53 protein-coding genes, 1 tRNA gene, 2 rRNA genes and 1 riboswitch (2 of these 57 running past the window's edge) are annotated in these 57,671 nt (G+C 46.0%); of the genes, 11 read left to right on the top strand and 45 right to left on the bottom strand.

Annotation, left to right across the window (positions count from 1 at the left end; translation table 11 throughout):
* Both Q7A_RS15070 and rrf read left to right on the top strand, forming a co-directional pair.
* Window positions 1-3,240: ribosomal RNA gene (locus Q7A_RS15070) — 23S ribosomal RNA — on the top strand; it begins 7 nt to the left of the window's first position.
* Between the two features lie 88 nt (window positions 3,241-3,328).
* Window positions 3,329-3,443: ribosomal RNA gene (rrf, locus tag Q7A_RS15065) — 5S ribosomal RNA — on the top strand.
* 282 nt (window positions 3,444-3,725) lie between these two features.
* Here rrf and Q7A_RS15060 read toward each other — a convergent pair.
* The 28 genes from Q7A_RS15060 to Q7A_RS14925 all read right to left on the bottom strand — a co-directional run bounded on the left by Q7A_RS15060 (window position 3,726) and on the right by Q7A_RS14925 (window position 29,248).
* Window positions 3,726-4,277, bottom strand: a complete 552-nt coding sequence (locus Q7A_RS15060; protein WP_048480993.1) for a GGDEF domain-containing protein — start codon at window positions 4,275-4,277, stop codon at window positions 3,726-3,728.
* Window positions 4,265-5,188, bottom strand: a complete 924-nt coding sequence (locus tag Q7A_RS15055; RefSeq protein ID WP_014707698.1) for a PAS domain S-box protein — start codon at window positions 5,186-5,188, stop codon at window positions 4,265-4,267. The genes Q7A_RS15060 and Q7A_RS15055 overlap by 13 nt, the downstream gene beginning before the upstream one ends.
* A gap of 64 nt (window positions 5,189-5,252) precedes the next feature.
* Window positions 5,253-6,209: a cysteine synthase A gene (gene cysK / locus Q7A_RS15050; protein ID WP_014707697.1), complete on the bottom strand. Its 957-nt coding sequence runs from the start codon at window positions 6,207-6,209 to the stop codon at window positions 5,253-5,255.
* 139 nt (window positions 6,210-6,348) lie between these two features.
* Complete coding sequence (locus tag Q7A_RS15045) at window positions 6,349-6,813, bottom strand: CBS domain-containing protein (RefSeq protein ID WP_014707696.1); 465 nt, start codon at window positions 6,811-6,813, stop codon at window positions 6,349-6,351.
* A 20-nt stretch (window positions 6,814-6,833) separates the two neighbouring features.
* On the bottom strand, window positions 6,834-7,037 hold the full coding sequence (nqrM, locus tag Q7A_RS15040) for a (Na+)-NQR maturation NqrM (RefSeq protein ID WP_014707695.1): 204 nt from the start codon (window positions 7,035-7,037) through the stop codon (window positions 6,834-6,836).
* A 1-nt stretch (window position 7,038) separates the two neighbouring features.
* Complete coding sequence (gene nqrF, locus Q7A_RS15035) at window positions 7,039-8,256, bottom strand: NADH:ubiquinone reductase (Na(+)-transporting) subunit F (protein WP_014707694.1); 1,218 nt, start codon at window positions 8,254-8,256, stop codon at window positions 7,039-7,041.
* The gene (nqrE, locus tag Q7A_RS15030; RefSeq protein ID WP_014707693.1) at window positions 8,256-8,864 is read right to left on the bottom strand and encodes an NADH:ubiquinone reductase (Na(+)-transporting) subunit E; all 609 of its coding nucleotides are present in this window, start codon (window positions 8,862-8,864) and stop codon (window positions 8,256-8,258) included. The genes nqrF and nqrE overlap by 1 nt, the downstream gene beginning before the upstream one ends.
* The gene (locus Q7A_RS15025) at window positions 8,865-9,527 is read right to left on the bottom strand and encodes an NADH:ubiquinone reductase (Na(+)-transporting) subunit D (RefSeq protein WP_014707692.1); all 663 of its coding nucleotides are present in this window, start codon (window positions 9,525-9,527) and stop codon (window positions 8,865-8,867) included.
* On the bottom strand, window positions 9,527-10,354 hold the full coding sequence (locus tag Q7A_RS15020; protein ID WP_014707691.1) for a Na(+)-translocating NADH-quinone reductase subunit C: 828 nt from the start codon (window positions 10,352-10,354) through the stop codon (window positions 9,527-9,529). Before Q7A_RS15020 ends, Q7A_RS15025 begins: the two co-directional genes overlap by 1 nt.
* A gap of 2 nt (window positions 10,355-10,356) precedes the next feature.
* Complete coding sequence (locus Q7A_RS15015) at window positions 10,357-11,565, bottom strand: NADH:ubiquinone reductase (Na(+)-transporting) subunit B (RefSeq protein ID WP_014707690.1); 1,209 nt, start codon at window positions 11,563-11,565, stop codon at window positions 10,357-10,359.
* Between the two features lie 2 nt (window positions 11,566-11,567).
* Window positions 11,568-12,917, bottom strand: coding sequence for a Na(+)-translocating NADH-quinone reductase subunit A (locus Q7A_RS15010; RefSeq protein ID WP_014707689.1), 1,350 nt, complete (start codon window positions 12,915-12,917; stop codon window positions 11,568-11,570).
* Between the two features lie 118 nt (window positions 12,918-13,035).
* Window positions 13,036-14,193: an MFS transporter gene (locus tag Q7A_RS15005; RefSeq protein WP_014707688.1), complete on the bottom strand. Its 1,158-nt coding sequence runs from the start codon at window positions 14,191-14,193 to the stop codon at window positions 13,036-13,038.
* Between the two features lie 11 nt (window positions 14,194-14,204).
* On the bottom strand, window positions 14,205-15,302 hold the full coding sequence (aroC, locus tag Q7A_RS15000; protein ID WP_014707687.1) for a chorismate synthase: 1,098 nt from the start codon (window positions 15,300-15,302) through the stop codon (window positions 14,205-14,207).
* A gap of 15 nt (window positions 15,303-15,317) precedes the next feature.
* Window positions 15,318-16,676, bottom strand: a complete 1,359-nt coding sequence (gene mgtE / locus Q7A_RS14995; protein ID WP_014707686.1) for a magnesium transporter — start codon at window positions 16,674-16,676, stop codon at window positions 15,318-15,320.
* Between the two features lie 100 nt (window positions 16,677-16,776).
* Window positions 16,777-17,661, bottom strand: a complete 885-nt coding sequence (locus Q7A_RS14990; RefSeq protein ID WP_014706222.1) for an IS982 family transposase — start codon at window positions 17,659-17,661, stop codon at window positions 16,777-16,779.
* A 138-nt stretch (window positions 17,662-17,799) separates the two neighbouring features.
* Entirely contained in the window at window positions 17,800-19,551 is a 1,752-nt protein-coding gene (gene ptsP / locus Q7A_RS14985) for a phosphoenolpyruvate--protein phosphotransferase (protein ID WP_014707685.1), read from the bottom strand.
* Window positions 19,548-19,820 (bottom strand): HPr family phosphocarrier protein, encoded by a 273-nt coding sequence (locus Q7A_RS14980; RefSeq protein WP_014707684.1) that lies wholly within the window; start codon window positions 19,818-19,820, stop codon window positions 19,548-19,550. The genes ptsP and Q7A_RS14980 overlap by 4 nt, the downstream gene beginning before the upstream one ends.
* Window positions 19,817-20,221 (bottom strand): PTS sugar transporter subunit IIA, encoded by a 405-nt coding sequence (locus Q7A_RS14975; RefSeq protein ID WP_041354634.1) that lies wholly within the window; start codon window positions 20,219-20,221, stop codon window positions 19,817-19,819. Before Q7A_RS14975 ends, Q7A_RS14980 begins: the two co-directional genes overlap by 4 nt.
* 112 nt (window positions 20,222-20,333) lie before the next feature.
* Window positions 20,334-20,846: an HPr kinase/phosphorylase gene (locus tag Q7A_RS14970; RefSeq protein ID WP_014707682.1), complete on the bottom strand. Its 513-nt coding sequence runs from the start codon at window positions 20,844-20,846 to the stop codon at window positions 20,334-20,336.
* A 6-nt stretch (window positions 20,847-20,852) separates the two neighbouring features.
* Window positions 20,853-21,314, bottom strand: coding sequence for a PTS sugar transporter subunit IIA (locus Q7A_RS14965; protein ID WP_014707681.1), 462 nt, complete (start codon window positions 21,312-21,314; stop codon window positions 20,853-20,855).
* A 15-nt stretch (window positions 21,315-21,329) separates the two neighbouring features.
* The gene (gene hpf, locus Q7A_RS14960; RefSeq protein WP_014707680.1) at window positions 21,330-21,656 is read right to left on the bottom strand and encodes a ribosome hibernation-promoting factor, HPF/YfiA family; all 327 of its coding nucleotides are present in this window, start codon (window positions 21,654-21,656) and stop codon (window positions 21,330-21,332) included.
* Between the two features lie 35 nt (window positions 21,657-21,691).
* Window positions 21,692-23,146 (bottom strand): RNA polymerase factor sigma-54, encoded by a 1,455-nt coding sequence (locus Q7A_RS14955; RefSeq protein WP_041354633.1) that lies wholly within the window; start codon window positions 23,144-23,146, stop codon window positions 21,692-21,694.
* Window positions 23,147-23,232: 86 nt separating this feature from the next.
* Window positions 23,233-24,222: an ABC transporter ATP-binding protein gene (locus Q7A_RS14950; protein WP_014707678.1), complete on the bottom strand. Its 990-nt coding sequence runs from the start codon at window positions 24,220-24,222 to the stop codon at window positions 23,233-23,235.
* Window positions 24,219-24,926 carry an ABC transporter permease gene (locus tag Q7A_RS14945; protein ID WP_014707677.1) on the bottom strand — a complete coding sequence of 236 codons (708 nt, stop codon included), beginning with the start codon at window positions 24,924-24,926 and terminating at the stop codon, window positions 24,219-24,221. The genes Q7A_RS14950 and Q7A_RS14945 overlap by 4 nt, the downstream gene beginning before the upstream one ends.
* A gap of 4 nt (window positions 24,927-24,930) precedes the next feature.
* Window positions 24,931-25,782 carry a methylenetetrahydrofolate reductase [NAD(P)H] gene (metF, locus tag Q7A_RS14940; RefSeq protein ID WP_014707676.1) on the bottom strand — a complete coding sequence of 284 codons (852 nt, stop codon included), beginning with the start codon at window positions 25,780-25,782 and terminating at the stop codon, window positions 24,931-24,933.
* Between the two features lie 58 nt (window positions 25,783-25,840).
* Entirely contained in the window at window positions 25,841-27,151 is a 1,311-nt protein-coding gene (ahcY, locus tag Q7A_RS14935; RefSeq protein ID WP_014707675.1) for an adenosylhomocysteinase, read from the bottom strand.
* 14 nt (window positions 27,152-27,165) lie between these two features.
* Entirely contained in the window at window positions 27,166-28,329 is a 1,164-nt protein-coding gene (metK, locus tag Q7A_RS14930) for a methionine adenosyltransferase (RefSeq protein WP_014707674.1), read from the bottom strand.
* Between the two features lie 91 nt (window positions 28,330-28,420).
* Window positions 28,421-28,497, bottom strand: a riboswitch (S-adenosyl-L-homocysteine riboswitch).
* 52 nt (window positions 28,498-28,549) lie between these two features.
* Entirely contained in the window at window positions 28,550-29,248 is a 699-nt protein-coding gene (locus Q7A_RS14925; protein WP_041354629.1) for a M48 family metallopeptidase, read from the bottom strand.
* A 77-nt stretch (window positions 29,249-29,325) separates the two neighbouring features.
* Between Q7A_RS14925 and dusA the strand changes: the two genes are divergently transcribed.
* Window positions 29,326-30,309 (top strand): tRNA dihydrouridine(20/20a) synthase DusA, encoded by a 984-nt coding sequence (gene dusA, locus Q7A_RS14920; protein ID WP_014707672.1) that lies wholly within the window; start codon window positions 29,326-29,328, stop codon window positions 30,307-30,309.
* Window positions 30,310-30,622: 313 nt separating this feature from the next.
* Here the strand turns inward: dusA and Q7A_RS14915 are convergent, their stop codons facing one another.
* Both Q7A_RS14915 and Q7A_RS14910 read right to left on the bottom strand, forming a co-directional pair.
* Entirely contained in the window at window positions 30,623-31,402 is a 780-nt protein-coding gene (locus Q7A_RS14915; RefSeq protein WP_014707671.1) for an ABC transporter permease, read from the bottom strand.
* Window positions 31,399-32,322, bottom strand: a complete 924-nt coding sequence (locus tag Q7A_RS14910) for an ABC transporter ATP-binding protein (protein WP_014707670.1) — start codon at window positions 32,320-32,322, stop codon at window positions 31,399-31,401. The genes Q7A_RS14915 and Q7A_RS14910 overlap by 4 nt, the downstream gene beginning before the upstream one ends.
* A 48-nt stretch (window positions 32,323-32,370) precedes the next feature.
* On the opposite strand from Q7A_RS14910, the gene mutH reads away from it, so the two are divergent.
* Together mutH and Q7A_RS14900 are read left to right on the top strand one after the other, a co-directional pair.
* Window positions 32,371-33,063 (top strand): DNA mismatch repair endonuclease MutH, encoded by a 693-nt coding sequence (gene mutH, locus Q7A_RS14905; protein ID WP_014707669.1) that lies wholly within the window; start codon window positions 32,371-32,373, stop codon window positions 33,061-33,063.
* A 46-nt stretch (window positions 33,064-33,109) separates the two neighbouring features.
* The gene (locus Q7A_RS14900) at window positions 33,110-34,429 is read left to right on the top strand and encodes a GGDEF domain-containing response regulator (RefSeq protein WP_014707668.1); all 1,320 of its coding nucleotides are present in this window, start codon (window positions 33,110-33,112) and stop codon (window positions 34,427-34,429) included.
* Here the strand turns inward: Q7A_RS14900 and prmB are convergent.
* The 7 genes from prmB to hxlA (Q7A_RS14865) form a co-directional block, all read right to left on the bottom strand.
* Window positions 34,387-35,349, bottom strand: a complete 963-nt coding sequence (gene prmB / locus Q7A_RS14895; protein ID WP_014707667.1) for a 50S ribosomal protein L3 N(5)-glutamine methyltransferase — start codon at window positions 35,347-35,349, stop codon at window positions 34,387-34,389. The genes Q7A_RS14900 and prmB overlap by 43 nt on opposite strands.
* Window positions 35,349-36,752, bottom strand: a complete 1,404-nt coding sequence (leuC, locus tag Q7A_RS14890; RefSeq protein WP_014707666.1) for a 3-isopropylmalate dehydratase large subunit — start codon at window positions 36,750-36,752, stop codon at window positions 35,349-35,351. Before leuC ends, prmB begins: the two co-directional genes overlap by 1 nt.
* Before the next feature lie 126 nt (window positions 36,753-36,878).
* A complete protein-coding gene (hxlB, locus tag Q7A_RS14885; protein ID WP_014707665.1) occupies window positions 36,879-37,418 on the bottom strand; it encodes a 6-phospho-3-hexuloisomerase in 540 nt (179 codons plus the stop codon).
* Between the two features lie 11 nt (window positions 37,419-37,429).
* Window positions 37,430-38,065 carry a 3-hexulose-6-phosphate synthase gene (gene hxlA, locus Q7A_RS14880; protein ID WP_014707664.1) on the bottom strand — a complete coding sequence of 212 codons (636 nt, stop codon included), beginning with the start codon at window positions 38,063-38,065 and terminating at the stop codon, window positions 37,430-37,432.
* A 158-nt stretch (window positions 38,066-38,223) separates the two neighbouring features.
* Entirely contained in the window at window positions 38,224-39,207 is a 984-nt protein-coding gene (locus tag Q7A_RS14875) for a transaldolase (protein ID WP_014707663.1), read from the bottom strand.
* Window positions 39,208-39,350: 143 nt separating this feature from the next.
* The gene (locus Q7A_RS14870; protein WP_014707662.1) at window positions 39,351-39,665 is read right to left on the bottom strand and encodes a hypothetical protein; all 315 of its coding nucleotides are present in this window, start codon (window positions 39,663-39,665) and stop codon (window positions 39,351-39,353) included.
* A gap of 276 nt (window positions 39,666-39,941) precedes the next feature.
* Window positions 39,942-40,583 carry a 3-hexulose-6-phosphate synthase gene (hxlA, locus tag Q7A_RS14865; RefSeq protein ID WP_014707661.1) on the bottom strand — a complete coding sequence of 214 codons (642 nt, stop codon included), beginning with the start codon at window positions 40,581-40,583 and terminating at the stop codon, window positions 39,942-39,944.
* A gap of 205 nt (window positions 40,584-40,788) precedes the next feature.
* On the opposite strand from hxlA (Q7A_RS14865), the gene Q7A_RS14860 reads away from it, so the two are divergent.
* The 3 genes from Q7A_RS14860 (at window position 40,789) to Q7A_RS14850 (ending at window position 43,080) form a co-directional block, all read left to right on the top strand.
* On the top strand, window positions 40,789-41,622 hold the full coding sequence (locus tag Q7A_RS14860; protein ID WP_014707660.1) for an HAD-IIA family hydrolase: 834 nt from the start codon (window positions 40,789-40,791) through the stop codon (window positions 41,620-41,622).
* 18 nt (window positions 41,623-41,640) lie between these two features.
* The gene (dhaK, locus tag Q7A_RS14855) at window positions 41,641-42,630 is read left to right on the top strand and encodes a dihydroxyacetone kinase subunit DhaK (RefSeq protein WP_014707659.1); all 990 of its coding nucleotides are present in this window, start codon (window positions 41,641-41,643) and stop codon (window positions 42,628-42,630) included.
* A gap of 78 nt (window positions 42,631-42,708) precedes the next feature.
* Window positions 42,709-43,080 carry a GxxExxY protein gene (locus tag Q7A_RS14850; RefSeq protein WP_014707658.1) on the top strand — a complete coding sequence of 124 codons (372 nt, stop codon included), beginning with the start codon at window positions 42,709-42,711 and terminating at the stop codon, window positions 43,078-43,080.
* 52 nt (window positions 43,081-43,132) lie between these two features.
* On the opposite strand, the gene dhaL is transcribed toward Q7A_RS14850, so the two are convergent.
* The 3 genes from dhaL to Q7A_RS14835 all read right to left on the bottom strand — a co-directional run bounded on the left by dhaL (window position 43,133) and on the right by Q7A_RS14835 (window position 46,028).
* Window positions 43,133-43,768 (bottom strand): dihydroxyacetone kinase subunit DhaL, encoded by a 636-nt coding sequence (dhaL, locus tag Q7A_RS14845; RefSeq protein ID WP_014707657.1) that lies wholly within the window; start codon window positions 43,766-43,768, stop codon window positions 43,133-43,135.
* Window positions 43,769-43,950: 182 nt separating this feature from the next.
* Window positions 43,951-45,147 (bottom strand): porin, encoded by a 1,197-nt coding sequence (locus tag Q7A_RS14840; protein WP_014707656.1) that lies wholly within the window; start codon window positions 45,145-45,147, stop codon window positions 43,951-43,953.
* An 805-nt stretch (window positions 45,148-45,952) separates the two neighbouring features.
* A tRNA-Phe gene (locus Q7A_RS14835) sits at window positions 45,953-46,028 on the bottom strand.
* A 71-nt stretch (window positions 46,029-46,099) separates the two neighbouring features.
* Between Q7A_RS14835 and Q7A_RS14830 the strand changes: the two genes are divergently transcribed.
* Both Q7A_RS14830 and Q7A_RS14825 read left to right on the top strand, forming a co-directional pair.
* Window positions 46,100-47,236 (top strand): efflux RND transporter periplasmic adaptor subunit, encoded by a 1,137-nt coding sequence (locus Q7A_RS14830; protein ID WP_014707653.1) that lies wholly within the window; start codon window positions 46,100-46,102, stop codon window positions 47,234-47,236.
* A 45-nt stretch (window positions 47,237-47,281) separates the two neighbouring features.
* Window positions 47,282-50,404: an efflux RND transporter permease subunit gene (locus Q7A_RS14825; RefSeq protein WP_014707652.1), complete on the top strand. Its 3,123-nt coding sequence runs from the start codon at window positions 47,282-47,284 to the stop codon at window positions 50,402-50,404.
* A gap of 39 nt (window positions 50,405-50,443) precedes the next feature.
* Here the strand turns inward: Q7A_RS14825 and Q7A_RS14820 are convergent, their stop codons facing one another.
* The 5 genes from Q7A_RS14820 to Q7A_RS14800 form a co-directional block, all read right to left on the bottom strand.
* Window positions 50,444-51,559 (bottom strand): hypothetical protein, encoded by a 1,116-nt coding sequence (locus Q7A_RS14820; RefSeq protein ID WP_014707651.1) that lies wholly within the window; start codon window positions 51,557-51,559, stop codon window positions 50,444-50,446.
* A gap of 27 nt (window positions 51,560-51,586) precedes the next feature.
* Window positions 51,587-53,263 carry a DNA mismatch repair endonuclease MutL gene (gene mutL, locus Q7A_RS14815; protein ID WP_014707650.1) on the bottom strand — a complete coding sequence of 559 codons (1,677 nt, stop codon included), beginning with the start codon at window positions 53,261-53,263 and terminating at the stop codon, window positions 51,587-51,589.
* A gap of 47 nt (window positions 53,264-53,310) precedes the next feature.
* Window positions 53,311-54,696 carry an N-acetylmuramoyl-L-alanine amidase gene (locus Q7A_RS14810; protein ID WP_014707649.1) on the bottom strand — a complete coding sequence of 462 codons (1,386 nt, stop codon included), beginning with the start codon at window positions 54,694-54,696 and terminating at the stop codon, window positions 53,311-53,313.
* 100 nt (window positions 54,697-54,796) lie between these two features.
* Window positions 54,797-55,249, bottom strand: coding sequence for a tRNA (adenosine(37)-N6)-threonylcarbamoyltransferase complex ATPase subunit type 1 TsaE (gene tsaE / locus Q7A_RS14805; RefSeq protein ID WP_014707648.1), 453 nt, complete (start codon window positions 55,247-55,249; stop codon window positions 54,797-54,799).
* Window positions 55,249-56,739, bottom strand: a complete 1,491-nt coding sequence (locus tag Q7A_RS14800) for a bifunctional ADP-dependent NAD(P)H-hydrate dehydratase/NAD(P)H-hydrate epimerase (RefSeq protein WP_014707647.1) — start codon at window positions 56,737-56,739, stop codon at window positions 55,249-55,251. Before Q7A_RS14800 ends, tsaE begins: the two co-directional genes overlap by 1 nt.
* 46 nt (window positions 56,740-56,785) lie before the next feature.
* Between Q7A_RS14800 and queG the strand changes: the two genes are divergently transcribed.
* Window positions 56,786-57,671, top strand: the 5' portion of a protein-coding gene (gene queG, locus Q7A_RS14795; RefSeq protein WP_014707646.1) for a tRNA epoxyqueuosine(34) reductase QueG. 188 nt of this gene lie beyond the right edge of the window; only the first 886 of its 1,074 coding nucleotides appear in the window; its start codon is at window positions 56,786-56,788; the stop codon falls past the right edge of the window.

The following is a 57,671-nucleotide window of genomic DNA, read 5'->3' as shown; positions in this document are numbered from 1 at the left end:
TGAATAAGCGCACATGGTGGATGCCTTGGCGATAAGAGGCGATGAAGGACGTAGTAATCTGCGAAAAGCGTAGGGGAGCTGATAAACGAGCTTTGAGCCTGCGATCTCCGAATGGGGCAACCCACATACCCTTGGGTATGTATCATTAAGTGAATACATAGCTTAATGAAGCGAACCCGGCGAACTGAAACATCTAAGTAGCCGGAGGAAAAGAAATCAACCGAGATTTCCCTAGTAGCGGCGAGCGAACGGGAAACAGCCTGCAAGTAATATTTAACGTTTTAGTGGAACGAGCTGGAAAGCTTGGCGATACAGGGTGATAGCCCCGTACACGAAAAGGCGTTAAAGGTACTAAGCTTGCGACAAGTAGGGCGGGGCACGAGAAACCTTGTCTGAACATGGGGGGACCATCCTCCAAGGCTAAATACTCCTTATCGACCGATAGTGAACTAGTACCGTGAGGGAAAGGCGAAAAGAACCCCGTTTAGGGGAGTGAAATAGAACCTGAAACCGTGTGCGTACAAGCAGTAGGAGCCCCATCACTAAGCTGCTTTAGTGGTGGGAAACGAAAATACCTTTGATTTTGAGGTGGCGAGCGAGAGCGAGCCCAACCCCAAAACAAGCAGTCAATTTACGTTAGAGAGTAAAGAGGCGGTTTTGAGGTGGCGAGCGAGAGCGAGCCCAACCCCAAAACAAGCAGTCAATTTACGTTAGAGAGTAAAGAGGCGGTTTTGAGGTGGCGAGCGAGAGCGAGCCCAACTCCAAAACAAACAGAGGTAGCTTAGTGATGGGGTGACTGCGTACCTTTTGTATAATGGGTCAGCGACTTAATTTATGTAGCGAGCTTAACCGAATAGGGGAGGCGAAGGGAAACCGAGTCTTAATAGGGCGACTAGTTGCATGGATTAGACCCGAAACCTGGCGATCTATCCATGGTCAGGCTGAAGGTTGGGTAACACTAACTGGAGGGCCGAACCCACGTATGTTGAAAAATGCGGGGATGAACTGTGGATCGGAGTGAAAGGCTAATCAAGCCAGGAGATAGCTGGTTCTCCTCGAAAGCTATTTAGGTAGCGCCTCATGACTCACTCTTGGGGGTAGAGCACTGTTTGGGCTAGGGGGTCATCCCGACTTACCAACCCCATGCAAACTCCGAATACCGAGAAGTGCAATCATGGGAGACACACGGCGGGTGATAACGTCCATCGTGGAAAGGGAAACAACCCAGACCATCAGCTAAGGTCCCAAAATTATGGCTCAGTGGAAAACGAGGTGGGAAGGCACAGACAGCTAGGAGGTTGGCTTAGAAGCAGCCACCCTTTAAAGAAAGCGTAATAGCTCACTAGTCGAGTCGGCCTGCGCGGAAGATGTACCGGGGCTTAAGCCATATACCGAAGCTATGGATGCCGTGCATCTTTAAACTGATTTACGCTTGTCGCTGAAAGCGACCAAGCCCTCCCGAACGTTAAGTTGGTAGGGGTGGAGAAAGCGCTAAAACGAGTTGGTTTAAAGATGCACGGCATGGTAGAGGAGCGTTGTGTAAGTCTGTGAAGGTGAGTTGAGAAGCTTGCTGGAGATATCACAAGTGCGAATGCTGACATGAGTAACGATAAAGGGGGTGAGAGGCCCCCTCGCCGAAAATCCAAGGTTTCCTGCTCAACGCTAATCGGAGCAGGGTGAGTCGGTCCCTAAGGCGAGGCAGAAATGCGTAGTCGATGGAAAACAGGTTAATATTCCTGTACCGGTTGTTACTGCGATGGGATGACGGAGAAGGTTAGGTTAGCCAACTGTTGGATATGTTGGTTTAAGTGTGTAGGCGTGTGCTATAGGAAAATCCGTAGCGCTAAGCTGAGGCATGATGACGAGTCTCAATGGAGACGAAGTAACTGATACCAGGCTTCCAGGAAAAGTCTCTAAGCTTCAGGTAACAAACGACCGTACCCCAAACCGACACAGGTGGATGGGATGAGAATTCTAAGGCGCTTGAGAGAACTCGGGTGAAGGAACTAGGCAAAATAGCACCGTAACTTCGGGAGAAGGTGTGCCCTTGTTAGGTGAAGCGACTTGCTCGTGGAGCTGAAGAGGGTTGCAGTGAACTGGTGGCTGCGACTGTTTATTAAAAACACAGCACTCTGCAAACACGAAAGTGGACGTATAGGGTGTGACGCCTGCCCGGTGCCGGAAGGTTAATTGATGGGGTTATTCTTCGGAAGAAGCTCTTGATCGAAGCCCCGGTAAACGGCGGCCGTAACTATAACGGTCCTAAGGTAGCGAAATTCCTTGTCGGGTAAGTTCCGACCTGCACGAATGGCGTAACGATGGCCACACTGTCTCCACCCGAGACTCAGTGAAATTGAAATTGCGGTTAAGATGCCGTATACCCGCGGCTAGACGGAAAGACCCCGTGAACCTTTACTACAGCTTTGCACTGAACTTTGAACCTACTTGTGTAGGATAGCTGGGAGGCATCGAAGCGTGAACGCCAGTTTGCGTGGAGCCAACCTTGAAATACCAGCCTGGTATGTTTGGAGTTCTAACCTCGTTCCCTTATCGGGAATAGGGACAGTGTATGGTGGGTAGTTTGACTGGGGCGGTCTCCTCCCAAAGAGTAACGGAGGAGCACGAAGGTACACTAAGTATGGTCGGACATCATACGGTTAGTGCAATGGCAAAAGTGTGCTTGACTGCGAGACAGACACGTCGAGCAGGTACGAAAGTAGGTCATAGTGATCCGGTGGTTCTGAATGGAAGGGCCATCGCTCAACGGATAAAAGGTACTCCGGGGATAACAGGCTGATACCGCCCAAGAGTTCACATCGACGGCGGTGTTTGGCACCTCGATGTCGGCTCATCACATCCTGGGGCTGTAGCCGGTCCCAAGGGTATGGCTGTTCGCCATTTAAAGTGGTACGCGAGCTGGGTTTAGAACGTCGTGAGACAGTTCGGTCCCTATCTGCCGTGGGCGTTGGAAATTTGAGAGGAGCTGCTCCTAGTACGAGAGGACCGGAGTGGACGTACCCCTGGTGTTCGGGTTGTCATGCCAATGGCATTGCCCGGTAGCTATGTACGGACGGGATAACCGCTGAAAGCATCTAAGCGGGAAGCCCCCCTCAAGATTAGATTTCCCTGGACTTTAAGTCCCTGAAGGGCCGTAGAAGACCACTACGTTGATAGGTTGGGTGTGGAAGTGCAGTAATGTATGAAGCTAACCAATACTAATTGCCCGTGAGGCTTGACCATATAACCCCAAGTAAGTTGGGTGCGCATATAAGTGACAAACCCTTTACTTCCCGAATTAGCTTACCCGAAAAGTAAGCAGCCAGTTATGCCTGGCGGCCATAGCGAGTTGGCACCACCTGTACCCATCCCGAACACAGAAGTGAAACAGCTCAGCGCCGATGATAGTGTGGGAGTTCCCATGTGAAAGTAGGTCACTGCCAGGCTTTAATATAAAAAAATACCCGGTCCTCATAGAGGCCCGGGTATTTTTTTATATTGAAGGTTGGCTTTTATCCTGCCTGAGCATGTGAACACCCCATGTGACATTATCGCCGGGAGCGATAATGGACGCCGGTAGGCGCCCGAAGGGTGAAGTGCATGGATGTACTTCATCAAAGTAGGTCAACGATAACCGCTTATGCGCTCTAGGCACACAACAACTCCCTGTAAATAAATGTCGGGCTTTTACATATTGAACGAAGTGTTCATGTCAGCAAACTACTTGGTTAAATACCAACAAACTCTGTAGAAGAAACCACAACCTGATCCCGTCCATTATTTTTTGCTTCATAAAGAGCGATATCTGCCGCTTTTATCATGTCAGCCTTTTCGATAAGCGTGTTATGTAGATAAGCCACGCCAAAAGATGCTGTGATCGGTGGCAGCGGTTTATTTTGATATAACAGTTCCAATGAGCTGATTTCCTGGCATAGCATCTCAGCGCGTTTAATCAGATTTTCCCTGTCGATATCCGGCATAATAATAATGAATTCTTCGCCGCCATACCGACAAATAACATCACTACTGCGAAAATGAGTTTTGAGGAGATTGGCATATTCAACAAGTACAAGATCGCCAGCATCATGGCCGTAATCATCATTAAACTTCTTGAAATGATCAATATCAGACATAATCAGACCAAGTCCATGCTGAGCTCTTGCACATCTATGAATCTCACGTTCAAGGCTTTCTTCCATAAAACGTCGGTTGAAAAGGAAGGTCAATGGATCGCGGACCGATTGGGATTGCAGAGCTTCCTTAAGTTTTAAACTGACCAATGATAAGGAAGATTATCAGCAGTAATTTTTACTAGGCGTTTTCTGGATTCAACATAGTAGGTTTTTTCTTCTCCGACTTTATGCTTTGCAGTATTAAATTCGATGTGTAGCATGCCCAACATTTCGCCTTGAGCAATAATTGGTTCACAGATATAGGTGCTGATACCATCGCCGACATGTTTACATCGGAGACGGCCATCGTTATCCAGTGTTGTATGTTCTTTACCTTGGCGAAGCGACCAGCAGTCATCTGGCGCAATAACAGGGGCACTTTTAATATCATCTATTATTCCCCAAGTTGTCATTGATTCTACCAGAGTTTTCTTATCATTAAATAAATACAGTGCGCCAGTACAATCTGGGAAAATCTGCTCTGCGTAATAAGAAACAATAGGGTAAGTTTCATCAACTGAACGACAGACCTGAAGGTAGGAATTAAGTTGATTTATCAGATTCATCTCATAGTTATATTGCGTTAACTCCTGATGAGATTTTTTAAGTTCATCTTCCGATAATTTTTGTTCGGTAATATCTGTAGATGAACCAACAAAGCCAGCAAAACGGCCATGTCCATCAATATAGGGTTCACCATGATCGATAAAATGTCTGTATTCACCATCACGCCGACGTAAGCGGTATTCCATGGTGAAGGGTTTGTAGGTCTCGAAAGCATCTTTAAACACTGTAAGACAATAGTCACGGTCATCGGGGTGCAGAGCATTGAACCATGCCTTTCCACCAAGTCTTTCTACCTTTTCCCTGCCGATAAAATTTTTATATTGGTTATTGGTAAAAATTATATTGCCATGAATATCGGTAAGCCAGAGTGTGACCGGAGCATCTTCCGCCAATGTTTGGAAATTAATCTCTTCCAAAGTTATAGCGGGTTTTTGCAGATTTACTTCACTCATACTTGAATTCACCTCCATTGTGAGCAGTTTCCTTGTGTCATAAATCAGCTATTAAAGAAATTAATTAGCTTAAACTTGCCAACCAATCATCATCAGATCCTTCGTTCATGCCTTCGAATAAATAGGTTGATAAATAACGCTCACCAGTATCAGGCAACATTGCCAGAATAACGGATCCATCCGTTGCATTATCCGCGATTTTCATTGCTGCTGCGACAGTGCCACCACAAGATAACCCACAAAAGATACCTTCTTCACTGGCTAAGCGTAATGCCCAGTTTTTGGATTCTTCATCTGTAACCGGGCACAACTCGTCATACACACCACGATTTAATACGTCCGGAATAAAGTCCGGTGTCCAGCCCTGAATCTTATGCGGTTTCCAGTCATCTCCAGCCAGCATGGAGGCCGCCGCAGGCTCTGCTACAACAATTTTAGTATCGGGTCTGGCAAGTTTGATCATTTCTCCAGCACCAGTTAAAGTGCCACCCGTCCCCCAACCCGAAACCCAATAGTCAAGTTCCTTCCCAGCAAAGTCACATAGGATTTCTGGGCCAGTCGTATTGCGATGAAAGGCAGGGTTGGCAGGATTCTCAAATTGTCGAGCAAGGAACCAGCCATGTTTTTCAGCAAGTTCTTCAGCTTTTTTTACCATACCGGTGCCTTTTTCAGCTGCCGGAGTCAGAATAACTTTAGCCCCCATGGCACGCATGATTTTACGACGTTCGACCGAGAAAGTTTCAACCATCGTGGCAACAAACGGATAACCCTTAGCGGCACAGACCATGGCTAAAGCAATACCGGTATTACCAGAAGTGGCTTCAATAACAGTTTGACCGGGTTTTAATACACCACGTTTTTCAGCGTCATCAATTACTGCAAATGCAAGCCGGTCCTTTACGGAAGCCATTGGATTGAATGCTTCAACTTTAACGTACATTTCAACGTGTTTAGGTGCGATGTTATTTAAACGAACGATAGGGGTATTGCCGATAGTGTCGAGTATGCTGTTATAAATCATATAAACTCAGTCGATTTGTTTAGGTAATTTAAAGCTTACACTAAATTGCAGTGGCAAAAAAATACCTTGATAGATTTACGTTACTCCATACAAAAACAGCCGCAAAGCGGCTGGTATTTTTGAGTCTAAATTTTGTTTGTCAGGAAACACTGGTACTGACATGAATATTTTGTTTAGTAGATTGTTTCGCTGGTTGCTTGCTATCGGGATTGGATGTCTGTTCTAAAGCTTTAAGAATATTTTGTCGGGTAATTGAACCGACTAAACGATTTTCTTTAATCACCGGCAAACATTTATAGGCGGTTTTTAAAAACTTTTCTGCGACCTCTATTATCGACGCGTCGAAATCAATGGTCTCGACCTTATTATGCATATATTCTTCAACTTTGCCTGCTGCTTCACCTTGATAGGCAGCATTAAGCGCCACTTGCATACAGTCTTTTTCAGACAGAAAACCAATCAAATTACCATGTTGATCGATAACGGGAGCACCGGAGATTTTAAATTCAATTAGTTGATGAATTGCACGTAATACATCCATCTCAGGTGTAAAAGTGATCTTGGTGCCATTCATATGATCTTTGACTTTGAGTGATGCAAGCATGGGCTACTCCCTGACGCTGTTTAGTTTTGTTGTTGTGCCCGCTTACGGGCTTCACACTCTTCTTTTTCCTGAATCGAGCAGGCACCACCACAACTTCCCGACAGACCAACCTGATTCAAACCACCACAACTACCTTTTATTGCAGAGCGACCAAAGATTACACCGATGGCCATGGCTATAACAGCCAGTAGAATAATCACAAATGCGGCAAGAAAAGTATTCATCTTAGCCTCCAAAATCATCAAGCATGATGTTTTCAGGTTCAACACCCAAATCTTCAAGCATTTTAATGACAGCTGCATTCATCATTGGAGGCCCGCACATATAGTATTCACAATCTTCCGGTGCTGGATGGTCTTTAAGATAATTTTCATAAATGACATTATGAATAAAGCCTGTATAGCCAGTCCAGTTGTCTTCTGGCAAAGCATCAGACAAAGCGACATGCCAAGTGAAGTTTTCATTTTCAGCAGCCAGCTCATCAAAATCTTCTGTGTAAAACATTTCACGCAGGCTACGAGCACCATACCAGAAAGTCATTTTACGCTTGGATTTTAGTCGTCTCAGCTGATCAAAAATATGTGAGCGCATGGGGGCCATACCAGCGCCACCTCCGATAAAGACCATCTCTTTGTCGGTATCCTTAGCAAAAAATTCGCCAAACGGACCGGAAATAGTGACTTTATCGCCCGGTTTGAGATCAAATATATAGGATGACATTATCCCAGGCGGTACATCGTCAGCATTAGGCGGTGGAGACGCGATCCGCACATTCAACATTACGATGCCTTTTTCTTCAGGGTAATTCGCCATAGAGTAGGCACGAACAACATTTTCCTTGACCACCGATTTGTAACGCCACATATCAAAGCGATCCCAATCAGGACGATATTCATCAGCTATCACAAAGTTTTTATATTCAACAGTATGGGGTGGGCATTCTATCTGAATAAAACCGCCTGCTCTGAAATTAACACTCTCGCCTTCTGGGAGTTCGAGTATTAACTCTTTAATAAAGGTAGCAACATTATCATTGGAACGGACAGTACATTCCCATTTTTTGACACCAAAAACCTCTTCCGGTACCTGAATACGCATATTCTGTTTGACGGCAACCTGGCAAGAAAGTCGATCACCTTCCGCTGCTTCACGTTTGGTAATATGGGATTCTTCGGTGGGAAGAATAGAACCACCACCTTCAAAAATTTTCACTTTGCATTGTGCACAGGTACCACCGCCGCCACATGCTGAAGAAACGAAGAGGTTTGCATCAGCCAAAGCACCCAGTAATTTACCACCAGCTTTGGTTTTAATCGTTTTTTCATCGTTGATAATAATTTCGATATCACCTGTTGCCACAAGTTTGGAACGGGCACTGAGAATTACGAATACCAGTACCATTATGATTAAAGTGAATAAAACAATGCCTAATATGATTTCCATTAGAGTTGAATCCCCGAAAATGCCATGAACCCTAACGCCATCAATCCAGCAGTAATAAAGGTAATGCCAAGACCTTGTAACCCATCAGGGACATCGGAATACTTAAGTTTTTCTCTGATACCAGCAATTGCCGTAATGGCCAATGCCCAGCCTAAGCCACTTCCCACTCCATAAACCGCACTTTCTGCAAGGTTGTAATCACGTTCAACCATAAACAGCGTACCGCCTAAAATGGCACAGTTCACCGTGATTAAGGGCAAGAAAATACCCAAGGCGTTGTACAGTGCAGGTACATATTTATCCATTGCCATTTCAATGATTTGTACCATCGCGGCAATAACGCCGATATAACTGATGAGCCCTAAAAAGCTTAAATCCACATCAGGTAAACCAGCCCAGGACAAGGCGCCTTCTTTAAGCAGGTATTGATAAATCAGATTGTTGGTCGGCACTGTAATGGCCTGAACCAGAACAACGGCAATACCAAGCCCCAAAGCAGTTTCAATTTTTTTAGATACAGCAAGAAAGGTACACATGCCCAAAAAGAAGGCGAGCGCCAGATTTTCAACAAAAATCGAACGAATAAACAGGCTGAGGTAATGCTCCATTTACAAGACCTCCGTACGGTGTACTTGGTGAATCTGATAATCCGGCGCTTCAACCTGCTGTGGTTTCCAGCTGCGGATAGCCCAGATCATCAAACCAATAATGAAAAATGCACTTGGTGGCAGCAACATCAACCCATTGGGTACATACCAGCCACCTTCATTTGCAACCGGAATAATGGTATGTCCAAACAGTTTCCCAGCGCCAAATAACTCTCGGAAAAACGCAACAACTAATAACACCACGCTATAACCCAGACCGTTACCGAGACCATCCAGAAAGCTCATGCCGGGAGTATTTTTCATGGCATAAGCTTCAGCACGACCCAATACGATGCAGTTGGTTATTATCAAACCAACGAATACGGATAATTGTTTGCTGGCTTCATAAGCATAGGCTTTGAGAATTTGATCGACGATGATAACCAATGAGGCGATAACGGTCATTTGAACAATTATGCGAATACTGGAAGGGATATGATGACGAATTGAACTGATAATCGCCCCGGAAAATGCTGTAACTGAAGTCAGCGCGATACACATGATCAATGCTGCAGTCATATTGGTTGTTACTGCAAGTGCTGAGCAAATTCCCAGTACCTGTAAGGTTATCGGATTATTGTCGATGATTGGATCGATAACATTATTTTTTGCTTGGCTTGCCATCAGTTATTCCCCCGTTCGGAACGTAGACTTTGTAAATAAGGTCCAAAGCCGTCTTCACCTAACCAGAATGAAATCATATTTGAAACACCTTTACTGGTCAGTGTGGCACCAGATAAACCATCGACTTTGTATTCTGCTTGGGGCAAATTGTTATCTACATAACCTCGGGCGACCCTGAATGCTACATTGCCATTTTCATCATATATTTTCTTGCCTTCCCATTTCGCCAACCAGCGTGGATTTTCTATCTCACCACCTAACCCTGGTGTTTCAGCATGCTCGTAGAAACGCAACCCTTGTATCGTATTGAAGTCGCTGCCTAGAGAGAGAAAACCATACATGGTTGACCATAATCCATAGCCATGAATAGGGATAACCAATTGTTGAATTTCATCTCCATCGCGCAAAATATAAACTGGTGCATATTTGGCACGGGATCCAATTCCCGCAACATCCTGCTGATTCTCAAGGCGAACTCCCAAATCAGGAGATCCAGCGGCTTTTCGTTGATCATAAGTCGCTGGATCAATATCTGTGTCCGCATATTGGCCGTTGGCCAGATCCACTAAACGAACCTCAAACTGTTCAAAGGCCGCTTCCATATCCATTCCTGGCTCAAATTGATCGGTAACGGCCAGAATGTTTTGTCGAATATCGTTCTTTTGATTAACAACCTGTCGGGATTTCAATGACACTGCTGCTGTTGAGACCATGACCGAACACACCAGACAAAGAACAATGGCGATAAAGATAGTTTTTTTGGGGTCATCATTTGGCAACTGCATCAGCCGGCCTAGAAAACCTTTTTTTTGTGTGATTTCTGCCATGGTTAGCTTCGCTGTAGTCTTCGTTTAATGTTGGACTGGACGACAAAATAGTCGATAAGAGGAGCAAATATATTAGCAAACAGAATGGCTAACATAATGCCTTCGGGGAAGGCAGGGTTGACTACTCGGATCAGAACAGTCATAAAGCCGATCAAAATGCCGTAAATCCAGCGTCCTTTATTGGTCATTGCTGCAGATACCGGATCGGTCGCCATAAAGACCATACCAAATGCAAAGCCGCCTAGCGATAAATGCCAATACCACGGGAGGCCAAACATAGGATTGGTATCACTACCGATCAAGTTAAACAGCCAACTGGTAGCGACCATGCCAAGAAATACCCCAAAAATGATTCGGAAAGAAGCAATCCGGGTATAAAGTAGAAAAGCCGCACCCAGCAAAATGGCCAGTGTAGATGTTTCACCAAGAGATCCCGGCATATGTCCGATAAATGTTTGTGTCCAGGTATAACCTGCTTCGGTGACAGATTCCAGGCCTCCTAAAGCTGCCAGAGCAAGTGGCGTTGCGCCAGTATAACCATCAATTGCCGTCCAAACAGCATCGCCGGACATTTGTGCTGGATAAGCAAAGTACAGAAATGCACGACCCGTTAATGCCGGATTCAGGAAATTTTTACCGGTACCACCAAATACTTCTTTACCAATGACAACCCCAAAAATAATCCCCAGAGCAACCTGCCATAGTGGGGTAGAGGGCGGAAGGGTAAGGCTGTATAGCATTGAGGTAACCAGAAAGCCTTCATTTACCTCATGATTTCTGACTGCAGCAAAAATAACTTCAAAGGTACCGCCAGCAATTAGCGTTGTCAGATATATCGGTAAAAAATAGAGTAGCCCATGGAACATATTAGAGAACAGGCTATTAGGATCGTAACCGATACCAAAGCTATTCAGGATCCAGCCACGCCAGCCTTCAAGTGTTGACATACCCAGTTGTGCCATTGCGCTGTTGGCTTGAAAGCCTGTATTCCACAGCATCAACATTAAAACTGGAAAAGTCGCGATGACGACATAACTCATTACCCGTTTAAGATCGATACCATCACGTACATGCGGGGATCCACGAGTCACATCGCCGGGACTGTAAATAAAAGTATCGACCATCTCATAAACAGCAAAATACTTCTCGTATGGTCCGCCTTTTTGGAATGATGGCTCTATCCGGTCAAGGAGTTTTCTTAAACGCGCCATGGTTATCCTTCTTTCTCAATTTGGGTTAAGTTGGCTCTCAGCGCAGGGCCATAGTCATATTTTCCAGAACAAACATAGGAACATAAGGCTAGGTCTTCCTCATCCAGCTCAAGACAACCCAATGCCTGAGCAGAGTCGGTGTCTCTGACTAATAAAGCTCTCAGCAATTGTGTTGGTAGGATATCCAGAGGCATTACTGTTTCAAACACACCCACAGGAACCATTGCTCGAGGGCTACCATTCTGTGAGGTGGTTAGTGGTAAATCCTTTTTACCAAATACTTTGCTGAAAAAAACGTTCAAAGCGGAATACTTATTGCTGCCTCCAGGACGGATCCAGCCTAATAATTCACGCTTGGTTCCTTCTTCAAGAACCGAGATCTGTGTATGGAAACGACCGAGAAACGCAGCCCAGTTATTGGCAGTGTGTCCATTTAATACGGAGCCTGAAATTACACGAGAGCGAATATTTTGAACTTCTCCCCGGACCAGGTCTTCGGTGTTGGCTCCAATACGGGTACGAATCAAACGTGGCTTATTCACCATTGGACCAGCCAGTGAAATAATACGTTCTACCCAAAGATGGCCTGTGGTGAAAAGCTTGCCAATGGCGATAACATCCTGATAACCGATATGCCACACAGTTTTATTTGTGCTGACCGGTTCAAGAAAGTGAATATGGGTACCCACTAGTCCGGCAGGATGCGGACCCGAGAAGGTGGGGGTTTCAAGATTTTTAATTTCTGGAGTAGGTAAAGCCGCTTTGGGTGATTGACAGAGAAAAAGTTTGCCGCTGGTCAGATGACTCAATACTTCGAGGCCGTGGCGAAAATCCTCAGCATATTCGTTAATAATCAGATTGGGATCGGCTGCAAGTGGATTGGTATCAATTGCGGTTATAAAAAGTGCATGAGGTTCACTGTCAAGTTCTGGCGCTTTACTGTATGGGCGGGTACGTAACGCTGTCCATAATCCGGATTCAACTAGATTTTGCTGAACCTGTTCTCTATTCAGTGTCGCCAGATCCTCCGGTGAGTAATGTTTAAAAGTGACCTCTTCGTCACCCTCAAGCTCAATAACCACCGATTGTAATGCCCTTTTTGCTCCACGATTAATCGCTTTAATTACACCTGCTCCAGGCGCTGTATAGGTTACACCAGGGATTTTTTTATCGGTGAATAGGGCTTCACCTAATTTAACCCGTTGCCCCTCTTCTACCAGCATTGTCGGCTTCATACCGACGTATTCGAGCCCCAATACAGCAACTGAAGCAACCGGGTTAGCTTGGCTAATTTTTTGTTCCGGCGCGCCAGCAAGGGGCAAAGTAAGCCCTTTTTTAATTGAGAAATGCATATCCCACCTAGTCAGAAGCAGTGCAATAAGCACTGTTGGCTTTTGAAAATTTCAGCACGGAATTATAACGGCTTTACGGTACTCATGGGAAGCTTGCTTTGTTATTTATTGTTTGTTTTTAGCTAAGTGAAGTTGTGCTTTTAAGCCAGATAAAGCCTATTAAAAAAGCACTGCTTGCAGTGAGAGCTGCTAGCATATAAGTTATCTCCGGTCCGGGCGTCAGCCATAAATAGCCACTCAATAAGCTTCCGACAGCGCCACCAGCACCGAAACTCATACTACTGTACAGCGCTTGCCCACGACCCTGATTACGACCTGTAAAATGTTGATGAACCCAGGCAATCGATGCTGCATGAAAAGCACCGTAACTGGCCGCATGCAGTGATTGTGCGGCGACAAGCATAACTACCTGGTCGGCATAAAGCGCAATCAGCAACCAGCGAAAAGCTGCCATGAGCAGGCTACCCAGTATTACTTTTCGGATGCCAAAGCGGGGTAGCCAGCGATGCATCACCATAAACACCATCAATTCAGCGACCACTCCTAGCGCCCATAATTGACCAATCAAGCTACGGCTATAGCCATGCTGCTCCAGGTAAATACTGTAAAACGTGTAATAAGGCCCATGGCTGACCAGCATTAAAAAGCAGATAGCTAAAAAGGCGTGAACAGCAGGTTGTTTGAGTACCTGTTTGATAGGGATGTGATTGAGACTGAGATGACGGCTTGCTGATTCGGGAACCGTGAGACTGATCAGCCAGATACCGCTGATGGACAATAACAACGCATAGGGAACGATGCCGGCATCATAACGATCCATTAGCCAACCCAGTAAGACCACGACACAGATAAACCCAATCGAACCCCACACGCGGATCTTACTGTAATGATGACTATGTTCACCAAGATGCTGCAGGGTAGTGACTTCAAATTGGGGAAGCGAAGCATTCCAGAAAAAACTGAAGACCATTAATACAACGGCAACCCAGTAATAACTCTGTGAAATAAAAATGCCTGAGAACGCCACGATACTCAGTAAGCTGGCCAGTCGAACAATCCGCAGACGTTGTCCGCGGTAATCGGCAATCCAGCCCCATACATTGGGAGCAATGATTCGGGTTGCCAATAAAATGGCGGTTAATTCACCGATTTGTCTGGCGCTGAATCCTTCCCATTGCAGATAAAGCCCCCAATAGGGCACCAGAATGCCCAGAGTGGCAAAATAAAACAGATAAAACCCTGACAGCCGCCAGTAGGGTAGTCCGGAAAAATGCACCAGCGATCAGATTAGGCTTGTGCCGGGATAATGGGGGTGTCAGTGGTTACATCCATATTCTGGGCCCGGTGACGTAACATATGATCCATCAATACCAGTGCCAGCATGGCTTCTGCAATTGGTGTCGCACGAATACCGACACAGGGATCATGACGACCATGGGTGACGACTTCGATGGCTTCTCCACGTGTGTTGATGCTTTTTCCGGGAATACGCAGACTGGAAGTGGGTTTGAGCGCCATACTTACCAGCAAATCCTGTCCACTGGAAATACCGCCTAATGTACCGCCAGCATTATTGGTCAGGAAACCTTCCGGTGTCAGTTCATCCCGATGTTCAGTACCTTTCTGGGTAACCGATTCAAAACCAGCACCAATTTCCACGCCTTTTACCGCATTGATACTCATCATCGCATGGGCGATATCGGCATCCAGACGGTCAAATATAGGTTCACCCAGACCCGGTGGTATATGGCGTGCAATGACATTAATGCGGGCACCAATGGAATTGCCTTCCTTACGCAAGGCATCCATATAATCTTCCAGCTGGGTTTCAATAGTGGGATCCGGATTGAAAAACAGACTATTTTCGATATGCGCCCAATCCAGCGTTTCAGCTTTAATCGGCCCAAGTTGACTCAGATAACCCTGTATTTCGATACCGTAACGCTGTTTGAGAAATTTTTTGGCGATCCCTCCGGCTGCTACACGCATTGCGGTTTCACGTGCTGATGATCGGCCACCGCCACGGTAGTCACGGAAACCGTACTTGTGGTGATAGGCATAATCAGCATGGGCCGGGCGGAATTGCTCGGCAATATTACCGTAGTCCTTGGAGCGCTGATCCACGTTTTCAATCAATAGACCAATCGGGGTTCCGGTGGTCTTGCCTTCAAAAATACCGGAAAGAATTTTGACCTGATCAGGTTCTCGCCGCTGTGTTTCATGGCGGCTTTTACCCGGTTTACGCCGATCCAGATCATTCTGAAGATCGGCTTCGGATAATTCTAGTCCTGGAGGGCAACCATCGACAATACACCCCAGGGCGCTGCCGTGGCTTTCACCAAACGTGGTGACTGTGAAAAGTTTTCCGAAACTGTTGCCTGACATAATCAAAAATCCGAGTTAAACGATAAATAGAGTAGCAAAACCGAGGAAAGCCATAAATCCAACCACATCGGTGACAGTGGTTAACAGCACGCTGCCGGACAATGCGGGATCAATGCCGATACGTTTTAGTCCTAGGGGAATCATTACCCCAGCAACGGCAGCAGCCGTCATATTAACAATAATGGCAGCACCAATCATGATTCCCAGTAAAAAATTACCGAACCAGAGATAGGTTACAAAAGCGATAGCAATTGCCCAAATCACCCCATTGGCCATGCCCACCAGAAATTCTTTGCGTAATAACCAGCGTTGATTTTTATCATTCAACTGGTCCAGGGCCATAGAGCGTATCACCAGTGTTAATGTCTGGCTGCCGGCAATACCGCCCATGCTGGCAACAATTGGCATTAATACAGCCAACGCCACCAGTTTTTCGATGGTGGTATCAAATAACCCGATAACCCATGCCGCTAAAAATGCCGTCAACAGATTGATACCAAGCCATACCGAGCGGCGATGAATACTTTTTTTGACCGGGGCAAACGTATCTTCGTCTTCACTTAAGCCTGCCATACTCAATAAAGAGTGTTCCGCTTCATCCCGGATAACATCGACCACGTCATCGATGGTAATGCGGCCCAGCAGATGATTATCTTTATCGACGACAGGTGCGGATATCAGATCATGTTTTTCAAAACGGTGGGCGACATCATGGTCCGACATATTGGCGGGAATAGGATCGACCTGATGCGACATCGCTTCGCGTACCGTAAGTGAACGGCTGCGGCTGACAACTTGTGACAAGCGCAGCGTACCAAGATATTTATCCTGATGATCAACGACATACAGACTGTCAGTGTTTTCGGGTAACTCACCATATTTACGTAAATAACGTAATACCACTTCCAGTGTGATATCTGAGCGCACGGTGACCACATCGGTGTTCATCAAACCACCGGCGGTATCTTCTTCATAAGCCAGAATGGCTTCAATCCGACGACGACGTTGCGAGTTCATGGCACGCAACACTTCCTGCATCACATGGCCAGGGAGATCCTGAAGAATATCGACAACATCATCGGTATCCAGATCTTCAGTGGCGCTCAACAGATCAGCGGTATCCATGCCGGTCATCAAGCCGGTACGAACATCATCCCCTACATAGGAAAGTACCTCACCTCGTAACTCAGGGTTGATGATTGGCCAGCATACCAGCCGCTCTTTTGGAGGCAGAGATTCTAGTAGATGTGCAGTTTCAGCAGGGTGCAAGCTGGCTAATAAGCGGCGCATTCTGACAAAACGGCCACTTTTTAATGCCTCGGAAAATGCATTCAGCGAGTGATTGAGACTGCGATGTTGGTCCAGCTCAGACATATCCGGCTCCAAAGGGCGTCGGTTTTTGTAGGGGAAGGTTGTGCAGGCTTATTTTAGCCTGCTTACCTGGTGCTGAATAGCTTTAAATCATTAGTTAACCTCAGATCTGCATAAGCGCGCCCTTTTCATTCCTGTTCAACTTGATAGAAGGCTTCTTGGGTTGGAAGGTATAAGCCACCAATCCAGCCATGAGGTGGACCATAAAGCTGACAGGGCTGCGGTGCCGTGAGTGTTCGATTTGAGAAATATTCTTCAATTGGTCAAATATTGTTTCAATCACATAGCGTTTTCTCAACATCAACCGGTCCCATAACGTCATCAGTTGCGGTTTCATATTCTTGCGAATGCCGGTGACCAGCTTAATGCCTTGTTCGGCTAATGACTCTTTAAGTGTTTGAGACAGATAACCTTTATCGCCATACAAGGTGCCCCATAGCTGTTTGACCATGTCCGGTATGGGCTTGCGGTCATCAATATTGGCCGTTGTGATTTTTACTGAAAGTATTTCACCTTGTTCGTTCACTAACAGGTGTAGCTTAAAGCCATAAAACCAGCCCATGGTGCCCTTGCCTCGCTCTGCAACACCGCTAAAGACACGGTTTCGAGGAATGCGAATGTTGTGGCATACCGCCAGTTTGGTTGAATCAACAAAGGCGATGCCGGTTGGTTTGCCGTAACGTTGTGTCATAAAGGCACACAGGGGAACCAGCACACTTTGCAGCAGTTTCAACATGCGGGTATAGCTAACCAGTTGGGGGAAAGCTTGCTTCAAGTGCTTCCGAGCATAGTGTGTATAAAAGGTCTTGAAGTCTCTGAAGCGGAGCTGGTGAAATAAAATCAGAATAGTGATGACTTCACTTTCCGACAACTTGCCAGGCTTGTTCCGGCATTTATCTCCGGCTGCTATCTGCTGGTGTTGCCAGGCCGGGATAAATCTTTGGCAAAAATCATCGACTTCGCAATACATTTTCTCTAAATTGTACATACTTGAGCCCTTTCGTTTCTCGTTTTTGGTCAAACGATTCGATCGTGGCTCAGGCTTTTAGTTCCTCTTTTCTTATGCGCAGCTCAGGTTAGTTACTATTGAGTCACAATAAGAGTGTCTCTGAGAAGCAAATAAGATCTAATGATGAATCGGTGTGTTGATTTGTTCCAGTAACATATCGGCTTCAAGTGCATCAGATACTTGCATAATACTGAGAGTGTTATCCGGTAATAAACTCAAATCGGTTTCGTTAATGATTTGTTTTATTTCCAGCAACGCATTCGGATGCATACTGAAATGTTCCAGTCCCATTGCCAGTAGCAGGCGGGTATAACGCGGATCACCGGCCATTTCACCGCACATGGATACCGGGATATTGAATTTCCTGCCTGCTTCCAAAGTCATATGAATCAGCCGTAACACGGCAGGATGTAAAGGGTCGTAGAGATAGTTGACCGTGTCATCAATACGGTCGATGGCCAAAGTATATTGAATCAAATCGTTGGTACCGATAGATAGAAAATCTACATGACGGGCAAACATTTCCGCACAGACTGCACTGGCCGGGATTTCGATCATGGCGCCAATCTCTACCTGACGATCATATTCCAGACCTTCTTTATCTAATTCGAGCTTGCTTTGTTCCAGTAAATTTCGAGCCTGTAACAATTCATGCATGGTGGAAATCATCGGAAACATGATTTTGATTTTGCCATAGGCCGATGCCCGTAAAATAGCCCTTAGCTGTGTGCGGAACATATTGGGCTGAGTTAAGCAAAGACGGATAGCACGAAGGCCCAGCGCTGGATTGGTCACCACAGTTTGAGTTAAATGGCGTCCACCATCAACGGTTTTATCCGCACCGAGGTCAAAAGTTCGAATGGTAACAGGTTGATTATTCATGCCTTCTACAACATCACGATAAGCCGCCAATTGTTCCTCTTCTTCAGGCGGTGATAGCCGGTTCATATAGAGAAATTCGGTCCGATAAAGACCAATTCCCTGTGCGCCGGCGTTACTGATAGTAGTAATGTCCTCTGGCAACTCAGCATTGGCCAGTAGCGTAATGGTTTTGCCATCACGGGTGCGGGTCGGTTGTGATTTATAACGGCTCAGCGATGAAATATGTTCATCAAAGGCAACGCGTCGCTGTTGATACTCCTGGAGAGTGCCTTCATCAGCACCAGCAATAATGATACCGGCTTCACCGTCGACAATAAGGGGTTCATTGTCCTGGATATATCGCCGAACGGACTCCACACCGACAATGGCCGGTATTCCCAGGCTGCGCGCCAGAATGGTGGTATGTGACGTTGCCCCGCCATGCTCCGTTACAAAAGCGGCAATCCCTTGATGCTGCATTAAAACAGTATCGGCTGGGGTCAGATCTTCCGCAATGATGATATGACCTTTCAGACGTCCATCAGCTATTTCGTGATCGGCGACTTCCTGATCGGCGAGAATCCGATGAATACGATTAACTACATGATCAACATCATCACGTCGTGTCCGCAGATAGGGATCATCCATTTCGTTGAATACATTGATTAACGCATCACGTTGTAATTGTAGCGCCCATTCAGCATTGCAGCGACGTTGACGAATCATATCGACCGGTACTTTGGTCAGTGATGAATCGTTGAGCATTAAAATATGCGTATCAATAAATGATGTAACGTCTGCCGGTGCGTTAGCAGGAATATGATTACGAATGGATTTAAGTTGTTGTTTGGCCAATTCAATGGCATCCAGCAGACGTTCAACTTCCTGCTCGATCGAAAAGGCCGGGATCAGGTATTCACGAACATCCGGCTGATTGTGAAACAGAATATGTGCACGGCCGATAGCAATGCCTCGAGAAACACCAATACCCTGGAGTTCAAGTGTCATTGGCCTTCTCCAAAGTAATCAGCAATCAACTCCCCGATAGCTTGCAATGCTGATTCGGCGTCATCTCCTTCTGCAGTGACCCGGATTTCAGTGCCTTTGGCTGCAGCTAACATCATTACACCCATAATACTTTTACCATTAACCTGACGATCATCGCGTGAAACATAGATATCAGCACTAAATTCCGAAGCGGTAGTGACAAATTTCGCCGCCGCCCGAGCGTGCAGGCCTAGTCGGTTGATAATCGTAAATATTTTTTCTTGTTTCATGGGCGATACCCTGAGTGATGACAACGTACAATGCCTTCCTGGCCACCACTAACCGCTTTTTGTTCAAGTTCATCAAGGTTTAACGTTGGATAGTTTAAGACGCGGATGAGCATGGGGAGATTGAGTCCTGAAACAATTCGGATATCTTCACGATCAGAGACCGCGCAGGCAATATTACTAGGGGTTGAGCCAAACATATCGGTCAAAATCAAAATACCATTTCCTTGATCCAAACCAATCAGTTCGCCATCAAGTTGTTTACGAATGGCGTCAGGGTTATCTTTAACTTCGATAGAAATGACTTTGGTTGGCAAAGGACAACAGGACAACATTTGCCTGGCCGTGTTAATTAACTCAGTGCCTATATGATTGTGCGATACGATTAAAATGCCTACGGTCATTTTGGTTCTCTTGGTCACTGGAAAACGTCAGATTGAAAAGGGCGTTTACCGCCGATGAATGTAATGGATATGCGCATTTTAGGCAAATAGTGCGACTTAAAACGCCATTTTATCAAACTGGCCACAGCAGCATTTTATGCTGATTATTCTGACTGTCTGCATGGTAATGTTGCATTGCCAGCCAACTATTAACCCGGGTTATTAATGAAGCCGGATTATCAATGGATAATGTCAATACAACTAATGCTTTACCAAGAATGAATTTATAGTGAATTGGCGTGCTGACACTGGGTTCAGGGTGATAGATTTGTTTCAGCTCAATGCACAAATCTGCAGTGGTGCTGGCACGCCAGCTATTTTCACCACACACTTTGCGGATATCCATCAAGCCCAATTCACGGCTATGCAATAAGCCGGAAAGTACTTTAGGACAATGAGCAACAAGCTGATCAGCTTCTATCGCAAAATCCACCACATCGTCGGCAATCAGGGAGGCACCATGATGGATTAATTCGAGTGCAAGGCTGCTTTTTCCAATGCCCGCTTCACCAATGATCAGAATACCTTTTCCCTGATAATGCAGCATAACGCCGTGTTGGCTGTTGAGGTTTTCTGACAAGGCCATAAAAAATCAGTCTTCGTCGATAGAAAGCAATAGTTCAAAAATGGCATCGGCACTGGCAGCCTGTCGAATACGGTTGCAGATTTCCTCATCTCGAAATAATGTCACAAGGCGTGACAGATGCTGTAAATGATGTTCGGTATCATCCTCCGGCACTAATAAACCAAAGGCAATATCAATGGGTTTACCATCAGCCGCTTCAAATTCGACGGGCGTTTCCAGCGTTAACATTGCGGCCACGGTATGGGTAAGATCGGGGACACGGGCGTGGGGGATTGCCACGCCCTTGCCCAAGCCCGTACTACCTAAACGTTCGCGTTCAAGCAGAACTTGAAAGATTTTTTCAGCAGTCGCTGCACTGGTATTGGCTGCCAGCATACGACTGAGATTTTCGATCACCCGCTTTTTACTGGTCGCTTCGTCGTGGAAACTGATATTGTCCGTATTTACGAGCAGTGCAGCAATAAGCATGAAATATCCCGCTCCTTAACTAGCGTTATGTTTTTGAATCACGCCATCAGCTTGATGATGGTTGGTAATTTTATCTTTGTGTTTGATGATTTGTCGATCAAGTTTTGCAACCAGATTCTCAATAGCGGTATACATATTTTCCTGCTCGTCTGAAGCAAATAAGTCTGCTCCACTGGCATGAACCGTCGCTTCAGCTTTTTGCCGAAGCTTTTCGACAGATAACACCACATGCACGTTGGTCATATGATCAAAATGACGAGTGAGTTTCTCGAATTTTTTATTGACATGATCCCGAAGGCTGTCAGTGATATCAACATGTTGTCCGCTTAGATTTAATTGCATAGTGCATCACTCCTGTTGGTGGACGGAAACTGGTTTTATACCAGTCGCTTACGCTCATTTGAGGGCGCTATCGCTAGAGTTTCGCGGTACTTTGCAATAGTACGGCGAGCGACATTAATGCCCTGTTCTCCCAGAATATCAGCAATTTTGCTGTCACTCAGAGGTTTTCTTGGGTTTTCTGCGGCGACCAGTTTTTTGATGATCGCCCGAATGGCTGTTGCAGAACATTCCCCACCACTTTCAGTACCAACATGGCTGGAGAAAAAGAATTTAAGTTCAAAAATTCCTCGTGGGGTGTGCAGATATTTGCGAGTCGTTACGCGAGAGATAGTGGACTCATGCATTTCCACTGTTTCTGCTATATCTGCCAAGACCAACGGTCTCATGGCCTCTTCGCCGTGGTCAAGAAAGTCACGTTGGCGTTCCACAATTGCTTGGGTGACTTTAAGTAATGTCTCATTACGGCTTTGTAAACTTTTCAGAAACCAACGTGCTTCCTGCAGATTATTTTTCAAATAGGTGTTTTCTTCACTACTATCAGCCCGGTTAATTAACGAGGCGTAATGCTCGGCAATCTGCAGTTTAGGTGCATTGTCAGGATTGAGTGACAATTGCCATTTACCGTTGACTTTTATCGCATAAACATCCGGTACGATATATTCCGTTTTGTCAGTTTGGATACTGCTGCCTGGGCGCGGGTTCAGCAACTGAATTGATCGCACAAGATCGGTTAATTCGTCATCGCTGACTTTTAGAGCACGTTTAATCAGAGCGTAATCACGTTTAGCCAGTGTATCCAGATGCTTATCAATCAACTCAGTCAGCAACTCAACATGTTTTAAAGCGACACTCGATTCGTATAATCGTAATTGAATCAGCAGACATTCACGCAGATCCCGAGCGCCAACGCCTACAGGGTCAAAGTGATGAATCCGGTGTAATACGGTTTCGATTTCATCAAGCTCTATTTCAGCAAATTCTTCGCCGAGACTTTGTTGAATTTCTTCCAAAGTGGTTTTTAAATAACCATCGTCTTCGATGGAATCGATAATAGTGGTGGCAATGGCCTGCTCGGTTTCAGTAAAAGGAGTCAGACGCATTTGCCAGAGTAGATGCTGTTGCAGACTGTTGCTGCTTTCATCCTGGTTATCCCGCTCAAAATCGCTATCTCCGGAAGGGCCGGAACTGGGCAGGCTCTGAGAATTGTCGTAGGTATCTTCCCATTTACTATCGACAGGCAGATCTTCGGGGATATCAGTATTTTCTAATTCACTGATTTCACGACTTCCGGTATCTTCGTCGCGACGGACAGTGCCTGGTTCATCGTAATTGTATTCTTCCTCGACTTCCAGAAGAGGGTTGGTCTCCAGTGCTTCCTGAATTTCAGTCTGTAGCTCCAGCGACGATAATTGCAACAAACGGATAGCTTGCTGCAACTGTGGAGTCATCGACAGGCTTTGACCAATGCGTAACTGTAAGGAGGGTTTCACTTAATGTTTTGATTTAATGTTGTGACCATGAGTTTATGTTACCCCAATCGTCGCGCCGTTGCCTATACGTGTTTTTAAAATAAAAATCATAACAGGGTAACCGCCGTGGCTTTAAAACTTATCCATACCGAAGCTCCCAGCGAAAGGGCTAAAGCAGATAAAGCCTGCTGACTGATAATCACTTCGAATTTGTCACCACAATCAACGGTTAGACGAACAGCTCTATCTGCTTCACTGATACTGATTAGACGGCCAGGTAGCTGGTTCCGGGCACTGCTATCCGAATGAGCATGCGTGCTGATAGTTATCGCCAACGGATCGATTGCAATATGTCTGGCAGAAAGAGAGCCTTCTGCGGCAAAGATTTTCAATGTTTTGGTATGAAAAAGTTCACCGTCATAATGGCCGTGAAACAGATTCAACAGGGGAGCAGATATTGGTTTACCCTTAAGCAGTTGAATGGTATGTGGTGTGATAGCTGAAGCCTGCAGGCGGTCATGGGTTGAAAACAGTATCGTGCGTTTACTGTCATTAGCCAACATGGTGATCACATCTTCCAGTTGGCGCTGGTGAAAGCTGTCCAGATTAGCAAATGGTTCGTCGAGCAACAGGATCTTGGGGTCAAATGCCAGCACCCTGGCAATCGCAACACGGCGTTGTTCTCCGCCCGACAGGGTGTTGGCGGTTTGATCTGCCAAATGGGTTAAATTGACGGTTTCCAATGCCTGTTGCAATTGAGAGGCATGTCGGGCTTTATCAACTTTTTTTAACTTCAGTGCCAGGCGAATATTGTCTGTTACCGTGCCGGGTAGCATATAGGGGTGTTGTGGCACCAGCCCGATTTGGTGACACTGTTTTGTTTGTGAAGCATTGATCTCATTGTCTAATACGCTGATATCACCTGAATCGGGCTTTTGTAATAATGAGAGTAAATGAAACAGGGTGGATTTTCCTGCACCATTTTCCCCCAATACCGCCAAACATTCATAAGCGGGAATATTCAGTTTTTCAATATCCAGTACCAGCTGATCGTGATAATGAACCTTCACATTGTTTAATTGGTATGCATAAGTCATGACAGTCGACGGTTAATCCAGGACAAAGCGAAATTCAGTATAAAAGCGATCATTAGCAACACTATGCCGAGCGCCAAGGCCAGTTCAAACTCACCTTTACTGGTTTCCAATGCAATCGCTGTGGTCATGGTACGGGTGTAGCCTTCAATATTTCCACCCAGCATCATCGCCGCGCCAACTTCGCCAATGGCACGGCCAAAGCCGGTCAGAATAGCGACTAATACGGCTAAGCGAACAGCTTTCAAGACCTGAAAGCATTGTTGCCATTTATTAGCGCCCAGACTTTTCAGCGTCATAATTAATCTAGGATCAGCCGTATTGACGGTCACCAGGGTCAAATTCATCATAATGGGAAAAATCAGAAGGCTCTGCGCAATAATCATGGCGGATTGTGTATAAAGCAACCCCAATTCCCCTAATGGCCCCATTCGGCTGAATAGACCGTAGAGTAATAACCCAATCACCACGGTAGGCATGGCCATTAAGGTATTGAGGATATGTTGCAGTGTCGTTTTACCAGGGAATTCGGTTAATGCCGTAAACACACCGGCAGGAATCGCTAATAAGGCGGCGATTCCTGCGGCAGCAACCGAAATGCTGACCGATGTCTGAATAATTTCCCAGACGGTGGCATCAAAGGCTATTAGCAGCTTAAGCGCTGCGGTAAAAGATGTGCCGAAAAAGTCCACGGCTAATGCATCCAAATAGTCAGCGAACTAATCCCAATCGTTCGCATACGGTTAATACAGGCTGTGTTTTATTCATTGAATAAAAGTGTAAGCCGGGTACATCAAGACTAATGAGTTTTTCGGTAAATTCAGTCAGATAATCGGTCGTAAATGCCTGCATCGAGGTTGTGTCATCATAAAACTCTTCAAGTCGCTTTTTGAGCCAACGAGGAATTTCTGCACCACAAGCCGAAGAAAAGCGCGCAAGTTGGGAATAATTATTAATTGGCATTATGCCGGGGATGATCGGGATATCTATACCTTTTTTCTGACAACGTTCGACAAAGTATAGGTAAGAATCAATATTGAAAAAGTACTGAGTAATCGCGCTGTCAGCACCGGCATCGACCTTACGTTTGAAATTTTCCAGATCGACACCTGCATCCTGTGCTTGAGGGTGTACTTCGGGGTAAGCTGCAACTTCAATAGTGAAATGGTCGCCGGTTTCTTTGCGTATAAAGTCCACCAATTCATTGGCATAACGAAAATCTCCCGGGTCCCGCATACCCGAGGGTAAATCACCTCTTAATGCCACTACGCGAGAAATTCCATTATCAATATAGGTTTGCAGGATAGTACGGATGCGTTCTTTTGATGAGCCCACACAGGATAAATGCGGAGCTGCACCAATTCCTGTCTCTGCTGAGCGTTGTTGTATAGCGATAACTGCCTCAAGGGTATTATCCTGAGTCGATCCTCCAGCACCAAAAGTCACTGAGTAAAATTCAGGTTTTAATACAGCTAATCGCTCTTGCACCAATAAAAGATTTTGCGCGCCTTTTTCCGTTTTTGGCGGGAAAAATTCGCAGCTGATAACAGGTTGTTTGGACATGATGCTTACTTTAGGTAAAAGAAAAAGGGCTAACGTTTAAGGTTAGCCCCAGTTAAGTTTAGTAACGATAGTGTTCTGGTTTAAAAGGGCCTTGTTGCTCAAGCCCTAAATATTTGGCCTGTTCAGCATTTAATTCGGTCAGATTAGCACCGATTCGGCCTAAATGCAGTCGAGCTACTTTTTCGTCCAGACGTTTTGGTAACACATACACTTTATTCTCGTAGTTGGCACTGTTATGCCATAACTCGATTTGCGCCATGACCTGATTGGTGAAAGACGCAGACATCACAAAGCTTGGATGACCGGTTGCACAGCCCAGATTGACCAGACGACCCTCAGCCAACAGGATAATACGCTTACCATCAGGGAAAATAACGTGGTCAACCTGAGGTTTAATGTTTTCCCACTCGTAGTTACGCAGTGAAGCAACATCAATTTCGTTATCAAAGTGACCGATGTTACAAACGATAGCTTCGTTACGCATCGCTGCCATATGATCATGATTAATGACATTGATATTACCGGTAGCAGTAACAAAGATATCGGCCTTATCAGCGACTTCATCCATGGTGACAATACGGTAACCTTCCATTGCTGCCTGCAGAGCACAAATTGGATCAATTTCAGTAATCATTACGGTAGCGCCCATGCCACGGAAAGCCTGCGCACAACCTTTACCCACATCGCCGTAACCCAACACCACGCAGATTTTGCCAGCAACCATGACATCGGTTGCACGCTTGATACCGTCAAGCAGTGATTCACGGCAGCCGTAAAGGTTATCGAATTTGGATTTGGTGACTGAGTCGTTAACGTTGATCGCCGGGACTTTTAATGCGCCAGCTTTCATCATTTCGTATAAACGGTGAACGCCGGTGGTGGTTTCTTCAGACAGACCTTTTACATCTGCCAATAATTCAGGATAATCCTGATGCATCATCGTGGTTAAATCACCACCATCATCCAGAATCATATTCGGACGCCAGCCGTCAGTGCCCATAATGGTTTGGCGAATACACCAGACGGCTTCTTCTTCAGTTTCACCTTTCCAGGCAAAAACCGGAATGCCCTGATCGGCAATCGCCGCTGCAGCGTGATCCTGCGTTGAAAAGATATTGCATGAAGACCAGCGCACTTCAGCACCTAATTCCACCAATGTTTCAATCAACACGGCAGTTTGGATAGTCATATGTAGACAACCTGCAATACGCGCACCTTTTAGCGGATATTGGTCGGCATATTCCTCACGTAACGCCATCAGACCAGGCATTTCACTTTCAGCGATTTTGATTTCCTGATGGCCCCATTTCGCCAGACTAATGTCGGCAACTTTGTAATCGGGTGTTAAGTTTTCTACTGCAGGTTGCATGATAAATTCCTGTGTTAGTTGATTTTTGCTGCGTCACGTAAAACGGGAGCAAGATCTGTTCGTTCCCAACTGAAGTCAGCTTGTTCACGTCCAAAATGGCCATATGCGGCAGTTTGCTGATAAATAGGACGGACTAAATCCAACATTTTGATAAGGCCAATCGGGCGCAGATCAAAATGCTCACGAACTAATGCGACAAGTTTATTTTCAGCAATTTTGCCGGTACCAAAGGTATCGACACTGATCGAGGTGGGTTCTGCAACGCCTATGGCATACGAAACCTGGATTTCGCAACGATCAGCAAGCCCGGCGGCGACAATATTTTTCGCCACATAGCGACCCGCATAGGCTGCGCTACGATCGACTTTTGAAGGATCCTTGCCGGAGAATGCGCCGCCACCATGACGGGCCATACCACCATATGTGTCGACAATAATTTTACGACCGGTCAGACCGCAATCTCCCACAGGACCACCAATAATAAATTGTCCGGTCGGATTGATGTGGTAGCGGGTATCCCTGGTTAACCATTCAGCTGGAAGCGTCTGTTTGATGATGAGCTCCATGACCGCTTCTTTCAGATCAGATTGGCTGATTTCAGGATTATGTTGGGTTGATAAAACCACGGCATCAATACCGACCGGTACGCCATTTTCATAGGCAAATGTCACCTGACTTTTGGCGTCAGGGCGTAACCACGGTAATTCACCGCTTTTACGTACTTCAGCCTGACGTTTGACCAGACGATGTGCATAAGTGATCGGCGCAGGCATAAGCACTTCGGTTTCATTGCTGGCATAGCCAAACATCAAGCCTTGATCACCGGCACCTTGATCTTCTTCTGTTTCACGATCCACACCCATAGCAATGTCACCGGACTGTTTACCGATAACCGACATGACCCCACAGGTCTGGCCATCAAACCCAACTTCGGAGCTGTTGTAACCAATATCCGTAATAGTTTTACGAACAATGTCTTCCAAGTCTACCCAGGCGCTGGTTGAAATTTCGCCAGCCACAATCGCAACACCGGTTTTAATCAGCGTTTCGCAAGCAACACGAGCGTGGGGATCTTTGGTCAGGATTGCATCTAAAACAGCGTCGGAAATTTGGTCTGCTACTTTATCTGGATGACCTTCTGAAACGGATTCAGAGGTAAAAAGATAAGCATTACTCATAGACAACTTCCTCATTAAAATTCAAATAAGGCAATGATAGTTTAACCATGGGTAAAGTTCGGATGAAACGCCCATTACTACCAGTGACCTGTAATAATGAACGCCGTTTGGAATGTAAAATTGAATAAGCCTAGCAGAGTGCTCTCTGTCGCAGCGTTCCTTATTCAATGTGGCATATATTAATTCATAATGGAAAAATTACCAAGTTAAGCAGACTCGTTTAGATAACCAGCTGATGTCCATGATGTTTCAACCAACTGCGATGCTCCCTGAAATCGGGATCAAACTGCTCCACTAAATCCCAAAAAGCTCTCGAATGGTTATGCTGTTGCAGATGACATAGTTCATGAATGATGACGTAATCAATAATAGACGTTGTAGCTTGAACTAATTGCCAGTTAAGCTGGACATCACCTTTTACATTGCAACTGCCCCAGCGGGCTTTATAGCTTCTTATCTGAATCTGATTTGGCCGCAGCCCGGTGTGTTCAGCAAGCTGTTTTGCCCGTTCCTTCAATAACGATTCTGCCTGACGTCTGTACCATCTCGTTAACGACTGTCTTATTTGCAAGGCTGTCACTTTGGGCGGGGCCACAATCACCAGTTTCTGTTGATCAAACTGAACATGCAGTCGCTGGCGCTGCGGCTCCTGAATAATATGCAATGGATAGTGTTCGCCCATAAAAGGTTGTAATTCACCTTCAATAAACTGTCTTTTGGGTGGACGCTGCTGGAAATTTTTTAATTTATCCTCGATCCAGTGCTGTTTGCGCAGCACAAATTGTTTTGCCAACCATAAGGGCATTAATTTGGGTAAGTGCACAGTTACGTTGCCATCCTGAATTTTGATGGCGATGGTCTTTCGGCGTGCGCTTCGGACAACTGCAACGGAGTGATCGTTAATCTTGATGGTGCTCATCGACTGACTTAAATAACGTATTAAATGGGCATTTTAGCGGCTGATTTGCGAAAATGTCGGATTAAACAGGTTTTATTATGACTTTGACAGCCAATATTAAATTCGCCCATCGCTTATCACTGGCACCGATGCTGGATTGGACCGATCGGGATTTTCGTTATTTGTGCCGACTCATTTCCAAGCATAGCTTGCTGTATACCGAAATGATCACCACAGGCGCATTGCTCCACGGCGATCATCAACGCTTTCTGGCGCATGATGAAATTGAATACCCAATGGCATTGCAATTGGGTGGCAGTGATCCTGCAGAATTAGCAAAATGTGCCACGTTAGGTGCCGAGGCCGGTTATCAGGAAATTAACCTGAATGTCGGTTGCCCTAGTGATCGTGTGCAGAATGGTCGTTTCGGTGCCTGTTTGATGGCGGAACCTATGCTGGTGGCAGAATGTGTTACCGCGATGAAACAAGTTGTGGATATTCCCATCACCGTAAAAACCCGATTAGGGATTGATGAGCAGGACGGCTATGAATTTGTCAGAGAATTTGTCGACGCACTTTATCAGGTTGAAGTCGATGCAGTGATTCTGCATGCCCGCAAAGCCTGGTTAAAAGGCTTAAGTCCAAAAGAAAATCGGGATATTCCGCCGCTTGAATACGACAAGGTGTATCAAATCAAACAGGAGTTTGCTGATTTACATCTGGATATTAATGGCGGCATACACTCGTTGGAAGAAGCCGAAAACCATCTGCAACAGGTCGATGGGGTGATGATGGGGCGAGCGCTTTATCATCAGCCATACATATTGGCTGAAGCGGATAAACGAATTTTTAATGATGATCGCTTAGTACCGAGTCAGCAAGAAATCGTTGAATTGATGCTGCCATATATTGAAATGCGTATGAAAGAGGGGAGACCCTTAAAATCGATTACCCGCCATATGCTGGGCCTGTTTCAAGGCTTGCCAGGTGCTCGTCGCTGGCGGCGGCACTTAAGTGAAAATGCCCATTTACCTGGAGCCGGGATTGAAGTCGTTCGCGATGCGCTTAAATTAATAGGCTGAGATTATAAGTAACCACAGAGACACAGAGGACACAGAGATTTAATAAATGGGATAGGTATAAACGCTATTTCTACTCCCATTCTAAAGTGTGTTTTGTTAAGGCTTTCTAAAAATAGTCCGCAGATTACGCAGATGGACGCAGATTAAATAAATGGTTTTCAGGTTGATTCAGTAATACATCACAAAAGGACCATGAGGGCTAACGTCTTTCAAACCGAATTGTTAAATCATTCATAAAGCATCTGCGAAAATCTGCGTAATCTGCGGATATATCAATAATAAAAAACTCTGTGCCCTCTGTGGTCCATAAAAATCAATTCTTCAAGCCAGTACCTTTATGCAACAGATAAAGCGCATAGCTTGTCAGTGCAGCGATAAAGCCCAGGATGATGGCAAAAGCAGCGGCTACCGGAATATCCGAGACACCCAAAATACCGTAACGGAACGCATTGACCATATACAAAACCGGATTCAACATGGAAACGTTTTGCCAGAATTCGGGCAGTAGTGATATCGAATAAAATACACCACCCAGATAGGTCAGCGGGGTGAGGATAAAGGTTGGAATGATTGAGACTTCATCAAAGCTGCGCGCGTATAAGGCGTTAATAAATCCGCCTAATGCAAACATGACGGCACTGAGAAAGACCATGCTAATGGTAATCCCAATATGTTGAACGGTAAGTTTGGTAAATATCAGTGAAACCAGCGTCACAATGAGTCCCACAAACAGGCCGCGTGCAGCACCACCGACAACATATCCTGCGAGGATAATATAGTCAGGGACAGGCGCCACCATAAGTTCTTCAATATGATTCTGGAATTTGGCACTGAAAAAGGATGAGGCCACATTGGAATAGGCGTTGTTAATGATCGCCATCATGATAATGCCGGGGGCGATATATTCCATATAACTGAAGCCATTCATTTCACCTATACGGCTGCCGATTAAATTACCAAAAATGATGAAATACAAGGTCATGGTAATTGCTGGTGGCAGTAAGGTTTGGGACCATATTCGCAGAAAGCGTCTGACTTCACGTGTGACGATTGTTGAGAAAGCAATCCAGTGATGCTGGTGGCGATTGTTCATTCAGCAGACTCCGGACGTTCAACCAGGGTTAAAAATAATTCTTCCAGACGATTGACCTTGTTTTTCATGCTTCCCACTTTGATACCACGTTCGGTTAATACCGTGAATAAATCATTCAGACATTCCTGGCGCTGAAGCTCGACCTCTATGGTCGTTGGATCTACCTGATGATATTCAATCCCCTGTAGCAAACTGCTGTCAGTCAGAGGTTCCAGCAAATCCAATACAAAAGTCTCTTTATCAAGGCGATTCAATAACGATTTCATATCGGTATTTTCAACGATACGGCCCTTGTCGATGATGGCAATATTGCGACACAGGTTTTCGGCTTCTTCAAGATAGTGGGTCGTCAAGATGATAGTGGTGCCACGTTGATTGATTTCACGTAAAAACACCCACATTGAGCGCCGCAGCTCAATATCCACACCAGCTGTTGGCTCATCCAATATAAGCAGCCGTGGGTTGTGAACCAGCGCCCGGGCAATCATCAACCGGCGTTTCATACCACCGGATAATGAACGGGAGGCTGTGTGTCGTTTCTCCCAAAGACCTAATTGCTTCAGCAAAACATCGGCACGCGGTTCCGCCTCTTTAGCTGGAACACCGTAATAACCGGCCTGAGTCACCAGAATGTGTTTAACCTGTTCGAACCCATTAAAATTAAACTCCTGCGGCACCAGTCCGATGTAGCTTTTAGCCAGTTCAGTTTGATTGTCCAGATCGGCATCAAAGATGGTTACCGATCCACTGGTTTTTGTGACCAGCGAGGTAAGGATGCTGATGGTTGTAGATTTTCCTGCACCATTTGGCCCTAACAGCGCAAAGAAGTCTCCCTCATCAACTGTCAAGTTGATATCGTTAAGAGCTTCCAAGCCACTGCGATAAGTTTTATTCAGATGTTCAATGGTAAGGGCTTTCACCTAAATCGCCTCAAGCAGATTTAAACGTACTAGATTATCATGAGGCTCATGTCTGATGATATTTACCCAACAATGATTCATGCTTCTCCTCCAGATACGGAAGCCGAACTCGTGTACCGCTGTCAGCAAATAGCAGGCAAAACGGTGGGGCAACTGGCACAACAATGTAGCGTAACGGTTCCAGCTGATTTGCGGCGACATAAAGGCTGGTTAGGTAATTTGTTAGAGCGTATTCTTGGGGCAGATGCTGGTAACCAGGCTGAACCGGACTTTGTCGCTTTAGGCATCGAATTAAAAACTATTCCTCTAAATACCCGAGGTGAACCAAAAGAGTCCACATATGTCTGCACCGTTAATCCGAGGGCTGTTACAGAAACCCATTGGCAGACGTCCTGGTTACGGCGTAAACTGAGTAAAGTGTTGTGGTTACCAGTTGAGGCTGATAAAACAATATCATTGCAAGATCGCTATATTGGAGAGGCAATTTTATGGCAGCCTTCAATACAGCAGGAGAGTGTTTTACAACAGGACTGGGAAGATCTGATGGAAATAATGATTGCAGAGGGTGCCGTGACGGCCAGACTCGGACGTTATTTACAGATTCGGCCTAAAGCCGCGAATAGTCGGGTAATCACCCGTCAAATAGGCTATGACGGGGGGGAAGAATGGCATCATCCTTGTGGTTTTTACCTTCGGACATGTTTTACGCAACAAATTCTGTCAGGGAAAGCTTGCTGTTAATGTTCAGCAACAGGCAGAATGCACATTAGTAAAAAGGATTGGCTTAGTGCAAAAACTGAATGCATTAGTAGTAGACGCATCTACTGAATTTCGAAATAAGGCTCGTGCGCTATTATCGGCTGCCGGATTTGAAGTTGACCACGCAGAGACCGGTAATCAGGGTCTTGAACATGCTGGACGTACCCGTTATAGATTAGTCTGTTGTAGTGATGATTTACCCGATATCGTCGGCAGTGAGTTCTGTGGTCAACTGAGAGCCATTAACGGTTACGATTACGCCGCTGTGCTGGTGATGACAGAAACTGATAACGCACGCACCCTTAAACAGGCATTGCTGGCCGGTGCCACGGATATTTTTAGCAAACATGATGAATCTGAGCTGGGCATTTATGTGCAACGGCTCGCTCAACGTGAAACCCGCCAGTTATCCGGTCGGGTACTGTTTATCGAAGATTCCCGGGTTTTACAGACGATTATTATCGATCTACTGACCGATATGGGATTGGATGTCGATTCTTATACCTTTGCAGAAAAGGCATGGGATGCATTCAGTGGTGGTGATTATGATCTGGTGATTACCGATATTATGCTGGAAGGTAGCATGAGTGGTATTACACTGGTCAGAAAAATCCGCCGTCTGCATGAGGACTATGGCAACGTCCCTATTATTGCCACTTCCGGATTTGATAATGTCTCGCGCAAGATTGAGTTATTTCACCTTGGAGTGAATGATTTTGTCTCCAAACCGATTGTTCGGGAAGAATTGCGTCAGCGTGTGTTCAATCACATTACCAGCTACCAGAATTTCCGTGAACTCAGAGCCCAGCAAAACTCCCTATGCAGCCTGGCCATGCTGGATGAGCTGACTCAATTATTTAATCGCCATGCGTTACGTGAATTTGCCGGTAAATATCTGAGCGAAGCGTATCGGTTTAAACGTGATTTGGCGATGGCGGTTATTGATCTGGATCATTTCCGGGCTATTAATGAGCAATATGGTTTTGTTCGTGGCGATAATCTGCTGGCGGAACTAGGTAACTGGTTAAAACGTCACGTACGGGATGTCGATATGATTGCTCGTTGGTCGGGTGAAGAGTTCGTATTGTTATTACCTGGGTGTGACAATCACACCGCTTCCATATTGATGCAACGCATGCAGAAACGACTTACCCGGTTCAAACCTGCCAGTATCGGTATTACTATCAGCGTTGGTGTGGCAACGTTACGTCATGATAAACAGGACACATTAAACAGTCTGTTTGAAATGGCTGATCGTGCTATGTATCAGGCGAAAATGGCAGGCCGAAATTGTGTGCGGATTTATCACGCTGAGTCAGAGAAGCCCGTTAGTGAAATTCTCGAATAAGCCGCTGCAAATTCAGCACATTGATTTTGAGTCAGCATAAATATTCCATGGCCTCCCTGCTCAAGCTCCAGCCACAAAAAGTGAGTCTCCGGCCATCTTTCTTCTACTGCCAGATTACTATTGCCCACTTCAACAAACAATAATCCCTGAGGAGTGAGAAACTTCGCTGCACCAATGATGATCTGCTCTACCAGAGCAAGGCCATTATCAGCAGCCTGCAGCGCATGGACCGGTTCATGATGATACTCAGCTGGCAAGCTGGACATCTCAAGATCCCCCACGTAAGGGGGATTACTGATAATCAAATCATACTGGCGTGATGGCTTTAATTCAGCCCATAGATCTGATTTAATAAGCGTCAGCTCATCTCCGAGCAAATGTTTGTTTTTATTGATCTGTGCGACGCTTAAAGCTTTATCACTGATATCTACGGCATCAACTTCAGCCCCTTCAAACGTCATTGCCAGCACAATCGCGATACAGGCACTGCCAGTACACATATCCAGAATACGTTCGACCGAATCTGCATCCTGTAACCAGGGAGCAAATTGGCTATCAATTAATTCGGCAAAGGGGGAGCGGGGAATAAGGACACGTTCATCGACATAAAAAGGCAGGCCAGCAAACCAGGCTTCATGTGTCAGATAGGGAACAGGTACCCGTTCTTCAATTCGCTGTTTGACCAACTGCAGTAAAGCCTGTTTTTCAGCACTACACAGCCGTGCATCGAGAAACAATTCCGGTAATTCAGTTACCGGAAGTTTCAGGCTATGCAAAATCAGTTGCGTGGCTTCATTAAATGCGTCGGTATTGCCATGACCAAAAAATAATCTGGCTTCTTCAAACCGTGAGGTGGTCCAGCGCAGAAAATCACGCAAGGTACTGAGTTCAGCCTCAGCGGCTTGATAATTGATTGTCATTAATGCGCAGTAATATCAACAAAATGGCCGGCAATTGCGGCGGCTGCCGCCATTGCCGGACTTACCAGATGCGTACGACCACCTTGCCCCTGTCGACCCTCAAAATTGCGATTAGATGTGGAGGCACAATGTTCACCTGCCTCCAGACGATCTGCGTTCATTGCCAGACACATCGAGCAGCCAGGATCTCGCCATTCAAAGCCTGCTTCTACAAAGATTTTATCCAGACCTTCCTGTTCAGCCTGTTGTTTCACCAATCCCGAGCCCGGAACAACCATCGCTTGTTTCACCGTAGCAGAAACTTTTCCGCCTTTAATTGCAGCAGCAGCCTCGCGTAAATCTTCAATACGTGAGTTGGTACAGGAACCGATGAAGACTCTATCCAGACGGATCTCCTGAACTGGCTGGTTCGCATTCAATCCCATGTATTTCAATGCTTTTAGCATGCCATTGCGTTTAACAGCATCACTTTCTGCAGTGGGATCTGGAATGTTGGCATCAACTGGAACCACCATTTCCGGGGAGGTGCCCCAGGTAACCTGAGGTTTGATTTGGTTGGCCTCTAGTACCACGACCTTATCAAAATGGGCATCAGCATCGCTGTGTAAGTCACGCCAGGCTGCAACGGCTTTATCCCAGTTTTCTCCCTTAGGGGCAAAAGGACGATCTTTCAGATAATTAATGGTTGTGTCATCTACAGCGATCATTCCTGCACGGGCACCGGCTTCAATTGTCATATTGCACACGGTCATCCGACCTTCCATGGAGAGAGCCTGAATGGCTTCACCAGCAAATTCAATGGCGTAGCCGGTACCGCCAGCCGTACCAATTTCACCGATAATGGCCAGAACGATATCTTTGGCTGTAATACCTGGGTTTACATGTCCTTCGACTTTGACCAGCATGTTTTTGGATTTGCGTTGAATCAGACATTGCGTTGCCATCACGTGCTCAACTTCCGAGGTGCCGATACCAAAAGCCAATGCACCAAAAGCACCATGGGTAGAGGTATGCGAGTCCCCACACACTACTGTCATACCGGGTAGGGTTGCGCCCTGTTCAGGGCCGACAACATGCACAATACCCTGACGTAAATCATTCAGGCCAAACTCAGTAATACCAAATTGCGCGCAGTTTTGATCCAGCGTTTCAACCTGTAACCGTGAAATCGGATCAGCAATACCCTGTTCGCGATGGCTGGTTGGAACATTATGATCGGGTGTTGCCAGAATTGAATTCAATCGATATGGAATACGGCCCGCCAGGCGCAAGCCTTCAAAAGCCTGCGGAGAGGTGACTTCGTGAACCAAATGACGATCAATATAAATCAGCGCAGTACCATCCTGTTCGCTGCGGATAACATGTTGATCCCATAATTTGTCATAAAGTGTTTTGACGGACATAAATCTCAGAACCGGTTTAATTTAAATAGCTGAACATTATACCGTTTTGAGACACCAGAACGACAGACATAAAAAAACGGGCAACCCGAAGATTGCCCGTTTTTGTTTTACTGCTAAGGACAGTGGTTATTCCATATTAGCGTGTCTATATTTCATTTCTTCTTCTGGAATTCCTTTCTCATGAATTAAATGAGAAACGATGGCTTCCAGGAAAATCAAAGTAGACAATTCAAACATGGTTCCCATTGGCATGCCCTTTGTTGGGGCAAAGCTATTATCAGTACCAATCTGAATTGTTTTATCTGCGATATCACCAATCGTTGAACTGGATTTTGAGCAAATCAAAACCACTTTAGCGTTCTCAGATTTAGCTTTATTCGCAAATGAAACCAGCTGTGTTGTTTCACCAGAACCCGAAATAACGATTAACAAATCGCCTTCACGGATACTAGGCGTACTGATTTCACCTTGAACATAGACAGTATAACCACTATGCATCAGCCTCATACCCAGGAAGTTGCCTACCAGTCTTGAACGACCTGCGCCAGTGATGAAGATACGCTTGGCATCATCACACATAGCAACAAATTCGGCTTCAAGTGAACTGTCAGTTGCTTTCAGAATATCAGTGATTTTGTTTACAACTAGATCACGATGCATTGTCATTTTACTAATCCTTATGCTGCGTCAACCAATGCACGCAGTTCTTTAGCAGATTCTGCTGGAGAAGGTGCGCCATAGATTGCAGCACCAACAACAACGATATCAGCACCAGCACGAACTGTGCTTTGGATGGTGTCTTTGTTGATACCACCAGCAACAGAAACTTTAACATTCAGACCCAGACCAGCGATGGTTTTCAGATCTTCGAATGGAGTTTGACCAGCAGCTTGAGCGTCCAGACCAGTGTGAACACCGATGATGTGCGCGCCGTTGGCAGCAGCTTGTTTTGCAACAGCAGATTTGTCTTCAACACCGATCAAATCGATTTGAGCTTCTGCATTATTAGCGTTTGCAGCTTTGATAACACCTTTCATGGTCGCTTCATCAGAAGCACCCAATACAGTAGTGATATCACCACCAGCTTCAAAGAAAGGAGTTGCTTCGTATTCACCAGCATCCATAGTTTTCAGGTCAACCAGAATTTTCTTGTCTGGGTGAGCAGCTTTCAGAGCTTTAACTAATTTCAGACCGTTGTATTTGATGCAAGGTGTACCGATTTCCAGAATATCGACGTAAGGTGCGACTTGTTCAGCCAGCGCCATAGTTGCGTCAAAATCCAATGAATCCAGAGCCATTTGAATTTCAGCCATGTGTATTTACTCCTAAAAATTTTAATAAAAATTATTGCCACGCTTCGCAGTGCGGGCGGGACTATAGTTCAGAATTTGGCGATAAGTCAATTGAGCCAAAATCTGTTGAATCAGGTTGCGGATGATCCGCAACCTGATTGCAGATTGCTAATCAATAATTAGCTTTCCAGATTTGCCAGACGTGTAGCCAGCAGTTCTTCCAGTGATTCCAGTGCTTTGGCAAAACCATCAATACCTTCTGACAGTTTTTCTGCCGCCATGCGGTTTTCTGCATGCATGGCATCGAAAGTGGCTTTGTCCAAATTCAGTTCTGCAACATCAGATTGAGCTGCAACTTCTGGAGACAGTTTACGCTCCAGAGTGCCTTCTGTGTTTTGTAATTCATCCAGCAGTGCGGGTGAAATGGTCAGCAAGTCAACGCCCGCCAATTCAGTAATTTCACCAACGTTACGGAAACTTGCACCCATAACTTCAGTGTTATAACCAAATTTTTTGTAGTAGCTGTAAATTTCAGTGACTGACAAAACGCCTGGATCTTCGTTTGATGGATAAGAATCACGACCAGTATCTTTTTTGTACCAATCGAGGATACGGCCCACAAACGGAGAAATCAGGGTAATGCCATTTTCTGCACAGGCTACGGCTTGATGCAAACCAAACAGCAGTGTCAGGTTACAATGAATACCTTCTTTTTCCAAAACGGCTGCAGCCTGAATGCCTTCCCATGTAGAAGCAATTTTGATCAGAATACGATCACGTGAAACACCCGCTGCTTCGTATTGTGCAATCAGGTCACGACCTTTGGCGATAGTGGCTTCAGTGTCATAAGAAAGACGTGCATCTACTTCAGTAGAGACACGACCTGGAATGATTTCCAGAATTTTCAGACCAAAGGATACGGCCAAACGGTCAAAAGCCAGAGAGACAACCTCAGATGCAGGTGCATCAGCGCCAAGCGATTGACGTGCTGCTTTCAATGTATCGTCAACAATACCTTGATACTGTGGCATTTGTGCTGCAGCAGTAATCAGTGATGGATTAGTTGTTGCATCACGCGGAGTGTATTTTTCAATTGCTTGAATATCACCCGTATCAGCAACAACGACGGTCATTTGCTTTAATTGATCAAGTAAATTCGCCATTTTCTTACCTTCTTGAGTTAGTTTTTAGAGCGGTTGAGCTTAATAATTTTAAAGTCACGAAAATGCTTGCCGGTGGAATACCGTGCTAATTCCCTGCCATGCATGTTTTATGGCGGGTATGTTAATTCGTAAAAAAGGGTTCGTTAAGCTTTACTGCGAATGTAACGCTCAACACCGGTTAATGGAGCAGCGTTAGCTTTACTGCGAATATATTTTTCAACACCTGTTATTGATTTATTTGCTGACAGTTGGTTGCGAATATATTTTTCAACCCCAGTTAATTTTGAACTGCTTTGTGATTGGTTGCGAATGTAACGTTCTACACTGGTCAAACCATCATTTGTCTTTTTCGGTGCTGCTGCAGTTTTTTGTTCCGGCTTGCAACAACTATTGTTGTCAGATGAAAACAAGCCATTAAAAAAGCTGCAGATTGAAGCAAAAAATCCTTTATCACTCATGATTATACCCCTGTTACATTCTTAACCCCATCTGCCCAACATGATGAGGTTGGTGCAACGGGTAAATTACTATTTTAGATCCTGTGTGGCAAGCCAGCAGGTTTGCAGACTACGGATTATAATCACGCTCTGCTGTTTTTGACCAATTTATCTGCATGGACAATAACTTACTACCGGCAGGACTTGCACAGCAAAATCCCGGATGAGTCAGCGAAGCGTAAAAAAAACGAGTGGCACAGGGCCACTCGCTCTTATTCATGCTACTGTTTGTTCTGCTTACGCAGCATCAACCAGTGCGCGCAGTTCTTTAGCAGATTCTGCTGGTGAAGGTGCGCCGTAAATTGCAGCACCAACGACAACAATCGTTGCGCCTGCTTGAATGGTTTTCTGGATAGTGTCTTTGTTCAAGCCACCCGCAACAGAAATACGTACACCCAGATTCAATGAGGCAATATCTTGCAGATCAGCAAATGGTGTTTGACCGGCAGCTTGCGCATCCAAACCAGTGTGAACACCAATGATTTGCGCACCGTTTTTAGCGGCTTCAGTTGCAACAGCTTTTTTGTCTTTAACGCTGATCAAGTCAATTTGAGCTTCTGCATTGTTAGCATTGGCTGCTTTGATAACGCCGCCCATTGTTGCTTTATCTGAAACGCCCAGAACAGTACAGATATCTGCGCCTGCTTCATAGAATGGCGTTGATTCGTACTCGCCCGCATCCATTGTTTTCAGGTCAACCAGAATCAGGTTGTTAGGGAATTTGGTTTTCAGTGCAGTGACGATTTCCAAGCCATTGTATTTGATGCAAGGAGTACCAACTTCCAGAATGTCGACATAAGGTGCAACTTGTTCTGCCAATGCGAGAGTTTGATCGAAGTCCAGAGAATCCAGAGCCATTTGGATAAGTGCTTTTGCCATGCTGACATGCTCCTAATAATTGATTTAATTTGTGGTTTTACGTTGAAAATACGCTCGCAGACTATAAAGCACAAGGTTCATTTATGTCAATTTTTCCGGGTTTTAACCGATTTTCGCGTTTGTTTATAACTGGACAGTCTATTTTGTTCTGTGCGACGCTTTTTGGCGTTTCACTTTAATTACACTATTTGATAAGCAGGTAATCATGCAAACAATCAACGACCTGGGTGCATTCATCATCGATATGGATGGTGTCTTATGGCAGGGAAGCAAACCATTGCCGGGATTAATAGAATTTTTTTCTACGTTGCGCGCCAAAAAAATTCCATTTGTGCTCGCGACAAATAATGCCAGTCTGACGCAACAGCAATATCTAAAAAAACTGGCAGATATGGGCGTTGAGGTGTCAGCCAACGAGATTCTGACCTCCAGTATGGCGACTGCCCGTTATCTGGTTGATACCTTGCCAGCAACGAAACGACGGGTATTTGTCATCGGCGAGTCTGGTCTTATAGAACCTTTGCAACAGCAGGGTTTTACCGTGACCTCAACCTATTATCCTAGTGAACCTGATGCAGAAACGGATGATATCTGGGCGGATATTGTGGTTTCTGGTTTGGATAGGCAACTGAACTGGAACAAATTGGCCACGGCAACCTTAAATCTCCGGGCTGGTGCAGAATTCTATGCGACTAACGCCGATACGACCTTACCCACTGAATTGGGTGAAGTTATGGGAAATGGTGGTGTGCTGGCAGCATTAACCGCAGCGACAGGGATTGAGCCCATTGTCATTGGTAAACCTGAACCCATTTTGTATCAACAAGCTTTTGAAATTCTGGGTACTGATAAACATAATACAATCGCCATCGGTGACCGATTGAACACAGATATTTTAGGGGCCGTGAATGCCGGTATGCGCAGTATTATGGTGCTAACGGGAGTGTCATCTGAAGCTGATCTGGCGGAGATTGATTACAAACCGGATTGGGTTTTCCAGGACATTCAGGAAATAACAGCGTTATTAAAACAGCTCTAAAGAGAGAGGAGTGAGAGAATGAAAAAAATAATTAATCACGTTGATAATCTGCTTGATGAAAGCCTGAATGGCTTTGCCAAAGCACATCAGGATATCGTTTCGCTACAACAGCAGCCTGCATTTATACGTCGTGCAACTATTTCAACAGAACCAAAAGTTGCAGTTATCTCTGGCGGTGGTTCAGGCCATGAACCACTGCATACCGGACTGGTAGGCAAAGGTATGCTGGATGCCGCCTGCCCGGGACAGATCTTCACCTCTCCGACACCGGATCAAATGCTGGCCGCGGCAGAATCCGTTGAAAATGGCGCGGGCGTGTTGTTTATCGTTAAAAATTACGCTGGCGATGTGATGAACTTTGAAATTGCCGCTGAAATGCTGGAATGTCAGCACGAAACAGTATTGGTAAAAGATGATGTTTCGTTACCTGAAGCCCATAGCACTGGCCGTCGAGGTGTTGCGGGAACCTTGATTGTTGAGAAAATGGTCGGTGCTGCGGCTGAGCAAGGTAAAGATTTAAACCAGTGTAAAAATCTTGGTGATCGTGTAGCCAATAACACCGCATCAATGGGCTTTGCGTTAACCAGTTGCACTGTTCCAGCCGCAGGTCGGCCAACTTTTGAGCTCAGTGAAAACGAAATTGAAATGGGCGTGGGTATCCACGGCGAAAGAGGGCGCGAACCGATGACCATGAGCTCCGCCGAAGAGCTGGTTCAACATGTCACCGCGGCGATTGATAAAGAATTAAATCCTCAACCAGGACAACAGGTGCTTTTGCATGTAAATGGCTTTGGTGCGACGCCATTGATGGAGCTTTATCTGGTGTTCGATTTAGCCGCTAAATTCTGGGAAGAAAAAGGTGTTGAAATCAAACGCTCTTTAGTGGGTAACTACACAACATCTCTCGACATGGCTGGTTGCTCGGTAACACTAACATTACTGGATGAAGAAATGACTGCCTTATGGGATGCCCCCGTGCATACCGCAGCACTTCGTTGGGGCTGTTAAAAGAGTTAACCACAGAGACACAGAGGGCACAGAGATAGTGATAGATTTCTAGATGGTAATGTCTCAAGGAGGAGACTTATGAGTAATGAGTTAACAGGTGAAATTATTGGTGCGGCAATTGAGGTGCATCGTCAAATCGGGCCAGGTCTTTTAGAAACTATTTATGAGGAATGCCTTATAAGTGAGTTGCAAAATAAGGGATTAAAACTTTCAAGTCAGCATTCACTGCCGATAATCTACAAAGGAAAGCAACTAAATTCAGTCTATCGACTCGATTTGCTGGTTGAAAATGAAGTTATCGTGGAGTTAAAAACTGTAGAGAGCCTCTCAGGACTCCATAAGGCTCAACTTTTAACTTATCTGAAACTAGCAAAGCTCAGATATGGTTTATTACTCAACTTTAATGTTCCAATGATGCGACAAGGCATCGTGAGACTGCTAAACGATTAACTCTTTATTCTGTATGTTTTTTTTATTCTCTGTGCCCTCTGTGTCTCTGTGGTTAATGATTTTCAATAATCACATCAGCAATAGCACAGAGCATCAGCTGGCTGGTGCGGGCGCCGGCATCGATATGTCCCCGGGCGCGTTCACCCAGGAATGAAGCGCGGCCTTTGGTGGCGAGCATCTCTTTGGTGGATTCCATTCCTTCGATCGCCGCTGTTTTCATCTGTTCCAGTGCTACTGGTAATGCCTCATGATTCACCAGGCTTTGTTGCAGGCTTGCCGCGGCAGGAATCAAAGTATCCAGCATGGTTTTCTCACCGATATCCGCTTTGCCGCGGGCTTTAACGGAACCCACACCGGCCTGAAAAATATCGGCCATACTGGCGAAATCTACCGATTTGTCTTTAGCTTGCTTGCCCATCGTGACAAACATCGACCCAAACAGTGAGCCAGAGGCCCCGCCCATGGTGGACATCAGTGTCATGCCGATTTTGCTCAATGCAGCAGCTAACTCCATTTGTTCTATTTCATCGATATTTTTTAATAGAGCCTCAATTCCCCGTTGCAGGTTGATCAGATGATCGCCATCACCAATAGCCTGATCCAGTTGAGCGATTTCATCGGCATGCCGATCAATGGTGTCTTTAATCGACTGGATAAAGGGGGATAATGAAATACGGGTAGATGACATACAAACCTCATATTATCGGAATGCCAATAAGCTTAGGGGAGTTGAGCAGGTTTGAAAACCCGAAATCTTAATCTTTAATGCTGATTATGCTGTGAAGTGCAGAAGCAAAAAAAAGCCCCAACCCGAAGGTTGAGGCTTTTTATCAGTTTTAAACTAAACCAGAAGGTTTAGAAAATAACTGCTTACCAACTGATGAAACCACCGATAGCCAGAACATCAACTTCATCTTCGTCAGATTGAAGGTGGTATTCAGTTTCCATGCGTGAGTATTCAGCAACCAATTTCAGGTTAGCTGTAACATCATGGTAAACACCAATGGTGTACATTGAGTTTGTATCTAAATCACCAAAGTTCGATCCAGCAGCAGCTGAGTCATCACGCTCAAGCGTAGATTCACCGTATGAACCAGCGACAAAGGTTTGTCCACCAAAACGGTAACCTAATTGCGCGTAATAACCATCGCCGTCACGGGCATCAGAACCACCGTTTTTGAATGCTCCAAGACCTAAACCACCAATACCTTGGCCTTTGCCATCGTAGTAGGCAGCTACAGCTTCAAAACCACCTAGTACTAATTGACCACCGACGGTATAAGCATTAGCTTTAATGCTATCTAAATTTGCATAGCTAACTTTTTGAGTCATGCCATCTAACCACAATTTAGCTGAACCGCCATCAAATGCAGTGCCGTAGCTTAAAGAGGCTTCATAACGTGCATCTTTTTCATATCCAGCCGCATCACGAGCTTCTAAGAAGTCATCACCATCGGCAACAGCTAAAGCAACTTTGAAACCAGCCATATCGACTGAAGTCCAGCGAATTTGTGAACGCCAGTTAGCGTACTCATAACCCCAACCAATACGACCTAAAGAGGTAGTACCTGTGTTTTGATCATTAGCAGCAATAACGCTGGTTGCACCAACACCATATAAAGTTTGATCTAACAAAATGTTGTTAGCTGCATAAAGACCTAAGCCTTTACCTAACATGATCTGACCGAAAGCACCGTCTACTGTCGCAAATGCTTCACGTTGCTCCATGTTACCGCTTGCATTACCATTGTCGCTATTAAAATAGCTGCCATTGTTTGTAGATGGGGAGATTGAAACACGCGCTGCAACAGTCAAACCATTAATTTCTGGAGCTTTAACATTGAAACCAAAGAAAGTTGGTAACAGGCCGTTCGCTACGCCTTGGTTGTTTTGATCGTAGGCGCCATTCGCGCTGTCTTGATCTGAAGCGATGAAGAACTGGTTGATGTTACCGTCAACGCTGAATTCATATCCGTTTTCGCCGCCAACAACGATTGTAGCGTTAGCTGCGCCGGCTGCTGCGAATGCCGCTGCGCCGACTAATGTAGCAAGTGTAGTTTTTTTCATGTCTGTTCACCTTCTAGTTGTTAACAGATTACTTTAAGTATCTCTCGTAACCGGAATGTTTCGCGGTTAAGAGTGTATTTTCCACATCTACAAAACCTTTGCAACACTTTTACAACAAAAAAATGTGAATTTGGTCATTTAGATACGAATGTGTGTTTTTTTTACCACAGCGAAGGTTTTCTATCTATATATGTAGGGCAAAAACGAAATTAACCACGGAGGCACAGAGGGCACAGAGATTTGATAGATATTTATCCGCAGATTACGCAGATTTTCGCAGATATTAAAGGTGCTTTCATTGAGGTAGCTTTGTAGCCAGCCTATGTTTGGATATTAAAGTTAACCATGGAGACACAGAAACCAAGAAGCCCCGTTTAAATAGTTGTCATCGCAGCGTAAGTTGGGTTGAACCAGTGAAACCCAACATCACCCATTCTTCAGCGCCTGAATTAATCAAAATCAATCTAGCTCTGTTGATAGGCCGAAGAGCCAGTCAATTAAGTTTTTAATGCCTAATCTGCGTTCATCTGTGAAATCTGCGGATTACATTTCTTACTACTAATATTCAGGGGACAGCGGCTTTAGCTCTAAAATGTAATCTCGTGCCCCCTGTACCTCTGAGGTGAATATTCATATCTAATGAAGAGGGTTGCGGCCAACAAGACAACTTTATATCTGCGAAAATCTGCGTAATCTGCGGATAAATATCTATCAACACTCTGTCATCAGTGGTTTGTTATCAAAGGCAGGAATAACAGCCAATAAAAAAGCCCGGGTTGCAATGCAAACCGGGCTTTGAATTCGATGGTGGCTCGACCTGGAATCGAACCAGGGACACAGGGATTTTCAATCCCTTGCTCTACCAACTGAGCTATCGAGCCAACAAGGTGCGGTATTAAACCTGCACGCGTGCTTGCTGTCAAGTCATGTTCAGCATCCCGGGAATTTCTCCTTGTGGCATTTAGACAGCCATGCTGTAATGACGGGCAGTTTTGCATCGGGGCAGCAAATAAAAATGAATTCCAGTCAGCGTATTTTATTGTGGATCGTCAGTGTTTTAGCGATAGTTGCAGCACTTTATTTTTTATCGCCATTACTTGATTCACTTGTCCCTGCAGAGAAACATCTTGTTGACGATCATGATGACAATGATAGTGATGACGAGGTGGAGAATCATCAGTTTGCGCTGTCGGTTGAGTTAACCGAAGCCGCACAGAAAATGGCCTCCATCGAAAGTCAGACGTTGATGGAAAGTTTCTATACCCCCGAAATACGAGCTATGGCAGTGGTTATACCGACCCGGGAGCTGCAATTAGCCCACTCGCGCTGCTCTGAAGCAAAAATGAACCTTCGTATGGCTAAGGTCAATCAACAGGGGATGAGTAAAGAGTTATCGCGTTTAAAAACGCTTCAGCAAGCCACTGGAAGCGTGGCTTCAAAAGAAGTGAACTATGCGCAAACTAATTTATCGCTCGCTCAGGCTGAATCCGAGTTAAAACAGCAACTAGTAGACAATTGTCACGCTGAAGTTCGTCAGCAATGGCCTCAACCCGTTGCGGATTGGATTATTAACGGTGGAGAACAATTCAATCTGCTGATGTCACGCAAACAGACTCTTCTTAAAGTCACGTTGCCACCAAAACAAAGCTTATCCCAGCGTGTTGATACCCTACGTTGGCAGCAAACCAACCAGCAACATAATGTAGGTCAGGCGCAACGGCTTGCCGCTGCCATCAGTGTCGATCCGGTGTTAAGTGGCGAGACCTGGTTTTTTCTGAACAAATCATCCTCTTTGCAGGAAGGTGCAAAGTTACAGGTATGGGTGCCTACTGAGCAGGGTGCATTTTCAGCGGTGCTGATTCCGTATCAGTCAGTGGTCTGGTACGCGGGCCAGCCATGGGCCTATTTGCGCATGGATGATCAGCGTTTTCAGCGTATTTCGTTACTGAATGGTCATGACTCGGTGGAAGGTATTTATCTGCAGGAGGGATTCCATCCAGGTGATGCGGTTGTGACCTCAGGTGCTCAGACATTGTTATCAGAAGAGTTCAAATGGCAAATTCATGATGAAGACGATGATGATGACTAGCCAAATCATCAGTACCTCCTTATTCGATAATTAACAGGAACACGGATGCTTTCTCATTTAGTTGCCTTTTCGGTTCGTGCCCGCGGTGTGGTATTGGCATTAGCGTTATTAATGTTGGGCTATGGTTCCTATCAGCTCTACAAAGCCAGTCTGGATGTGTTTCCAGAGTTTGCTCCGAAGCAGGTCATTATTCAGACTGAAGCGTCAGGATTTACCGCCGAGCAGGTGGAAACCCTGGTGACGCAACCGATTGAAAACGCACTGGGTGGTCTTCCGGATGTGATGTTTGTACGTTCAGCTTCGACGCCCGGATTGTCCGTTGTGATCATTACCTTTGAAGATCGAAGCGATATTTATCTTAACCGCCAGTTGGTGTCTGAGCGGTTGATGCCAGCACAGGGACAATTACCGCAGGGCGTTGGGCCCGCTTTAATGGTGCCCCTGGAATCTTCTTCCGGCACCATCATGACCATCGGGTTAACATCCGATCAGCAGAGCCTGATGCGACTGCGGGAAATGGTGGACTGGACATTAACCCCCAGATTGCTTGCCGTTGACGGGGTAGCTGATATCAATGTGTTTGGTGGTGCAGAGAAGCAAATGCAGATCCAGCTCGATCCGCAAAAACTGGCTTTATACCAGCTGTCGCCCATGGATATCGTTACAGCTGCCCGGGAAGCTACTGTATTACAAGGCAGCGGATTTATTGAAAACAGTAACCAGCGCATGATGTTGCAAGTGGTCGGATTCCCAGTGAGTGCTGAAACAATGGCGAAAGTAGTCATTCGTCAGCAGGGACAGTCTGTGCTGCATTTGGGTGATGTGGCAACCATCGAATATGGCCCAGCACCCGCCATCGGCGGCGCCGCAGTCAGTGGTGAACCTGGCATTGTATTGATGGTAATCGGTCAATATAAAGCCAATACTCTGGCAGTAACCCAAGCCATCGAAACGGCGTTGAATGAGTTTCGTGATGGGTTTGAAGTCGATGGTATTGAGTTACATGCCGATTTATTCCGTCCGGCTAATTACATTCAAACTTCCCTGGCGAATATCCAACATCATCTGCTGGTCGGTGGTAGTCTGGTGCTGTTAGTGCTGTTTTTATTCCTGTTCAATTTGCGCACGGCGATTATTTCGATGACAGCCATACCGCTGTCATTGTTTGCTGCGTTGATAGTGCTGCTGGAATTCGGGGTCAACATCAATATTATGGTGCTGGGTGGTTTGGCTATCGCGCTGGGTGAAGTGGTTGATGATGCGATTATTGATACCGAGAATATTTTCCGACGGCTGCGTGAAAACGCCGCTTTAAAAGAACCCCGCCCAGTGATTCAGATTGTCTATGAAGCCTCAATGGAAGTCCGTGGTTCGGTTGTTTATGCCAGTTTAATTGTGATGCTGGTTTTTGTGCCTTTATTAACTCTGGGCGGAGTGGCTGGACGAATGTTCGAGCCATTAGGTCAGGCTTATATTCTGGCGATTCTGGCTTCGTTACTTGTGGCGTTAACGGTCACACCGGCTTTATGTCATACGTTACTTAGTCGGATTGGGGTTACCCGAACTTCTGAGCCACCACTGATCCACTGGCTGCAAATCCTCTATGGCCGCGTCTTAAAAGTCACATGTCAATTTCCCAAACTGATGATAATCAGCGTATTGGTGTTGTGTGTTGCTGGAGCCAGTTTATTGCCTTTTTTTGGTGGACGTTTCCTGCCAGAGCTGCGTGAGGGGCATTACATTATTCACACCGCAAGTGTGCCCGGTACCTCGCTGGAGGAATCCTTGCGAATTGGCGGGTTGATTGAACAGCAGGTAGCTGCAATACCTGGGGTACGAGCCACATCACAATGGGCAGGACGTGCAGAGCGCGGCGCCGATACATTTGGCACCCATTACAGTGAATATGAAGTGGACCTGGAGCCTCTTTCGGGGCCTGAGCAACAAGTTATTCTGGATGAAATTCGTGAAATTCTGGAAGCGTTTCCGGGCATCAGTTCTGAAGTAAACACCTTCCTGACCGAGCGGATTGATGAAACCATTTCCGGTTATACCTCGCCGGTGGTAGTCAATATATACGGCTATGATCTGGATGCACTTGATTATAAAGCGCGCGAAGTGGCTGAGGTGATGGCGGATATTGAGGGAGCCACAGATATCCAGTTGCGTGCTCCGCCGGGGGAACCCCAGCTGCAATTACGCATTAAACTCGAAGAATTACCTCAGTGGGGTCTGCAGCCCGCGACGGTAATGCAGAATATCAAAGCAGCATTTGATGGTATTCAGGTTGGGCAGATATCTGAGGGGAACCGTTTGTTTGATATTCGCGTGGTGTTGCCACCCGACTTGCGTGAACAGCCACATCAGATTCTGAGTATGCCATTACGTACTTCAGATAACAGGATGTTGACTCTGGGGGATGTCGCTGAGTTACAACAGGTTTCCGGCAGACATGCGATTCTGCATCATGGGGCTCAGCGATTGCAAACGATTACCTGTAATGTCACCGGACGCGATTTACGTTCATTTTTCCAGGAACTGCAACAACGGGTCCATGAGGATGTGCAGTTCGATGCAGATACCTATCCCGAGTTTACCGGTACAGCTGTTGCTGAGGCTGAATCACGTAAGGATCTGATGATTCATTCCGTTCTGGTTGGACTCATCGTAATCATTTTATTGTATATGGCACTGCGCAGTGTGCGTAATACCTGGCTGGTGTTACTGAATTTACCCTTTTCGCTATTGGGTGGTGTGGTGGCAGCCTGGGTAACAGGAGGGGTGCTATCGATTGGTTCGCTGGTGGGGTTTGTGACGCTGTTTGGCATTACCCTGCGAAATGCCATTATGCTGGTCTCACATTATCAGCATCTGATTGAACATGAGGGTAAGGCCTGGGTGATGGAAACCGCTATTCAGGGAGCGCTGGAGCGTCTGCCATCGATTTTAATTACGGCGCTGGTCACGGCGTTGGCGATGTTGCCAATAGCAATTAACGCCGACAGCCCGGGTCGCGAAATTATGGGGCCGATGGCGGCCATTATTATCGGCGGGCTGATTTCATCAACGTTGCTGACTTTACTGGTATTGCCCAGTGTGATGCTTCGATATGGTGAGTTTAACAAGCAACGACTCACTCAAACGGAAACCACCATGCAAAGGCAATAATGCCAAGCACAATCAGGATCAAAATAATTTCAACAATCATCAGCGACCGATAGCAAAAGTTTCTGTTGTATTGTTGCGTTGCTCAGCAAAGAATTGGTAAATCTGTTTAATTTCATCACTGGAAAAGCGGATTAAAATCAGTTCCTGTCCGGGACGGATCAGGTCAGGATCATAGCCCATGGTGTGAGTGTTGAAGTTATAAACGTAACTGGTCGATACTTTATCATGCAGGATCTTGCCTAAAAATGAACTTAGTCCGGTGGGCAACGGTTCATCTGCATCCGCCGGAATCAGTACACTGACTTTTTGGTCTGAGCCATCTCGCTGCAGGCGGATTCCCTGTCGAAAATTGCGAATCAAGCCGGTCTGGATAATACCCCAGAGACCTTGAATATCTTCTTCCGTTACCCGGTGCAGATAAAACAGACTGTCCTGCATTTCTTCTGAATCACTATCAATTAAGTCGGCGATATCCAGCTTTTGTACACCACGACTGATGGTGACGGAAATTTCCTGATCCTCTGGAATACCTGACTCGGCCAGCTCGCTTGCTTTAAGCTGTTTGACCTGTTTCTGCTGACGGATTTGAGTTACTGGCGCCTGGTGATCAATATCTTCACGTTTTAACAGCTCTACCAGCGGGGCGGTAATGGTCTCGCCCTGTTCAGTCACGATGGTAATCGGCGCGATATGATCCTCTTCCTGAGTTTCCAATTCCTGCAAGGTGGTATCTTCACGGGTTTCTTCGGTATAGCGAAGGGTTACCGGGGTATCATCGCTGAGCGATTTGTCATCCATCAGACTTTTTAATGTGGTGACGCGTTGTTCGAGTTCTGGCAGAGCAATAATGCTGTCCGGGCGGACAAACATATCGTCATATTCATTAATAATGATCGTATCTGCATCAGACTTCGCCAGATTATCTACAAATGCTTCTGCTTCCTGTTCCCGAATGGTTTCACTATCCGGAACATCATCAGCGGAGCGAATAATTTCCAGCGGTAAATCAGGTTCGATTACTTCTATCGGCGGGTCGACGGTTAATTCACTTCGATTTGGCGGCGCATCACTCCATAACAGATAGCCAAACAGTAATATCACGATAACAGCGAGTATTGCCGCGATGATTGTGGAACCTGTACGGGTTCGATCCATTTGAAAACCGCCTCAGTGCATGTTTAATCAGTCCGAGAATAAGCTACCAAGTGTCGCCAGATCAAGTTCTCGACACCATGGCTTTTCAATGCATTCCGACAGAGTGAGCGTTTTAAGCCATTCTTCTGCCTGCTGAGGTGGAATCTTATCTGAGGTTTTCAATAATTCCGAGAGACAACGACCAAGAACCGCTGCATCAATATCATCCTTACAGACAGCCACAATAACTGCAGACACCACTGTCTTCAGATCCAGCTGTGCCAGTGCAATGGGAATATTTTTGATGATTACAGCATTTTCTGTCGGTTGTAACTCAAAGCCGAATGAGTTTAGTAATTTCTGTTGTTTTCCAACGCTGTTTAACTGGACATCACTGCATGGATGACTGAGTGGTACCAGAATCGGCCTGCTTTTCAAAGGCAGCTGTTTTAGCCGCTCGCTGAATTGTTGCCTGCGCGAACTGGAGAGCGCTTTTGGAAGATCAATCAGATAATGCTGTTGTTGAAAGCGTATCCAGACATAGCGTTGGTGCAAAATCTGTATTAACTGAATAGCATCATTTGAGTCAGTCTGGTTAATGGATACCGGCCTACGGACAGGATTCTCTGGAGGAGGTGTGACAAGATCATGTCTTTGATAGGCAGAGGCCGTTTCTGCAACCCATGGGGTATTTGTCGGGGATGGTGTTTGTGCTGGGCCGGTGATTATTTGTTGCTGTAATTGATCTTTTACCGCTCGATGTATTAATCCATGAATCAGCCGGGTTTCGCGAAAGCGAACTTCATGTTTGGTGGGATGCACATTCACATCCACCCGATCCAGTGGAATCGTCATATATAAAACATAGGCTGGATGACGGCCAGCCGGAATCAAATCGGCATAGGCCTGACGCACTATCTGACTGATCAGACGATCCCGTATTATCCGGCCATTAATAAAAAAGTATTGTTGATCAGCTTGAGGACGATGCGCCTCCACATGCCCCAACCAGCCTTTAATCGTGATGATATCAAACTGTTGATCAATCGCTATGGCTTGCTTTACAAATGCCTGACCACAGATTTTGCCAATTCTTGCCAATTGCTGAGACTCAGACTCGGCAATGGGCAGGTTGAGCTTTTGCTGGCCATTTAATTGACACTGAAAGCGTACATCGAAACGGCTTAAAGCAAGTCGCTGCATGGTGGTAAGAATTTGTTGCTGCTCGGTACGCGCGCTGCGTAGAAACCGTCGGCGGGCTGGCAGATTAAAAAACAAATCTCGTACGGCCACGGTGGTGCCTTCTGGATGAACAACGGGTTCCGGTTCTTCTTCCTCGTGATGAATCTGCCAGCCACATTCACTGTCGTGCTGCCGGGAAATCAAACTCAGATTAGAGACTGAGCTGATACTGGGTAAGGCTTCACCACGGAATCCCAAACTAGATATCTGGCTCAGCTGATCACTGGAGGAAATTTTGCTGGTGGCATGTCGGCTCAGTGCCAGACAGAGATCATCAGGATGAATACCTGAGCCGTTATCTCGAACCTGAATCAGTTGACTGCCTGAGCCTTCAATGGTGACATCAATTTCTGTTGCTGACGCATCCAGACTGTTTTCCACCAGTTCCTTGATGACGGATGCCGGGCGTTCGATGACTTCGCCAGCCGCAATCTGGTTGGCAAGTTGTAGGGGCAGGGCATGGATACGTTTCGGCGTCAGCATCGACACAGTTTAACAGCTGCGAACAGCAAATCCGCAGTCAACATCACTCAAGGAATTTTTAAAACGTCACCGACCATCAGTTTGCTGGTTTGCAGATTATTGGTGGATTTCAATTCAGACATATTGACCCGATAGCGTTGTGCAATCGTACTTAGGGTATCGCCGCTACTGACAATATGTTGCTGTGGTTTAACCTGCTGGGTTATCGGGTTTCTCTGGAAATAACTGCGGATACCAGCCAGCATTGCCTGCGCCAGTTTGTTCTGATGATTGACATCATTAAGCTTGCGCTCTTCTTCCGGGTTGGAAATAAACGCTGTTTCCACAAGCACCGAGGGAATATCCGGTGATTTGAGTACCACGAACGCTGCTGATTCAACCCGTTTTTTATGCACTGGCCCAACCCGCTTCAAACCACTTAAAACACTGTTGCCCACTTCCAGGCTGGCTTCCAGACTGGCGGTTTGCGATAAATCCAGTAAGACCGAGGCCAGCAGATCGTCTTTGTCTTCAAGACTGATACCACCTGCAAGGTCAGCAGCATTCTCACGGTCTGCCAGAATCTGAGCCGCCTCACTACTGGCACCGCGTTGTGATAATACATAGACCGAAGATCCTTTGGCGCTGGTGCGCTGAAAGGCATCAGCATGGATGGAAATAAACATATCCGCACCATTTTTTTTGGCTCGCTGAATACGCTGCCTCAGGGTAATGAATTCATCGCGTTCACGTGTCATAAAGGCACGCATACCCGGTTCGTTATCCACCAGTTTTGCCAGCCGACGGGAAATAGCCAGCACCACATCTTTTTCACGAGTGCCTTTTCTGCCAATCGCACCGGGATCACGACCACCATGACCTGGATCGATTGCTATCACGATATCGCGACGGGGCAACATCGGTCGGTTACGCACCGTTGTGTTGGTAGCTGTTTGTTGCGGTGATGGGGGAGTATCAGCTTTTGTAATTTGAGCGGAAGCTTTTTCTTCTGCTTTATCAGTAGCCTTTTCGGGTGATTTTGACGATTTGTTAGTGGCCAGAGCTGTGGCCGGTCCATGTTTTAAATCGACCAGAAGTCGATGCGAGTATTCACCTTCAGGCGCCAAAGTCTGAATCTCATAGTCCGTTTCCTGTTTAAGATCGAAAACCAGGCGATAAGTCTCCTGATCATGCTGGGCATGACGGATTTTCTCGACCACTGCACTGTTAAATGTCGGGGCAATTAATTTTTTGTTTACCTTGGCGGCTTTAAGATCGACAACTAACCGATGCGGATTTGTCAGTGTGAAGCTGGAATATTCCAGTGCTGTATCAAGATCCAGCACCACGCGGGTCAGGTTAGTATTTTGGGATATACGGATATTCTCAACCGAGGCGGCATGCGCATCGACCGTAAACATCAATATTATCAATCCCAATAACAAACGAGACATAGCAAGTTCCAACAAATTACACAGTGCTAGTTTGTGATTGAAGTAATAAAAAATCAAGACTTTTTTCTATATTTTTAATGAGATAGCGAATAAAGCTGAATTAGTTGTGAAGTTTATCGCAGATATCAGAAGCGGCTTCGGAATAAGCCGTAAAAATAACTTCTCGGCCGGAAGTCTGATATTTCAATGAGATAAGCAGGTCGGGTTCTGGTAAAACCCCTGTGCCTTGTTCCGGCCATTCGATTAACGATAGGGCGTTAGTAGAAAAGTAATCTTCTATACCCAGATAGAGCAGTTCTTCCGGAGCAGCGAGACGGTATAAGTCAAAATGGTAAATATCCCGCGCGTTGAGCTGATAATGCTCGACCAGAGTGTAAGTCGGGCTTTTAACTTTACCTGAGTGGCCAAGCGCGTTGAGCAATCCCCGAACAAAAGTCGTTTTTCCCGCTCCCAGGTCACCTTTGAGGTGGATGCAGAATGCTGAATCAGGAAGTAAGGCCGCCAGTTTTGCAGCCAATTCCAGAGTAGCTTGTTCGTCTTCGAGCCAGACCATTAATAGATAAGGTTTGCTAGTCGACGCAGATGTGGCATTAAATCCATTGCCAGTGTGCCGCGTTCACCATCAAGTTCGGCTGCTTTATCCGCCGCCATACCATGAAGTGTGACGCCCACACAGGCAGCATCCATGATTGGAAAATGCTGGGCCAGCAGACCGCCAATGACACCGGCCAACACGTCACCCATACCTCCGCTGCCCATGCCGGGATTACCCCAGGTGGAAAGACGGGTCGGTGCTTCACCGTTGGAAATCAGTGTTCCTGATCCTTTAAGCACCACCACGCCACCATAACGTCGTTGCAGTTCATAAACTGCGGCAAAACGATCCGCCTGAATTTCTTCTGAAGTACAACCTAACAATCGGGCTGCTTCACCCGGATGCGGTGTGAGCACCCAATTATCATGATACTGTGGATTTTTACTCAGCAAATTTAGTGCATCCGCATCCACGACCATCGGCAGATTGGTTTCAATGGCTTTCTGAAATAATGCAACAGCCCATTCACTCTGGCCAAGACCGGGGCCAACAGACAGTGCATTTGCAGGACGCAGCAATTCCTCGAGCTCACTGGCACTCTCAACGCCATAACACATCAATTCAGGTCGGGCCAGATTCAGGATGGGACCGTGTGCACTTCGGGTTGCAATACTGGTTAAACCGGAACCTACACGAGCTCCTGCCTCAGCTGCAACTCGTGCTGCGCCAGGCATACCATGATCGCCACCAATGATAAACAAATGGCCATATAAACCTTTATGACCTGTACGCTCGCGGGGCGCTAATCCAGCCGCATCGTTTTCCAGACTGACCCGACGCGCAATGGGGGTAAATGCTTTATAAATGGCGGATGGGACTTTTAACGAATCAAAGCAGACCTGGCCACAGTAATTGGGGCCTTCGCCGGTAAATAACCCTTTGTTCAGGCCCAGAAAACTTAATGTGATTGTGGCATGAACGGCGGTTCCTAATGCACGGCCGGTGTTAGCATGGATACCGGAAGGGATATCCAGCGCTAAAACCGGTATTCGTTTGGTATGTTCATTGATAGCATTAACCGCTAAGGCGTAGTCACCACTTACTTCTCGACTGAGTCCTATCCCCAAAAGAGCATCAACAATCACGTCTGTGGTAGGTAATTTCTCTTCAAACCGATGAATTTCAACACCGCTGGCAATAATGGCTTCACGGGCAGCAAGGGTTTCCTCGCTCATTTCTTTTTCATCGCCCACCTGAAAAATACTGACACGATACTCTTCGGTTATTGCCTGTCTGGCCAACTCGAAGCCATCGCCACCGTTATTGCCAGTTCCACAAACGACTAAGATACGTTCTGCCTGAGGCCAATAACTTTTTATAGCACCTAAAGCAGCAGCGCCAGCACGTGACATTAATTTTGCTGACGAAATATTATGTTGCTCTGTGACAATACGTTCCAGCTCACGGGTCTGTTCTGCAGTGTAAAGTTCATGTGGCAAAGTCGACATAAAATAATATCCCGATGAAAAAATTCAGTTCACTATAATAGACCGCATGGTCGATTCAAATACAGTGCAGTTATCCCGAGCACTTTTAAATGATATGCAGATATGGGCGCGTTCGCTTGGCTTTCAACAGCTGGGTGTCAGTGATATTGACCTGTCTGCCGCAGAAGATCAATTGCAACAATGGTTAGCGCGCGGCTTTCATGGTGAGATGGAATTTATGCAACGCCATGGCAGTTTGCGAACCCATCCTGAAGAGTTAGTGCCCGGAACCATCCGGGTTATAACCGCCAGAATGGATTACTGGCCGGAAACCGCTGCCGATGCGTGGCAGGTGATGGGCGAGAGCGAATTGGGTTTTATCTCCCGTTATGCACTGGGTCGGGATTATCACAAACTGATACGTAAGCGTTTACTTCGGCTTTCGCAGCGAATTGAGGAGGCCGTTGGTGCAATGGGGTATCGGGTTTTTACCGACAGCGCACCGGTGATGGAAAAAGCCCTGGCACAGAAATCCGGGCTGGGTTGGGTTGGCAAACATACCAATGTGTTAAACCGGCAAAACGGTTCATATTTCTTTTTAGGCGAAATTTACACCGATCTGCCTTTGCCACTGACAGAGCCGGTATCTGATCATTGTGGTTCCTGCACTGCCTGTATTGATATCTGCCCGACTCAGGCGATTGTGGCGCCTTATCAACTGGATGCAAGACGTTGTATTTCCTATCTGACCATTGAACTTCGCGGCAGTATTCCTGTGGAATTCCGACCTATGATGGGCAATCGGATATATGGCTGTGATGACTGTCAGCTGGTGTGTCCCTGGAACAAATTTGCTCAGATGACTACCGAGTCAGCCTATCTGCCGCGTGAAGGTCTTGATGCCCCTCAGCTGGTGGAATTGTTTTCCTGGACCGAAGCAGAATTTCTGCAAC

The sequence above is a fragment of the Methylophaga nitratireducenticrescens genome (assembly GCF_000260985.4).
GTDB lineage: Bacteria > Pseudomonadota > Gammaproteobacteria > Nitrosococcales > Methylophagaceae > Methylophaga > Methylophaga nitratireducenticrescens.
Note: the sequence above shows the minus strand (reverse complement) of the source record. Positions and strands in the feature narration are given on the sequence as shown.

What these genes read in the sequence shown, in the direction of transcription:
- Q7A_RS15055 (WP_014707698.1), bottom strand. Translation starts at nt 5,188, where the DNA reads ATGAGTGAAGTAAATCTGCAAAAACCCGCTATAACTTTGGAAGAGATT.
- cysK (WP_014707697.1), bottom strand. Translation starts at nt 6,209, where the DNA reads ATGATTTATAACAGCATACTCGACACTATCGGCAATACCCCTATCGTT.
- Q7A_RS15045 (WP_014707696.1), bottom strand. Translation starts at nt 6,813, where the DNA reads ATGCTTGCATCACTCAAAGTCAAAGATCATATGAATGGCACCAAGATC.
- nqrM (WP_014707695.1), bottom strand. Translation starts at nt 7,037, where the DNA reads ATGAATACTTTTCTTGCCGCATTTGTGATTATTCTACTGGCTGTTATA.
- nqrF (WP_014707694.1), bottom strand. Translation starts at nt 8,256, where the DNA reads ATGGAAATCATATTAGGCATTGTTTTATTCACTTTAATCATAATGGTA.
- nqrE (WP_014707693.1), bottom strand. Translation starts at nt 8,864, where the DNA reads ATGGAGCATTACCTCAGCCTGTTTATTCGTTCGATTTTTGTTGAAAAT.
- Q7A_RS15025 (WP_014707692.1), bottom strand. Translation starts at nt 9,527, where the DNA reads ATGGCAAGCCAAGCAAAAAATAATGTTATCGATCCAATCATCGACAAT.
- Q7A_RS15020 (WP_014707691.1), bottom strand. Translation starts at nt 10,354, where the DNA reads ATGGCAGAAATCACACAAAAAAAAGGTTTTCTAGGCCGGCTGATGCAG.
- Q7A_RS15015 (WP_014707690.1), bottom strand. Translation starts at nt 11,565, where the DNA reads ATGGCGCGTTTAAGAAAACTCCTTGACCGGATAGAGCCATCATTCCAA.
- Q7A_RS15010 (WP_014707689.1), bottom strand. Translation starts at nt 12,917, where the DNA reads ATGCATTTCTCAATTAAAAAAGGGCTTACTTTGCCCCTTGCTGGCGCG.
- aroC (WP_014707687.1), bottom strand. Translation starts at nt 15,302, where the DNA reads ATGTCAGGCAACAGTTTCGGAAAACTTTTCACAGTCACCACGTTTGGT.
- mgtE (WP_014707686.1), bottom strand. Translation starts at nt 16,676, where the DNA reads ATGTCTGAGCTGGACCAACATCGCAGTCTCAATCACTCGCTGAATGCA.
- Q7A_RS14990 (WP_014706222.1), bottom strand. Translation starts at nt 17,661, where the DNA reads ATGTACAATTTAGAGAAAATGTATTGCGAAGTCGATGATTTTTGCCAA.
- ptsP (WP_014707685.1), bottom strand. Translation starts at nt 19,551, where the DNA reads ATGACACTTGAACTCCAGGGTATTGGTGTTTCTCGAGGCATTGCTATC.
- Q7A_RS14980 (WP_014707684.1), bottom strand. Translation starts at nt 19,820, where the DNA reads ATGAAACAAGAAAAAATATTTACGATTATCAACCGACTAGGCCTGCAC.
- Q7A_RS14975 (WP_041354634.1), bottom strand. Translation starts at nt 20,221, where the DNA reads ATGACCGTAGGCATTTTAATCGTATCGCACAATCATATAGGCACTGAG.
- Q7A_RS14970 (WP_014707682.1), bottom strand. Translation starts at nt 20,846, where the DNA reads ATGGCCTTGTCAGAAAACCTCAACAGCCAACACGGCGTTATGCTGCAT.
- Q7A_RS14965 (WP_014707681.1), bottom strand. Translation starts at nt 21,314, where the DNA reads ATGCTTATTGCTGCACTGCTCGTAAATACGGACAATATCAGTTTCCAC.
- hpf (WP_014707680.1), bottom strand. Translation starts at nt 21,656, where the DNA reads ATGCAATTAAATCTAAGCGGACAACATGTTGATATCACTGACAGCCTT.
- Q7A_RS14950 (WP_014707678.1), bottom strand. Translation starts at nt 24,222, where the DNA reads ATGACTTATGCATACCAATTAAACAATGTGAAGGTTCATTATCACGAT.
- metF (WP_014707676.1), bottom strand. Translation starts at nt 25,782, where the DNA reads ATGTCCAAACAACCTGTTATCAGCTGCGAATTTTTCCCGCCAAAAACG.
- ahcY (WP_014707675.1), bottom strand. Translation starts at nt 27,151, where the DNA reads ATGCAACCTGCAGTAGAAAACTTAACACCCGATTACAAAGTTGCCGAC.
- metK (WP_014707674.1), bottom strand. Translation starts at nt 28,329, where the DNA reads ATGAGTAATGCTTATCTTTTTACCTCTGAATCCGTTTCAGAAGGTCAT.
- Q7A_RS14925 (WP_041354629.1), bottom strand. Translation starts at nt 29,248, where the DNA reads ATGAGCACCATCAAGATTAACGATCACTCCGTTGCAGTTGTCCGAAGC.
- dusA (WP_014707672.1), top strand. Translation starts at nt 29,326, where the DNA reads ATGACTTTGACAGCCAATATTAAATTCGCCCATCGCTTATCACTGGCA.
- Q7A_RS14915 (WP_014707671.1), bottom strand. Translation starts at nt 31,402, where the DNA reads ATGAACAATCGCCACCAGCATCACTGGATTGCTTTCTCAACAATCGTC.
- mutH (WP_014707669.1), top strand. Translation starts at nt 32,371, where the DNA reads ATGTCTGATGATATTTACCCAACAATGATTCATGCTTCTCCTCCAGAT.
- prmB (WP_014707667.1), bottom strand. Translation starts at nt 35,349, where the DNA reads ATGACAATCAATTATCAAGCCGCTGAGGCTGAACTCAGTACCTTGCGT.
- leuC (WP_014707666.1), bottom strand. Translation starts at nt 36,752, where the DNA reads ATGTCCGTCAAAACACTTTATGACAAATTATGGGATCAACATGTTATC.
- hxlB (WP_014707665.1), bottom strand. Translation starts at nt 37,418, where the DNA reads ATGACAATGCATCGTGATCTAGTTGTAAACAAAATCACTGATATTCTG.
- hxlA (WP_014707664.1), bottom strand. Translation starts at nt 38,065, where the DNA reads ATGGCTGAAATTCAAATGGCTCTGGATTCATTGGATTTTGACGCAACT.
- Q7A_RS14875 (WP_014707663.1), bottom strand. Translation starts at nt 39,207, where the DNA reads ATGGCGAATTTACTTGATCAATTAAAGCAAATGACCGTCGTTGTTGCT.
- Q7A_RS14870 (WP_014707662.1), bottom strand. Translation starts at nt 39,665, where the DNA reads ATGAGTGATAAAGGATTTTTTGCTTCAATCTGCAGCTTTTTTAATGGC.
- hxlA (WP_014707661.1), bottom strand. Translation starts at nt 40,583, where the DNA reads ATGGCAAAAGCACTTATCCAAATGGCTCTGGATTCTCTGGACTTCGAT.
- Q7A_RS14860 (WP_014707660.1), top strand. Translation starts at nt 40,789, where the DNA reads ATGCAAACAATCAACGACCTGGGTGCATTCATCATCGATATGGATGGT.
- dhaK (WP_014707659.1), top strand. Translation starts at nt 41,641, where the DNA reads ATGAAAAAAATAATTAATCACGTTGATAATCTGCTTGATGAAAGCCTG.
- Q7A_RS14850 (WP_014707658.1), top strand. Translation starts at nt 42,709, where the DNA reads ATGAGTAATGAGTTAACAGGTGAAATTATTGGTGCGGCAATTGAGGTG.
- dhaL (WP_014707657.1), bottom strand. Translation starts at nt 43,768, where the DNA reads ATGTCATCTACCCGTATTTCATTATCCCCCTTTATCCAGTCGATTAAA.
- Q7A_RS14840 (WP_014707656.1), bottom strand. Translation starts at nt 45,147, where the DNA reads ATGAAAAAAACTACACTTGCTACATTAGTCGGCGCAGCGGCATTCGCA.
- Q7A_RS14825 (WP_014707652.1), top strand. Translation starts at nt 47,282, where the DNA reads ATGCTTTCTCATTTAGTTGCCTTTTCGGTTCGTGCCCGCGGTGTGGTA.
- Q7A_RS14820 (WP_014707651.1), bottom strand. Translation starts at nt 51,559, where the DNA reads ATGGATCGAACCCGTACAGGTTCCACAATCATCGCGGCAATACTCGCT.
- mutL (WP_014707650.1), bottom strand. Translation starts at nt 53,263, where the DNA reads ATGCTGACGCCGAAACGTATCCATGCCCTGCCCCTACAACTTGCCAAC.
- Q7A_RS14810 (WP_014707649.1), bottom strand. Translation starts at nt 54,696, where the DNA reads ATGTCTCGTTTGTTATTGGGATTGATAATATTGATGTTTACGGTCGAT.
- tsaE (WP_014707648.1), bottom strand. Translation starts at nt 55,249, where the DNA reads ATGGTCTGGCTCGAAGACGAACAAGCTACTCTGGAATTGGCTGCAAAA.
- Q7A_RS14800 (WP_014707647.1), bottom strand. Translation starts at nt 56,739, where the DNA reads ATGTCGACTTTGCCACATGAACTTTACACTGCAGAACAGACCCGTGAG.